At 47.9% G+C, this 57,671-nt stretch carries 50 protein-coding genes and 1 tRNA gene (1 of these 51 running past the window's edge); 22 read left to right on the forward strand and 29 right to left on the reverse strand.

The features are described from left to right. Window positions 1-81: 81 nt before the first annotated feature. Window positions 82-408 (reverse strand): hypothetical protein, encoded by a 327-nt coding sequence (locus tag EOO50_RS09870; RefSeq protein ID WP_290839795.1) that lies wholly within the window; start codon window positions 406-408, stop codon window positions 82-84. A gap of 29 nt (window positions 409-437) precedes the next feature. Here EOO50_RS09870 and EOO50_RS09875 point away from each other — a divergent pair, with 29 nt between their 5' ends. The 5 genes from EOO50_RS09875 (at window position 438) to EOO50_RS09895 (ending at window position 5,578) form a co-directional block, all read left to right on the forward strand. After that, window positions 438-617 (forward strand): DUF5522 domain-containing protein, encoded by a 180-nt coding sequence (locus EOO50_RS09875; RefSeq protein ID WP_290839671.1) that lies wholly within the window; start codon window positions 438-440, stop codon window positions 615-617. Then, the gene (locus EOO50_RS09880; RefSeq protein WP_290839673.1) at window positions 614-2,608 is read left to right on the forward strand and encodes a urocanate hydratase; all 1,995 of its coding nucleotides are present in this window, start codon (window positions 614-616) and stop codon (window positions 2,606-2,608) included. Before EOO50_RS09875 ends, EOO50_RS09880 begins: the two co-directional genes overlap by 4 nt. A 2-nt stretch (window positions 2,609-2,610) precedes the next feature. Continuing rightward, window positions 2,611-2,781, forward strand: coding sequence for a hypothetical protein (locus EOO50_RS09885; RefSeq protein WP_290839675.1), 171 nt, complete (start codon window positions 2,611-2,613; stop codon window positions 2,779-2,781). A 10-nt stretch (window positions 2,782-2,791) separates the two neighbouring features. Continuing rightward, window positions 2,792-3,331, forward strand: coding sequence for a DUF4136 domain-containing protein (locus EOO50_RS09890; protein ID WP_290839677.1), 540 nt, complete (start codon window positions 2,792-2,794; stop codon window positions 3,329-3,331). 486 nt (window positions 3,332-3,817) lie between these two features. Beyond that, window positions 3,818-5,578 (forward strand): aromatic amino acid hydroxylase, encoded by a 1,761-nt coding sequence (locus EOO50_RS09895; RefSeq protein WP_290839679.1) that lies wholly within the window; start codon window positions 3,818-3,820, stop codon window positions 5,576-5,578. Between the two features lie 48 nt (window positions 5,579-5,626). On the opposite strand, the gene EOO50_RS09900 is transcribed toward EOO50_RS09895, so the two are convergent. From EOO50_RS09900 to alaS, 12 genes are all read right to left on the reverse strand, one after another. Continuing rightward, window positions 5,627-8,245: a PKD domain-containing protein gene (locus EOO50_RS09900; protein ID WP_290839681.1), complete on the reverse strand. Its 2,619-nt coding sequence runs from the start codon at window positions 8,243-8,245 to the stop codon at window positions 5,627-5,629. A gap of 69 nt (window positions 8,246-8,314) precedes the next feature. After that, window positions 8,315-9,763 (reverse strand): SUMF1/EgtB/PvdO family nonheme iron enzyme, encoded by a 1,449-nt coding sequence (locus EOO50_RS09905; protein WP_290839683.1) that lies wholly within the window; start codon window positions 9,761-9,763, stop codon window positions 8,315-8,317. Window positions 9,764-9,869: 106 nt separating this feature from the next. After that, window positions 9,870-10,487 carry a DUF4230 domain-containing protein gene (locus EOO50_RS09910; RefSeq protein WP_290839685.1) on the reverse strand — a complete coding sequence of 206 codons (618 nt, stop codon included), beginning with the start codon at window positions 10,485-10,487 and terminating at the stop codon, window positions 9,870-9,872. 108 nt (window positions 10,488-10,595) lie between these two features. Beyond that, a complete protein-coding gene (locus EOO50_RS09915; RefSeq protein WP_290839687.1) occupies window positions 10,596-11,246 on the reverse strand; it encodes a response regulator transcription factor in 651 nt (216 codons plus the stop codon). A gap of 205 nt (window positions 11,247-11,451) precedes the next feature. Then, window positions 11,452-13,203: a tetratricopeptide repeat protein gene (locus EOO50_RS09920; protein WP_290839689.1), complete on the reverse strand. Its 1,752-nt coding sequence runs from the start codon at window positions 13,201-13,203 to the stop codon at window positions 11,452-11,454. Next, window positions 13,200-15,146: a sensor histidine kinase gene (locus EOO50_RS09925; protein WP_290839690.1), complete on the reverse strand. Its 1,947-nt coding sequence runs from the start codon at window positions 15,144-15,146 to the stop codon at window positions 13,200-13,202. The genes EOO50_RS09920 and EOO50_RS09925 overlap by 4 nt, the downstream gene beginning before the upstream one ends. A gap of 45 nt (window positions 15,147-15,191) precedes the next feature. Beyond that, the gene (locus tag EOO50_RS09930) at window positions 15,192-15,476 is read right to left on the reverse strand and encodes a hypothetical protein (RefSeq protein ID WP_290839691.1); all 285 of its coding nucleotides are present in this window, start codon (window positions 15,474-15,476) and stop codon (window positions 15,192-15,194) included. A gap of 121 nt (window positions 15,477-15,597) precedes the next feature. Continuing rightward, on the reverse strand, window positions 15,598-16,092 hold the full coding sequence (locus EOO50_RS09935) for a DUF6252 family protein (RefSeq protein ID WP_290839693.1): 495 nt from the start codon (window positions 16,090-16,092) through the stop codon (window positions 15,598-15,600). Between the two features lie 97 nt (window positions 16,093-16,189). Beyond that, window positions 16,190-17,140 carry a GSCFA domain-containing protein gene (locus tag EOO50_RS09940; protein ID WP_290839695.1) on the reverse strand — a complete coding sequence of 317 codons (951 nt, stop codon included), beginning with the start codon at window positions 17,138-17,140 and terminating at the stop codon, window positions 16,190-16,192. Window positions 17,141-17,203: 63 nt separating this feature from the next. Continuing rightward, window positions 17,204-17,932, reverse strand: coding sequence for a hypothetical protein (locus EOO50_RS09945; RefSeq protein WP_290839697.1), 729 nt, complete (start codon window positions 17,930-17,932; stop codon window positions 17,204-17,206). Between the two features lie 113 nt (window positions 17,933-18,045). Continuing rightward, entirely contained in the window at window positions 18,046-18,783 is a 738-nt protein-coding gene (locus EOO50_RS09950) for a hypothetical protein (protein WP_290839699.1), read from the reverse strand. A gap of 8 nt (window positions 18,784-18,791) precedes the next feature. Continuing rightward, window positions 18,792-21,419 (reverse strand): alanine--tRNA ligase, encoded by a 2,628-nt coding sequence (alaS, locus tag EOO50_RS09955; RefSeq protein ID WP_290839701.1) that lies wholly within the window; start codon window positions 21,417-21,419, stop codon window positions 18,792-18,794. Window positions 21,420-21,704: 285 nt separating this feature from the next. Here alaS and EOO50_RS09960 point away from each other — a divergent pair, with 285 nt between their 5' ends. The 6 genes from EOO50_RS09960 (at window position 21,705) to EOO50_RS09985 (ending at window position 25,959) form a co-directional block, all read left to right on the forward strand. Continuing rightward, on the forward strand, window positions 21,705-22,682 hold the full coding sequence (locus tag EOO50_RS09960; RefSeq protein WP_290839702.1) for a peptidoglycan DD-metalloendopeptidase family protein: 978 nt from the start codon (window positions 21,705-21,707) through the stop codon (window positions 22,680-22,682). A gap of 7 nt (window positions 22,683-22,689) precedes the next feature. Then, complete coding sequence (locus EOO50_RS09965) at window positions 22,690-23,022, forward strand: MerR family transcriptional regulator (protein WP_290839703.1); 333 nt, start codon at window positions 22,690-22,692, stop codon at window positions 23,020-23,022. Between the two features lie 143 nt (window positions 23,023-23,165). Next, window positions 23,166-23,747, forward strand: a complete 582-nt coding sequence (locus EOO50_RS09970; RefSeq protein ID WP_290839705.1) for a LemA family protein — start codon at window positions 23,166-23,168, stop codon at window positions 23,745-23,747. A 2-nt stretch (window positions 23,748-23,749) separates the two neighbouring features. Then, the gene (locus tag EOO50_RS09975) at window positions 23,750-24,187 is read left to right on the forward strand and encodes a TPM domain-containing protein (protein WP_290839707.1); all 438 of its coding nucleotides are present in this window, start codon (window positions 23,750-23,752) and stop codon (window positions 24,185-24,187) included. Then, complete coding sequence (locus EOO50_RS09980; RefSeq protein ID WP_290839709.1) at window positions 24,187-24,975, forward strand: TPM domain-containing protein; 789 nt, start codon at window positions 24,187-24,189, stop codon at window positions 24,973-24,975. Before EOO50_RS09975 ends, EOO50_RS09980 begins: the two co-directional genes overlap by 1 nt. 201 nt (window positions 24,976-25,176) lie before the next feature. Further along, window positions 25,177-25,959 carry a tetratricopeptide repeat protein gene (locus EOO50_RS09985; RefSeq protein WP_290839711.1) on the forward strand — a complete coding sequence of 261 codons (783 nt, stop codon included), beginning with the start codon at window positions 25,177-25,179 and terminating at the stop codon, window positions 25,957-25,959. Window positions 25,960-26,037: 78 nt separating this feature from the next. On the opposite strand, the gene EOO50_RS09990 is transcribed toward EOO50_RS09985, so the two are convergent. Together EOO50_RS09990 and EOO50_RS09995 are read right to left on the reverse strand one after the other, a co-directional pair. Then, a complete protein-coding gene (locus EOO50_RS09990; protein ID WP_290839713.1) occupies window positions 26,038-26,511 on the reverse strand; it encodes a hypothetical protein in 474 nt (157 codons plus the stop codon). A gap of 11 nt (window positions 26,512-26,522) precedes the next feature. Further along, window positions 26,523-29,339 (reverse strand): outer membrane beta-barrel protein, encoded by a 2,817-nt coding sequence (locus EOO50_RS09995; RefSeq protein WP_290839715.1) that lies wholly within the window; start codon window positions 29,337-29,339, stop codon window positions 26,523-26,525. Between the two features lie 330 nt (window positions 29,340-29,669). On the opposite strand from EOO50_RS09995, the gene EOO50_RS10000 reads away from it, so the two are divergent. Beyond that, the gene (locus EOO50_RS10000; RefSeq protein WP_290839717.1) at window positions 29,670-33,095 is read left to right on the forward strand and encodes a T9SS type A sorting domain-containing protein; all 3,426 of its coding nucleotides are present in this window, start codon (window positions 29,670-29,672) and stop codon (window positions 33,093-33,095) included. 295 nt (window positions 33,096-33,390) lie between these two features. Here the strand turns inward: EOO50_RS10000 and der are convergent, their stop codons facing one another. Continuing rightward, on the reverse strand, window positions 33,391-34,701 hold the full coding sequence (gene der, locus EOO50_RS10005) for a ribosome biogenesis GTPase Der (RefSeq protein WP_290839719.1): 1,311 nt from the start codon (window positions 34,699-34,701) through the stop codon (window positions 33,391-33,393). Window positions 34,702-35,341: 640 nt separating this feature from the next. Between der and EOO50_RS10010 the strand changes: the two genes are divergently transcribed. Further along, a complete protein-coding gene (locus tag EOO50_RS10010) occupies window positions 35,342-35,827 on the forward strand; it encodes a hypothetical protein (RefSeq protein WP_290839721.1) in 486 nt (161 codons plus the stop codon). Window positions 35,828-36,012: 185 nt separating this feature from the next. On the opposite strand, the gene era is transcribed toward EOO50_RS10010, so the two are convergent. The 6 genes from era to EOO50_RS10040 form a co-directional block, all read right to left on the reverse strand. Further along, entirely contained in the window at window positions 36,013-36,897 is an 885-nt protein-coding gene (gene era / locus EOO50_RS10015) for a GTPase Era (protein ID WP_290839797.1), read from the reverse strand. 37 nt (window positions 36,898-36,934) lie between these two features. Beyond that, on the reverse strand, window positions 36,935-38,914 hold the full coding sequence (locus EOO50_RS10020) for a glycoside hydrolase family 97 protein (protein WP_290839723.1): 1,980 nt from the start codon (window positions 38,912-38,914) through the stop codon (window positions 36,935-36,937). 186 nt (window positions 38,915-39,100) lie between these two features. Beyond that, the gene (locus EOO50_RS10025) at window positions 39,101-39,547 is read right to left on the reverse strand and encodes a KTSC domain-containing protein (RefSeq protein ID WP_290839799.1); all 447 of its coding nucleotides are present in this window, start codon (window positions 39,545-39,547) and stop codon (window positions 39,101-39,103) included. A gap of 120 nt (window positions 39,548-39,667) precedes the next feature. Further along, a complete protein-coding gene (locus EOO50_RS10030; protein WP_290839725.1) occupies window positions 39,668-42,379 on the reverse strand; it encodes a gliding motility-associated C-terminal domain-containing protein in 2,712 nt (903 codons plus the stop codon). 455 nt (window positions 42,380-42,834) lie between these two features. Continuing rightward, window positions 42,835-42,907, reverse strand: a tRNA-Met gene (locus EOO50_RS10035). Between the two features lie 100 nt (window positions 42,908-43,007). Continuing rightward, on the reverse strand, window positions 43,008-43,208 hold the full coding sequence (locus EOO50_RS10040; RefSeq protein WP_290839726.1) for a hypothetical protein: 201 nt from the start codon (window positions 43,206-43,208) through the stop codon (window positions 43,008-43,010). 180 nt (window positions 43,209-43,388) lie between these two features. Here EOO50_RS10040 and EOO50_RS10045 point away from each other — a divergent pair, with 180 nt between their 5' ends. The 3 genes from EOO50_RS10045 to EOO50_RS10055 all read left to right on the forward strand — a co-directional run bounded on the left by EOO50_RS10045 (window position 43,389) and on the right by EOO50_RS10055 (window position 44,331). Next, the gene (locus EOO50_RS10045; RefSeq protein ID WP_290839728.1) at window positions 43,389-43,547 is read left to right on the forward strand and encodes a hypothetical protein; all 159 of its coding nucleotides are present in this window, start codon (window positions 43,389-43,391) and stop codon (window positions 43,545-43,547) included. A 26-nt stretch (window positions 43,548-43,573) separates the two neighbouring features. After that, on the forward strand, window positions 43,574-43,708 hold the full coding sequence (locus EOO50_RS10050) for a hypothetical protein (protein WP_290839730.1): 135 nt from the start codon (window positions 43,574-43,576) through the stop codon (window positions 43,706-43,708). Between the two features lie 98 nt (window positions 43,709-43,806). Further along, window positions 43,807-44,331: a DUF892 family protein gene (locus EOO50_RS10055; protein WP_290839732.1), complete on the forward strand. Its 525-nt coding sequence runs from the start codon at window positions 43,807-43,809 to the stop codon at window positions 44,329-44,331. A 92-nt stretch (window positions 44,332-44,423) separates the two neighbouring features. On the opposite strand, the gene EOO50_RS10060 is transcribed toward EOO50_RS10055, so the two are convergent. The 4 genes from EOO50_RS10060 to EOO50_RS10075 all read right to left on the reverse strand — a co-directional run bounded on the left by EOO50_RS10060 (window position 44,424) and on the right by EOO50_RS10075 (window position 45,990). After that, complete coding sequence (locus EOO50_RS10060) at window positions 44,424-44,840, reverse strand: hypothetical protein (protein ID WP_290839733.1); 417 nt, start codon at window positions 44,838-44,840, stop codon at window positions 44,424-44,426. 4 nt (window positions 44,841-44,844) lie between these two features. Beyond that, window positions 44,845-45,012, reverse strand: coding sequence for a hypothetical protein (locus EOO50_RS10065; protein ID WP_290839735.1), 168 nt, complete (start codon window positions 45,010-45,012; stop codon window positions 44,845-44,847). A 92-nt stretch (window positions 45,013-45,104) separates the two neighbouring features. After that, window positions 45,105-45,611, reverse strand: a complete 507-nt coding sequence (locus EOO50_RS10070; RefSeq protein ID WP_290839737.1) for a pyridoxamine 5'-phosphate oxidase family protein — start codon at window positions 45,609-45,611, stop codon at window positions 45,105-45,107. Between the two features lie 10 nt (window positions 45,612-45,621). Further along, window positions 45,622-45,990, reverse strand: coding sequence for an STAS/SEC14 domain-containing protein (locus tag EOO50_RS10075; RefSeq protein ID WP_290839739.1), 369 nt, complete (start codon window positions 45,988-45,990; stop codon window positions 45,622-45,624). Between the two features lie 122 nt (window positions 45,991-46,112). Here EOO50_RS10075 and EOO50_RS10080 point away from each other — a divergent pair, with 122 nt between their 5' ends. Further along, window positions 46,113-46,967, forward strand: a complete 855-nt coding sequence (locus tag EOO50_RS10080) for a hypothetical protein (protein ID WP_290839741.1) — start codon at window positions 46,113-46,115, stop codon at window positions 46,965-46,967. On the opposite strand, the gene EOO50_RS10085 is transcribed toward EOO50_RS10080, so the two are convergent. Then, complete coding sequence (locus EOO50_RS10085) at window positions 46,950-50,678, reverse strand: metallophosphoesterase (RefSeq protein ID WP_290839743.1); 3,729 nt, start codon at window positions 50,676-50,678, stop codon at window positions 46,950-46,952. The genes EOO50_RS10080 and EOO50_RS10085 overlap by 18 nt on opposite strands. A 25-nt stretch (window positions 50,679-50,703) precedes the next feature. On the opposite strand from EOO50_RS10085, the gene EOO50_RS10090 reads away from it, so the two are divergent. After that, window positions 50,704-51,879: a Pycsar system effector family protein gene (locus tag EOO50_RS10090; RefSeq protein ID WP_290839745.1), complete on the forward strand. Its 1,176-nt coding sequence runs from the start codon at window positions 50,704-50,706 to the stop codon at window positions 51,877-51,879. Here EOO50_RS10090 and EOO50_RS10095 read toward each other — a convergent pair. Then, on the reverse strand, window positions 51,876-54,245 hold the full coding sequence (locus EOO50_RS10095; protein ID WP_290839747.1) for a GAF domain-containing protein: 2,370 nt from the start codon (window positions 54,243-54,245) through the stop codon (window positions 51,876-51,878). The two genes, EOO50_RS10090 and EOO50_RS10095, sit on opposite strands and share 4 nt — an antisense overlap. A 97-nt stretch (window positions 54,246-54,342) precedes the next feature. Between EOO50_RS10095 and EOO50_RS10100 the strand changes: the two genes are divergently transcribed. The 4 genes from EOO50_RS10100 to EOO50_RS10115 all read left to right on the forward strand — a co-directional run bounded on the left by EOO50_RS10100 (window position 54,343) and on the right by EOO50_RS10115 (window position 57,100). Next, the gene (locus EOO50_RS10100; protein WP_290839749.1) at window positions 54,343-54,924 is read left to right on the forward strand and encodes a Crp/Fnr family transcriptional regulator; all 582 of its coding nucleotides are present in this window, start codon (window positions 54,343-54,345) and stop codon (window positions 54,922-54,924) included. 286 nt (window positions 54,925-55,210) lie between these two features. Beyond that, window positions 55,211-56,089 (forward strand): pirin family protein, encoded by an 879-nt coding sequence (locus tag EOO50_RS10105; RefSeq protein WP_290839751.1) that lies wholly within the window; start codon window positions 55,211-55,213, stop codon window positions 56,087-56,089. A gap of 63 nt (window positions 56,090-56,152) precedes the next feature. Beyond that, on the forward strand, window positions 56,153-56,683 hold the full coding sequence (locus EOO50_RS10110) for a YceI family protein (RefSeq protein ID WP_290839752.1): 531 nt from the start codon (window positions 56,153-56,155) through the stop codon (window positions 56,681-56,683). A 123-nt stretch (window positions 56,684-56,806) separates the two neighbouring features. Then, entirely contained in the window at window positions 56,807-57,100 is a 294-nt protein-coding gene (locus tag EOO50_RS10115; protein WP_290839753.1) for a hypothetical protein, read from the forward strand. A gap of 56 nt (window positions 57,101-57,156) precedes the next feature. Here EOO50_RS10115 and EOO50_RS10120 read toward each other — a convergent pair whose 3' ends face one another. Then, a protein-coding gene (locus EOO50_RS10120) for a Two component regulator three Y domain protein (protein ID WP_290839754.1) crosses the window boundary here: on the reverse strand, window positions 57,157-57,671 show its 3' portion. Its footprint extends 340 nt past the window's final position; 515 of the gene's 855 nt are visible here — the last part of the coding sequence; the start codon falls outside the window, past its right edge; the stop codon is at window positions 57,157-57,159.

The following is a 57,671-nucleotide window of genomic DNA, read 5'->3' on the forward strand; positions in this document are numbered from 1 at the left end:
GTTTTTTACTAAACAATACGATTTTGCGCGTACGTAAAGTCATCTTTTTGACCGACGAGAAAAAATCCGCCCAAAAATCCACTACAAATACTTTAAAAACCGCCATAAAGAACGAGATTCCAAATATCCGAAATCCGTTTCATTCGCATAAGCTTCGCGTTCGAAACTGATATTAAAATATGCTTTCTTGCGATCGCGATATCGAATCACCCGAACCAAAAATTCCAAAAAATACCAAACGAAAAAAGGCAAGACCAATAATTCCGACTGTTGCCGTAAATGGATGCGCTCGTGATTGATGAGCACGTCGTCGGTTTTATGCTTTCCCGACGCGACGAGCACGAACGGATATACCGTAAAACCCAAGAATCCTTTCGGAATTAAATATTTCGCAACAATCACAATCATTGCTTTCAAAGTTCCTAAATTTGTGGCTAATGGACGGCGAAAATCAGGCAAATAAATTAATCGAAGGCGAAGATTACTATCTGACGCCCGAAGGCTTCAAGGTATTTACCGAGAAATTCCACCTAAAACGCGGTCATTGCTGCCGCAGCGGTTGCCGACATTGTCCTTACGGTTACGACAAGAACACGAATACATTTAGAAAAAAATGACATTCCAAGAACAAATCCTCGAAGGAATTCCTTCCATTTTACCACAACCGAAGCCTTACGAGGCCAGCATCAACCACGCGCCCAAACGCAAGGAAATCCTCTCGCCCGACGAGAAGAAACTCGCCATAAGGAATGCGTTGCGTTACTTCGACAAGAGCGACCACGCAGTCCTCGCAAAGGAATTTTCGAATGAACTCAACGCATACGGCCGAATTTACATGTACCGGTTCCGTCCCGATTACGAGATGAAGGCGCGACCATTGCACGAATATCCCGGAAAAAGCGACCAGGCTAAGGCGATCATGCTCATGATCCAAAACAATTTGGATTACGCGGTCGCACAACATCCGCACGAATTGATCACGTATGGCGGAAACGGCGCGGTATTCTCGAACTGGGCGCAGTATCAGCTTACGATGAAATATTTGGCCGAAATGACGAACGAGCAAACACTCGTCATGTATTCGGGCCATCCGATGGGATTGTTCCCGTCGCACAAAGAAGCACCGCGCGTCGTCGTGACCAACGGCATGATGATCCCCAATTATTCGAAACCCGACGATTGGGAGAAATTCAACGCGCTCGGCGTGACGCAATACGGCCAGATGACCGCCGGAAGTTATATGTATATCGGTCCGCAAGGCATCGTCCACGGCACGACGATCACCGTGATGAACGCGGGGCGAAAAATCGCGAAATCCGGAGAAGATTTGTCGGGCAAATTGTTCGTGACGTCGGGCCTCGGCGGAATGAGCGGCGCACAACCAAAAGCCGGAAACATCGCAGGAGTCATAACGGTTTGCGCCGAAGTCAATCCGAAAGCGGTCCAAACGCGCCATTCTCAAGGTTGGGTCGATGAAGTCATCGAAGATTTGGACGAATTGGTGACACGCGTGAATTCGGCGAAAAAAAATAAAGAAACCGTTTCGATCGCCTATTTGGGCAACGTCGTCGAAGTTTGGGAAAAATTCGATTCTGAAAATGTTTATATCGATTTAGGTTCCGACCAAACGTCGCTCCACAATCCTTGGGCCGGCGGTTATTACCCAGCGGGAGTCGACTTTGAGACCGCTAAAACCATGATGTCCGAACAACCTGGCCTGTTCAGGGAAAACGTGCAGCAATCGTTGCGCCGACATGCCGATGCCGTAAATAGACACACGGCAAAAGGAACGTATTTCTTCGATTACGGAAACGCGTTCCTGCTCGAATGTTCCCGAGCCGGAGCCGACGTTTTCGCTCCAAACGGCATCGATTTCAAATATCCGAGTTACGTTCAGGATATCTTGGGGCCGATGTGTTTCGACTACGGATTCGGCCCGTTCCGATGGGTTTGCACATCTTGCAAGCCCGAAGATTTGGCCAAGACCGACGCGATCGCACTTTCGGTCCTCGAGGAAATGGTGAAATCGGCTCCATCGGAAATCAAGCAACAAATGGAAGACAACATCCGCTGGATCAAAGGCGCGCAACAGAACAAGCTTGTCGTCGGATCACAGGCCAGGATTTTATACGCCGACGCCGACGGACGCGCGAACATAGCCGAAGCGTTCAACCAAGCGATCGCGAAAGGCGAGATCAGCTATGTCGTTTTGGGTCGCGACCATCATGATGTTTCGGGTACGGATTCCCCATATCGCGAAACGTCGAACATCTATGACGGATCCCGTTTTACGGCCGACATGGCAATACACAACGTCATTGGCGATAGTTTCCGTGGCGCGACTTGGGTAAGTATTCACAACGGCGGCGGAGTCGGCTGGGGCGAGGTAATTAACGGCGGCTTCGGCATGGTTCTTGATGGTTCCGACGAAGCTTACAAGCGCCTGAAATCCATGCTTTTCTGGGACGTGAACAACGGAATTTCGAGAAGAAGCTGGGCCAGGAACGATGAAGCGATTTTCGCCATCAAACGGGCAATGGAGCACGAACCACTTCTTAAAGTGACGCTCCCGAATCTCGTGGATGACGCGTTGCTCCAAAATTTATAGCCATGCAAAAACTCAGCAGTGTTTCATTGATGATTATGGGGACGGGATTTCTTCCGCTCGCGCTTCTTATTGAAAACGTATTGCTCCAGGCATTCGTACTGCTGATATCAATGGTGCTTAATATCATGGCGATTGTTAGGAATTTGAAGGAGAAGCGAGAGAACAAACTGTAAATTATCTGCTATGAAAACTATAAAATTTTTACCTGTTTTATTGCTCTTTGTGCTTGGCGCTTGCTCGTCGGTCAAAGTTGCATCCGACTACGACAAGAATGTCGATTTCACCCAATTCAAGACGTATGCGTTTTACAAGACGGGAATCGACAAGGCCGAAATTTCGGACCTCGACAAAAAACGCATCATGCGCGCGATCGAGGAAACCATGTCGGCAAAAGGATTTACCAAAAGTGAAAAACCCGACGTTCTCGTGAACATTTTCACCAAGGCGCGCCAACAAGTCGACGTAAACACATTCAACAACGGCTGGGGTTACGGTTGGGGTTACGGATGGAACCCGTATATCTGGGGCGGCAACAGCACGTCGGTTTCCACTTACACCGAGGGAACGCTATTCATCGACCTCATCGACGCAAAGAAAAAAGAACTCGTTTGGCAAGGTGAAGGCGAAGGCGTCTTGACGAAAGACGTGGAAAAGAAAGATGAGCGCGTGATGGAATTCGTGTCGAAGATATTGGCGCAATATCCGCCGAGCAAGAAAAAATAATTAAGATTTATTGAGGAAAATCGGTAATTGTCAAATTCTGATTTTCCTTTTTGCATAAACCTCAAAGGTCTCAAAGACCTTTGAGGTTTTTCATTTTCGCCATTTTATCGACGATTTCTGCACGTTTCAAAAAACCTCACCTCTTAAAATCTCGCGTTTACCTCAAAAATTTTTATTGACGAATCAGATGCCGTTACATTTGCCCAACAACAAGTTCTAACAATAAGATACCTGTAAATACCAAACATTACAAAGGCGATAGACTCAAGTGCTGTCGCCTTTAAAAAACAACTTTCGGCGCGGTGAAATACCACATATTCAAAACGGCGCCCTGAAAGAAGCATTGATTGAATTTTGATTTATTTGTTGTTGTTGTTTTTTTTTAAACAAACCGTAGCCGCCCTAACGACTACGGTTTTTTTATGATTTGTATTCATCCCTACTCGACTTGATTTTGTACTTTTACCACAACCCAAGTAAAACGTTATGAGTACCGATTTTGAGAGCAATCCATTGATAGACCGCCTTCCCGAGCATTTGAAGCAATTCATAAAGCCTCAGGATTACGACGATTACACGCCCATAAATCAAGCCGTTTGGCGTTATGTGATGCGAAAAAATGTGGATTATCTTTCAAAAGTCGCACACAGTTCCTACCTCGAAGGTTTGCAGAAAACGGGCCTCGAAATCGACTCGATCCCGAACATGTACGGCATGAACCGAATCCTCAAGGAAATCGGTTGGGCCGCCGTGGCCGTCGACGGTTTTATCCCGCCGAACGCGTTCATGGAATTCCAGGCATATAATGTTTTGGTCATCGCGTCCGACATCAGGCAACTCGAACACATCGAATACACGCCGGCTCCCGATATCATTCACGAAGGCGCAGGTCACGCTCCTATCATCGCGAATCCTGAATACGCCGAATATTTGCGTCGCTTCGGAGAAATCGGATGCAAGGCGCTTTCGTCACATAAGGACTACGAATTATATGAAGCGATCCGACTGCTTTCCATCTTGAAGGAAGCCGAAGGAACGCCGACATCGGACATCGAAAAAGCTGAAAAAGCCGTCGAGGATCTACAGAACAACATGGGCGAACCCAGCGAAATGGCTCGCATCCGAAACCTGCACTGGTGGACTGTCGAATACGGTTTGATCGGAGAAGTCGAAAGCCCGAAAATCTATGGAGCAGGATTGTTATCATCAATTGGCGAAAGCGCGTGGTGCATGACCGACGCCGTCAAAAAAATCCCATACGACATCTCGGCCGCCGACCAAAGTTTCGACATCACCAAACCGCAACCTCAACTTTACGTCACGCCCGATTTCGCGCATTTGAACCTCGTGCTCGAGGAATTCGCGAACACTATGGCATTGCGCACGGGAGGTTTGAGCGGCCTTCAGAAACTCATTGATTCAGAAGCAATCGGAACCATAGAATTAAGCACCGGAATCCAGATTTCGGGTCAATTCACGAACGTCATCGAAAATTCGGGAAAACCCGTTTACATACAAACTACAGGCAAAACAGCGCTGTCCTATCGCGAAAAAGAACTCGTCGGACACGGTTCGGCGACACATAAGGACGGTTTCGGAAGCCCGATCGGCAAACTCAAGGGAATCAATCTCGCGATCGAAGACATGAGCCCGCGTGATTTGCGCGCATACGACATCTACGAGGCTGAAAAAGTAACGCTTGAGTTCGAAGGTGACATCACCGTAACCGGAGAAATCATTACCGGATCGCGAAATTTGCAAGGCGAAATCATCCTGATAAGTTTCAAGAACTGCACGGTGACGCACAACGAAACGGTTTTGTTCCAACCTGACTGGGGAATCTACGATATGGCCGTCGGTAAAAAAGTCGTTTCGGCATTTTCAGGTCCGGCCGACGTAATGAGTTTCGACCTCATCACGCACGTGCCATCGTCGAAAACGATTAAAGCCAAAACATCGGACCAGCGCGACGAACTCGAAAACCTATACAAAACGGTTCGCGACATCCGTGAAGGAAAAGATTCAGATAAGAAACTCGCCGACATCTTCGAAACCTTGAAAAACAACCATCCGAAAGATTGGCTGTTGTCGGTCGAAATTGTCGAATTGCTGCACAACTCACATCAAGATGATTTAAAACAACAGGTTTTGGTTCATCTCGAAAACCTTAAAAACGAGCGTCCGAAAATCGCACATCTGATCAGCGGCGGCCTCGAACTCATTTTCGAGAAAGAAAAAGCGATCTAAATAAAAAAAGCCACCCGTCAAGGTGGCTTTTTCTTTCATTCCTGTTTGTTATTTCTTGATCACTTTGACGGTTTTTACCGCGGTTCCCATATCGATGTAAATCAGATAAGTTCCCGCCGCGTAACCGCTAAAGTCAAGCTTTGTTTCGGTTGCATTCACGTCAGCCATGTGAACCAATTGCCCGATCATGTTGAGCACTCGGATTTTCGAAATTTCTTCGGTGAAACTGATGTTCACAAAATCCACGATCGGATTCGGATACACGCGCAATTCGTTTTTCGAAACTTCGCGCACATCGAGGCACGCGCCCTCGGAAACCGTTACGCCGAGTCGCGTCGGGCTTTCACATGACGTCAGCGTTTGGGATGCGTAATACGTCGTTCCCGCGATGAGAAGCGTGCTGTTCGGCACGACATTTCCACCTGAAGGCGCGTCGTACCAAATCACGTTGCTTCCATTCACGAGAAGCATTCCGACGGTTTCGAGTTCACAAAACGTTTGGCTTGCAAATCCTGTCGGAGCTGCGGTCGGGTTGATCGTTGCCGCAACCGCGACACGTGGCGACACGCAGGTTCCATTTGAAGATTCGACGTAATAAGTTGTCGATGTCGTCAAACTCGGCGTCACGAAACTCGCTCCGGTTGCCAGCGCCGAACCACCCGATGGCACGTCAAACCATTGAACCGTACCCGATGTAGCCGTGGCGCTGAGCGTCAAACTGCCGTAATCGCAGCGACTCGCCGGAACTGTTTGTGAAATGCTCGGTTGTTCGTTTACCGTAGCGACGACAGCGGTTCTTGGCGATGTACAGCCGTTGGACGACGCTTCGACGTAATAGGTCGTGGTCGTGCCGATGTTGCCCGTCGAAAGACTCGTTCCGCTTCCCAGAATTTGTCCGCCCGATGGCAAACTGAACCACGAAAGCGTTCCGCCCGAAGCCGTCGCCTGTAACGTCATTGATCCGAAACCGCAGCGCGAAGCCGGAATTGTGTTCGTTACCGATGGCGTCGTATTGACAGTCGCAATCACTTCCGATCGCACCGAAACGCAATCACCATTCACCGATTCCACGTAATACGCGGTCGTATTCGTAAGCAGCGGCGTCGTGAATTGAATTCCGGAACCCAAAACCGCTCCTCCGCTTGGCTGGCTGTACCAATTCAATATGCCCACGTTGGCCGATGCCGAAAGCGTTACCGAACCCGAATCGCATCGTTGTCCCGGAGTTACTGAAGTAATGCTCGGAATCGTGTTGATCGTTCCCGTAACCGCCGTTCTCGGCGACGAACAGTTCGCATTCGCAGCTTCCACATAATACGTGGTTGTGGCCGACAAACTCGTCGTGAATGTCGTGCCCGTAAACACGATACTTCCACCGGTTGGCTGGTCGTACCAGTTCAGGGTTGCCGTTCCGGTTGCGGCCAACGTTATAGAACCGGTTCCGCATCGTGACGCCGATGTAACCTGCGAAATTTCAGGAACCGAATTCACCGTCGCTACAACAGCCGTTCTTGGCGATGTACATCCGCCGTTTGAAACCTCAGCGTAATATGTCGTCGTCGCGGTGATCGATGGCGTGGCGAAACTTGCGCCCGTACTCAAAGAGGTTCCCGCAGTCGGCTGTGAAAACCACGAGATCGTTCCGGCGCTTGCCGTTGCCTGTAAGGTTACCGAACCCGTTCCGCAGCGAGATCCGGGCGTCGCACTATTTATCGTCGGAATTGGTTGTATCGTTGCAGTTACGGCTGTTCGAGGAGAAGCGCAACTTCCCGACGACGATCCGACGTAATACGTAGTCGTTCCCGAAAGCGATGGCGTCGTAAACGAGCTTCCGGTTCCCAAAACCGTTGTTGAAGTCTGGTCGGCGTACCAATTGATCGTACCCGCGTTCGCTGTTGCCGACAACGTGACCGAACCGTTTCCACAGCGTTCCCCCGGAGTCGTGGTTTGGATCGCCGGAATGACCGTAACCACGATAAAGTCGGTTTTGGTTTCGGTATTTGACCCGTTGTAGTTCGTCGCAATCAATGTTGCGCTGTATGTTCCCGGCGTGTTATACGTAATGGTCGGATTTTGCACGGTCGATGTCGCCGGAGTTCCGCCGGGGAAAGACCAGTTCCACGCCGCGGGAACGTTCGTCGACGTATCGGTAAATGTCACCGAATTGCCCTGACACAAAGTTGTCGTGCTTGCCGTAAAGTCGGCATCGGGTGGCGTAACCGGGCAAATCGCCTGGATTCCCATCGAGAAACCGCTGCCACTGCTGCCGAAATAGGCGTAGAATTGCGGCGGATAACCGCAAACGCTCGCTTCCATCGTATTCACGTCGGCGCCATCGGCCGTCCCGCCCATGTAGGCGAAGAACGACGGTGGGATTCCGCACGATGTGGCCGCGAGCTCATTGACGTCGGCTCCATCGGAACTTCCACCCAAATAAGCGAAGAACGACGGCGGCGTATTGCAACTTGTAGCCGACAATTCGTGCACGTCGGCACCATCGCTATTCCCGCCAAAATAGGCGTAATAAAACGACGGCATGCCGCAGGACGTATTCGAAAGCATCGATGTCGTTGCTCCGGCCGCACTGCCTCCGTTGTACTGGGCTATGGCGGAAATGCCGCACAACACTAGCAACAAGGCATAGAAATGCTTGATTATTTTTTTCATCTGTCTGATTTTAAATTAGAATTCATCTTCGGGAAAAACTGAATTTTCCGTCACGATCAAATCAGATGATTATCGCACACCGCGCCCGCCATAAGTCGGATAACGCGCCGCATCGACGCCCGTATTTCGTTGGGAAAGTCTTCCCGCTGCGACACCGTCGATCCAACCGCCTCCGCGTTGTCCGCTTCCGGTTGCCGCGGCTGCCGTGGGCCATGTGTTTTGGTTGGCATCGCCGTTAGCTGTGATCGTGCCGTCGCCCAAAGTTCCGTTGAACGCCGAACCTGCTGCCGATGAAAGACAAACCACGCGCTCCCAAACATTTCCGGTCATTTCCATCGCGCCATAATATGCTGCGCCCGATGAAGCGCGCCCTGAAGTTCCCGTCGCGAATGCCCCGACGCGAACCGATCCGTAAATCGAACTCGTGGTTCCTACACCAAGCGTACAACGTCCGTTCGCAGCCGGCGTCATGTACTCGTTTTCGAGATATTGGTTCGTCAAGGCATTACTCGCGACGTTCGCCAAATCGATTGATCCCCAAGCATATTCCCCTGCGACTCGCGGCATTGTTCCACGCGATACTTTCTCGTATTCCAGTTCGGTCATCGGACGCAAAGCCGCCCAATCGAGATACGCTATCAGGTCGCCCCAGTTTAGTCCGTTCATGGCGATTCCCTGTCCGTCGTCGGAGTTGCCTTCGACGCCGGCAGTTGCATCGCAAGCGTAAATCGCAGGGATTGCGGCATTGTTACCCGGCGTTTGGATACGCACGCCGTTCCTGTATCCGAAACCGTTGTACATCGCATACGTTCCCGCGGCCGAGATCGGATCGTTGAACGTATGTGCCTTTTGTTGGTCGTATGTCAGTGCGTTCAGAAACTCCACGTATTGAAGTTGTGAAATTTCGTATTTCATACAATAGAATGAATTGTAGCCCATCGGGAAAGTGGCCGGAGCGGCGACTGCGCCTCCACCCAAAACACTCGAAGTCAATCCCGTCGATTGTGAAGCGGCGTTTATCGTGATGCTGTTGAAAGTACCCGAACTTACGCCATCGCCCAATTCGAATGCGGCTTGCGGCACATTGACCATTTCGATTCCAAAGACTTTGTAGTTGAATGTTCCCGCGCCAATGTTCATCTTGAGTGTGATCTGCGTGTTCCCGACGTTTCCGCCTCCAAGCGCGCTGCGTCGGATAAAAACGCCTTTACCATCGGTTACGGTTTCAACCATCAAAGGTGAAGCAGCCGAGTGATCGCCGGCGACGGTACTCAAATTCGCATGCGCCCAAAGACGCGTGTTGCAATCCTGGAATTTCACGAACACCCAAACGGCGTCCCAATTTGCGGGTGCGACGTTGGCGTTCCAGGAATTGTCCCAGGCTATGTTGAAGGTAATGTTGGAACCCGATACCGAGGTTCCCGTAATCTGGACGTTGTTCGCCGCCGATTCGGTTACGGCAAAAATCGAAAGCAGTCCGGTCAATAAAAAGCTAAAAAATAAAGTTCTCGTTTTCATCCTTTAAGATTTGAAAGTTATGCGACAAATCTATCGGGATGTTGTGGGCGCTGAAATACGGCAGTTGACGTATTCGTACGAAAAACCTTAAAATACGGCAAATGCCTTATAAGCGTTTTGAAAAATCGCTCTCTCGCGAAATGGTTTCGCCTTCGTAGCGCAGCGTCCAGCCCATCGAATTCGTGAGAATCAAGATTTTCGACAATTCGCTCACCAAGCGGTTCTTCGCGTTTGTTTTGAGAGACGATTTTTCGATTTTCTTGCGCAGATTGGCGTTCACCTGCTTGCTGATCTTATTGTAATCGTCGCCCGTGAACGGATTCATCGCGCTTTGGTCGATGTCGTAGTATTTGATGTCGGGGCTGATCTTTATTTCTTCGGGTGGAATATTTTCGATCGTGATGATCTTGTTCTTTACGTCGATGTCGTATTGCATCTGCCGCAAATCATAGCCGACGGTCACTTCGGCATTCACGATCAGCAGCGCCTTCTTTTGGAACGAAAGCATGTTCAAGAAGTAGTTTTGCTGGTCTTTGTACGTAAGCACTTCTGAATAATGGCCTTCCGTCACGATCAACTTGCCCACGCTCACGATCTGCTGTTGGATCAGATTCGTGTTATATTCGATCGTCGACGTATCGTCTTTCTTGAATTCGCAATACCGATACGCAAGCAAAAATCCGACAATGCAACACGTAATAAAAATAATCCGGCGGACACTCATATCTTTTTTCTTAAAGATACGACGCCTCAACCAAAACGCCTTTCAAAATTCCGGACTTTCTTTTAACGATTCCCTGCTCAGGCACTCAGGATCTCAGGCACTCAGGCACTAAATAAGATTATTACTCTTCGCCTTCTGAATCGCCTCCAACTTATTATGCACCTGCAATTTCGTGTAAATATTCTCGATGTGCTTGCGAACCGTACTCGGCGACAAAAATAAATTATCGGCGATGTTGTTGTAGTTCAATCCCTTGCTGAGTTGCTCGAGCACTTCAATCTCACGCGATGAAAGTTTGATGTCGTCGTTGCCTTGTTTGACTCCGAAATCTACGGGATTGCGCAATAATTTCAGGGTTTTCAACGCGATCGACGGATTCATCGCCGCGCCTCCATTGAGCGTTTCGATGATTCCCTGATGCAAATCCTGTGGGTTGACTTCCTTGAGCAGGTAACCGTCGGCGCCCGCCTTTATCGAATTGAAGATGTTCTCGTCGTTGTCGAAAACCGTAAGCATGATGATTTTTATATGCGGGTATTTGCTTTTCACGGCCGCAGTGGCCTCGACGCCATTCATTTTCGGCATCTCGATATCCATCAAAATCAAGTCGATGTTATACCTGGAATCGAGTTTTTCAAGCAGATCCTGCCCGTTTATCGCCGTGAAACGCACTTGCAGATCGTCAAAAAACGACAGCTTTTCCTGGATCGCACGGATCAGGAAATTATTGTCGTCAACAATGGCGATCTTCACGTTCATAGAGTGAACTTACGAATTTCAAGCGATTAATAAAAGACGATGAACGCGATGTTCAGCGCGATTACCGTGACGACGGTGGCAACGAGCGTCCAGAATCTTAAGTGTTGTAGAATTGTATCCATTTCGGGGTAAGTTAGGATTTCATCTACGCAAATTTGCGGCTTTTGGTTTCACGGCGCAATACGACATTTGACGTATTATCGATTTAGGAACTAAAAGGTAATTTTAGCGTCACGATCGTACCTTTTCCAATATCCGATGTTAATTCAAGATTTCCTTGGGCATCCTGCATTCGTTTTGCCATGTTGCCCAGTCCGTTGCCTTTTTGGACGGTTTCGACATCGAAGCCCGAGCCGTTGTCGGAAATTGAAATTTCGATGAAATCAAGTTGCTTTTTCACCGAAATGGAAATCGCCTCGGCCTGAGAATATTTCACTGCGTTATTCACCGCTTCCTGAACCGTGCGATATACGTTCATCCCGGTTACCGACGACAATTTGAATTGCGCGAGATCGTCGTCGATGGAAACATTAAAACGCATGCTTTCCTTCGCGCCTCTCGCTTTTTCTATGAAATTTGAAATCCTCGACAACACGTCTTCAAAAGTTATCTCGTCCGAGTTCATCGCCCAGATCGTATCGCGGAGTTCCAAAATCGTGTCCTTCGTGAAATCGCTGATGTTTTCGAGTTTGCGATCAAGCGCCGTATTCTTCAAATCGAACGCGTACTTCAAATTATCGACCGACGAGATAATGAACGTGAGTTGCGAACCGATGTTATCGTGCAGATCACGCGAAATCCCCAACCGTTGTTCCTGCAATTTGTTTTGCGTCTCGATTTGCGCGATCGCCGATTTGAGTTCGTGTTCCTGCGCGAGCTGATTGTTTTTGAGTCGCTGTTGACGCCAAATCAAGAATCCCGTAAGCGAAACGAAGAAAGTCAACACTGAAAGCAACAGCAGTAAATTCGATTTCCGGGCCGATTCCGACTGGGTTTCGATCAACCGCTTTTCCTTTTCGTTCGTCTCGAACTGCACTTCAAGTTCGGCGATCTTCGCGTTCGTCTCCTTGTTGATCAAACTTTCTTTGAACTGCACGTGTTTCTTGTACGCGGCGAACGCCAAATCCTTTTCGCCGAGCGCTTCGTGCATTTCAGACATGCTTTGGTAGTTGTGCTGGATAAGCTGGAAATACTTGTTTCGGAGTGCGATTTCATTCGACAGCCTGAAGTTTCCGATCGCCTTCCGATATTCTTTTTTCATGCCATACAAATCCCCGAAATACGAGTAGTTTTCGGCGATGCCGGCCGAATCTTTCTTGCGTTGTCGCAGTTGCAGGGCGCGTGTGAACAGCTGTTCGGCGTCGTGGAACCGACCTTCCATCGCATGGACGATAGCGATGTTGTTCAAACTGTACGGAATGCCCGTCGAATCATTGATCGCTTCCTTGATGACCAAACCTTTTCGGTAGAAAAACATCGCGCTGTCGAGATCTTGCTGCATTTCCTTGATCACGCCGTAATTGTTGTAAATGCTCAACAGCGAGGTCGTATCTCTGATCGTTTCAGCGAGTTTCTTGCCGCGAAGCATGTAATATTGCGCCTTGGGTAAGTTCCGGCGCTTCATCGCATAACCCAATTCTCCATATTCACGTGCGACTTTACTCTCGTCACCGATCCTCTCGAAAAGCTTGATTGCCTTTAGCGAATATTCGACGCTCAGATTGTATTTCCCTTTGAAATTGTACACGAGCGCGAGGTTGCTGTAACTCATCGCCTCGCCTTGTGCGTAATGAAGTTTTTGGGCCGCTTTCACGTTCTTGTGATAGGCCGCATCGAGCACTGCCGCTTTCGCAAAACGGATTTCGAACGCGATGTTGTTCAGCGAATCAATTTGCTGGCGCGTCTGTGCAAAACCCACAACCGAACAAAAAATGACAAGCCAAACCACGTGTTTCATGATGCGTCGGGATTAGTGGTTTTTGGAATTACGACCGTGATATGCGTTCCATTTCCGGGTTCGGAAACCAGTGTGAATGTGCCGCCGATATCTTCGATGCGTTTTCGGATATTATGCAGGCCGTTTCCTTTTTGGGCCGTTTCCTGTGAAAATCCGATGCCGTCGTCCTCGATCCTGATACGCAATTCGCCGTTTTCGTGTTCGATGAAAATCCCGATCCGCGACGCCTTCGCATATTTGATCGCGTTGTTTACGGCTTCCTGGATGCTTCGGTAGATGTTCATTCCCGTAACCGACGAAAAACGCAATTGCTGTAATTCCTTGTCGATATGGAATCTGAAATCGATGCCTTCGAGCACGTCTTTCGCCTTTTCGATGAAGTTGAAAACGCGCACACGCAAATCCTCGAGCGAGATTTCGGCGTTGTTCATCGCCCAGATCGTGTCGCGCAGTTCGACGATCGTGTCTTTCGTGAAATCGTTTATGCTGTTGAGTTTCTTTTCGAGTTTGGTGTCTTTCAAATCGAAAGCGTACCGCAAATTATCGACCGACGAGATGATGAACGTAAGCTGCGCACCTATGTTGTCATGCAGATCACGCGAAATCCCGAGCCGTTGTTCCTGTAACTTGTTCTGCGTCTCGATTTGTGCGATCGCCGTTTTAAGCTCGTGTTCCTGCGCCTGTTGACGGTTCTTTAGGCGTTGTTGCCTATAAATCAAAAATCCGGTCAGTGCGATAAACAACGCGCCCAATGAAATCCCGATGATCATGTTGTTGCGACTGTGGACTTCGCGCTCTTTTTCGAGTAACTGGATTCGGTTTTGGGCGATGATTTTTTCCTTCTTTTCAGTTTCGTGCACGATCTTGAACTCCGCGGCTGCCGCTTCTTTCTTTTCGTTCATGAGTTTTTTGTACTGCTCGAGGTATTCTTCTTTGGTAGCGAGCGCCTTATCGTATTTTCCCCATCTCGCGTAGATGTCCGACAAAATCCCATACGACTTCACAAGATTGCTCTGGTTCTTTATCCTGGCGACCATATCGATGCTTTTGAGCGTGTAGCGTTCCGCTTCGGCGTAATTCCCCTTGTTGAGTTCAAGATGCCCGAGATTGCTGTAGGTGTCGGCAATTTGCTTCTTGTCGCCCACGATAAGGTCGATCTTCAATGTTTCGTTGAAATAATATTGCGCGCTGTCGAGTTTTCCGGTGAACATGTAACACAACGCCTTATTGTCGAGAAAAGGAACCTTGAGTTTGGGCGATTTTATGCTGTCGCAAATTCGGATGCACTCGTTGTCGATGGCCAACGCCTCATCGAATTCATTACTCGCACCATGAACATTCGCCAAAGTGTGGGCCGCATTGAGATAGGTTTGGTGTGACTTATCGTTCTTAAAAACGTTCATCGCTTTACGCAGGTGTTCCTTTGCCAACGCCATATCGTTCTTTTGCATATAAACCTCGCCTATGTTCCCGTTCGTCGTAGCGATGCCGCGTTTGCCATCCATTGCCTCGTAAATTTTGGACGCGCCAAGCAAATATTCGATCGCTTTGGGATAGTTTCCCTTGTTCTTGTAGTAGTTCCCGATTCCTGTGTAGGCGCGCGCGCGCAAGGAATCCGCGTTTGAATTACGCAGCAATCGCAACGCGTTTTCAAATGACTTATACGAAAGTTCATATTGGGATTTACTCATGAAAACCGCACCTTCCACGATATTCGACATCGCTTTGTAGTCAGCGGGTTGGTTCGCGGTAAGTTTTTTGAATCGGTCAGAAAAAGACTGCATAGAATCTGACGGAAGTTGCTTGTAGACTTCGTCAAGCCTGTTGAATTCCTTTTTAATTTTCACCTGTTCGCGTGACAAATCCTGACTTTGCTGTTTTTGCTTTTCCTTACAAGAATAAAAAATCAGTGAAAGCAGCGCGAATGCGAAAAGTTTTCTCATCAGATGGGTTTTATCGCACTAATATATAAAAGTCCTGATTCACTGCTACTTGATAAGATCGTTCGCGTGCAACGTTGCCACAAAATCTTTTACCATCGCTGAGATGTCCTGACTCAGGATAACATTCACCGAACGCAGTTTCTGCATGAGTTCATCGGAAACCTTCACCTGCTTTTCACGGGCCGAATTGCTATTGGCGAGCTGCACGATCACTTCACGCAACACTTCCATTCGCTGCTCGTGCTGCCGTTGCGATCGGCGCAAAAGCAATATCTGGAAAACGATGACGCCCAGAAGCACGACAATCGTAAAGGCTAATACATACATCATGGGTCAAATCTTGGAACCACAAAGTTGCGGATTGAACCTTTTTCATGAAATACGTCAGATGCCTTATTTTAAAAACGAAAAAACCGGGACATGCCCGGCTCTTCGAAAAATATGTACTCAATTAATTTTGCATGAAAACACCTTTGAATTTGCCTTCGGTGACCGTTTTGCCCGAACAACCGTTTTCTTCAGATTTTCCCGTGAACGAAAAAGTCCCTTCAATTTTCTCCTCGTTTACGACGGTAACCGTAACTGTCCCGGTCGCTCCGTCGCACTCGCCCGTATCATAGCTGTTGTTGTTTTCGACGAACGCAAGCAGGTTGTCAGTATCCGGACCGACTTGAAATGTTCCCGGCCCCGTAACGTCGAAAAGCCCGATCGTCAATGTTTTCAGATCGGCTGTCGATCCCGTAACCTGATAAAATGTTCCGTTGTGCAAGGCAACCGTGGTACTTTGACCCATAATTTGCGCTTTGAACGACGTGCCGTCAACCTTCGCCGACAAAGACGATCCCGATCCGCCTGAGCCGCCGGCGTCATCTCCGCTACAAGCTGTCGCGAAACAGAACGCCAATGCCAAAAAAGCTAGTCTTCCAATAATTTTTAAATTTTTCATGATAAATGGTTTGGGTTAATGAATTACAGATTCGTTAAAAATTTTTTACAAATCTGCAATGAAGCGCGACTGCTTACAATACGACATTTGCCGTATTTTAATCCAAATCCACGAATGGCAGGCGTTTGCGGAGATTGGCGATGCGACTCTCGAGAGAAGAAAGGAATTTTTTGTGTTGTTCCGACTCGGGATTGAACGGTCGGTGCGCCTTTGCCTTGCGTATGGAATCGACTTCCTCCATCATAGGAAATGCCGATGCCGAAATCCAGCCGTCACGGAATTTTTCCCAGATGAAATCTATCGCGACGCCGTTCGGATGCAACATGTCCGACGCGTAAAATCGGTAATCGCGCAGTTCGTCCATGATGATTTCATACGACGGAAAATAGTGGGAATTCCTCGTTTTTTCAAGCGTCGAGTGCAACGCCGAAATCAAGTTCGCCTTGCTGCGCTGGTTCTCCACGACGCCGTCTTTTATATGTCGGACGGGAGAAACGGTGAAAATCAACCGGACCGACGGATTCAAACTCGTCACCAGATCGATGCAATTTTCGAGCGACTTCCCAATCTCTTCGACCGACAGCAATTGCTTCGAAAATTCCTTCTGCGGCACCTTGTGGCAATTCGCGACGAGTTCGTTCGATGTGATGTTCCGATACGCCCAAGCGGTTCCCAACGTGATGATGAAATGCGTGGCCGTTTCGAGTTTTTCGCGCGTGGAACTCACCGCCGAATTCAGGTTTCCGATCAAAACCTCAGCGTCGTTCCCGCTCATATCGGAATGTGCGTCGAAACAATGCCAGCGTTCATTTTGACAAAAAACGTCGGATATTGAAAACCGTTTTCCATCGACCGCGAACCGCAAAAACGTCTCGATCGCAATCGGATGGAACAAAATCCCGAACGGATTCACGATGTTCCTGAACCCGAAATGACTGAGTTTCGCGGACATATTTTTGGCGAAACAGGAACCGATTGAAATGATTTCCGAATCATAGTCGATCGGGAAATCACTTTTTGGAACCGAAACCGGAGTCGTGAATTGCATGCGTCAAAAATAAGCAAAAAGAAACCCGGAGTATTCGTCCGGGATTGATTGTTTTGTGAGCGATTATTGATAGACGAACTGCGTCGTGTATTGTTCGCCGTCGAAATCCTCAACGGCAGTCGCAGGAAAATCATTCGGGTCGTACGTGAACGTGTAGGTCGAATCATCGCCTTCATAATTCTCTGAAATCACGTTGTGCAAGATGCCCGAAGCCGATCCGTCGATGTACGAAATCTTAGAATAACCCGTCACATTTTTGAACGGATTGTTCTTGTTGTCATAGGTGTACGTCGTCGTCCCGAACGGATCCACGATCTGCGACACTTCGCCGTTCACGAACGTAATCGTGGACGTTCCTTCTTCAATCGTTTGGCTGTCCAGATCGCCGCTGTATCCGGTCACGGTGATCGTGTTGTCGCTGTTTTGGGTGTAAACTTCTTTCGTGCCCGACCCGAAATCGAGATCGAGACTTGTGTAGGTCGCGAGTTTTCCGTCGGTCGCGTACGTGAACAGATCGCGTTGTTCGAGCTCGCCGTCGGCAAACCATTCCATCATCGTGATGTCGTCGCCCGTGTACGTGAACTGGATTTTCTCTGCGTCGTTGGTTTCGATCTTGACGAGTTTCGTGCCGTTGTAGGTCGCCGTCGAAATGTATTGTCCGTCGGGACCGTTTTCGATGGTTTTCTTTAAAAGAACGACATCGGAACCTGAGGAACCGTTGTCGTCATCGTTCCCATTACATGACGAAAAAAGCACGAGTAAAGCGCTCATTCCGAAGATTATTTTTTTCATAACCGATTCTTTCATGCGGCAAATATAAACGGAAACGCGCGACAAATTCGTTAAATTTTGACCATGGCGAAAATTCGTCGAGCACAAAAAACCCGGACGGATCCGGGCTGTTTTTATTGGTAAGTGTAAGTCGTTTCGTATTCGGTTCCGAAAGAAGTTCGCGTCGAAGTTGCAGGAAAATCATCGGAATCGTAGGTATAAATCGTCGCTTCAGAGCCCGCGGGATTTCCGTTCAACGTCGAAATTACTGACAATACGTTGTAATCAGTTCCACCGAGCATCAGTAGATCGGCGTATCCGGTAATATTTTTAAAAGGATTGTTTTTCGCATCGTACGTATACGTACTGACGGTCACGGCATCACCTTGAGTCGTTTGCACCGATTCGATCTCGCCATTCGCTCCTACCGAATAGATCTGGCTGAACAACAATTGCGTTTGCTGGGTCGTATTGCCTGTGAATCCTTCCGAGGTAATGCTTGTAGCATCGGGATAAGTAAAAACCTGTCGCGTGACCGAGCCCGTTCCTACCTGCCATCTTTTGACCTGCGTCATCTTATCGCCCGTGTAGTCGAATTCGTATTGAAAAACATCATTACCAAACGAATTCTCGACCGTCATCGAAACGATTTTCGACCCGCTGTATATGTAAACGACCTTGTCGCCGCCCACGGTTTGAACGGTCGAAATTTTATTCCCGATGTAACTGTAATTCGTCACGGTCGATTCGCCGTTTACGGTCTGAACCGTACTTTGCAGTAGTTTGCCCTGTACGGCCGGGCTGTCCGAATCGTCGGAATTACACGATTGCAAAACCGCAGCCGACACGAAAAGTAAAATAAGTTTCTTCATGACCTCATTTATTTGATGAATTCGATCGCTTTTTCCAACGCTTCAGGAATTCCCAGCACGTCTTTCCCGCCCGCGGTCGCGAAGAACGGTTGTCCGCCGCCGCCGCCTTGGATATATTTTCCGAGTTCGCGCACGACTTGTCCTGCGTTCAAACCTTTATCGGCAACGAGTTCTTTAGAAATATAAACGGTCAACAACGGCTTGTCGTCGTTCGCGGTTGCTAAAACGATGAATAGATTGTTGTCGATGTTTCCGAGTTCGTACGCGAGATCTTTCGCGCCATCGGCCGTCAAATCGACTTTTTGTGCGAGGAAATTCACGCCGTTCACGAGTTCGAATCGGGACGCGAGTTCGCCTTTGAGGTTCTTCGCCTTGTCTTTCATCAACGCGTCGACCTGTTTCTTGAGTTTCGTATTTTCGTCTTGCAACGACTGGACTGCTTTTATGGAATCCTGTGGGTTTTTGAGCGCGACTTTTATCTCGTCGAGCGCCTTTTCCTGGGCTGCGAAATACGCTTTCACGGCATCGGATGTAATCGCTTCTATGCGTCGGATTCCGGCTGCGACTGCACTTTCGGACAAAATTTTGAAATACCAGATTTCGGCCGTGTTCGACACGTGGATTCCACCGCAAAGTTCCATGCTTTCACCGAATTTGATCGCGCGAACCGAATCTCCGTATTTCTCACCGAACAACGCCATCGCACCTTCGTCAAGCGCCTGCTGGAACGGAATGTTGCGACGTTCGATAAGCGGCAGATGTTCCTGGATTTTCTCATTCACGAAATCCTCGACAGCTTTCAGTTCAGCGTCGGACATTTTAGCGAAATGCGAGAAGTCGAAGCGCAAATAATTCGGATTAACCAATGAACCTTTCTGTTCGACATGCGTTCCCAAAACCGATCGCAACGCCTGATGCAACAAGTGCGTCGCCGAGTGGTTGCTCGCCGAATGGTCGCGCAGATCACGATCGACTTTCGCCAAAAGGCTCGCCTTCGGATCTTCAGGAAGTTCGCGCGTGAAATGCAGGATCAGGTTATTTTCTTTCTTGGTATCGAGAACCGGAATGATCTTTTCGCCTTGCGTGAACGTTCCTTTGTCGCCGACCTGACCGCCGCCTTCAGGATAGAACGGCGTATGGTCGAGCACGATCTGGTACAAGCGCCCGTCTTTTTTGGAATCGACGATACGGTAGCGCGTGATATTGACTTCGTTCACGGCGAGATCATAGCCGACGAATGTTTCAGTATTTCCTTCAACGAGAATCGTCCAATCTTCAGTCGAAACTTCCGATGCCGCGCGGGAACGTTCCTTTTGCTCGAACATTGCCTTGTCAAAATCCACTTCGTTGTACGACATTCCTTTTTCCTTGAGGATCAGGCTCGTCAAATCCTTAGGAAAACCGAACGTATCATAAAGTTCGAATGCCTTTTTACCCGCGACTTCATTGCCCGAGGTTTCCTTCACGACCTCGTCAAGCAGTTGCAGACCTTGATCGAGCGTGCGCAAAAACGCGTTTTCCTCCTCGCGGATCACGTTCATCACGAGTTTTTGCTGCGAACGGATTTCAGGGAACGAACCGCCCATTTGGTCGGCGAGCGTTTCGACGAGTTGGTAAATGAACGCTTCCTTCGTGTTCAGGAACGTAAATCCGTAGCGGATCGCGCGTCTCAAAATGCGTCGGATCACATAACCTGCGCCTGTGTTTGACGGCAATTGTCCGTCGGCGATTGCGAATGCGACTGCGCGCACGTGGTCGGCGATGACGCGGATCGCGATGTTTATTTTTTCCTCATCGTCCGATGAACTCTTGATCGTGTATTTTTTTGCGGTAACCGATTCGATTTTTTGGATCAGCGGCGAGAAAACGTCGGTGTCGTAATTCGATTGTACGCCTTGCAAAACCATGCACAGACGCTCGAATCCCATTCCGGTGTCGACGTGTTGCGCAGGCAATTTTTCGAGCGAACCGTCGGCCTTGCGGTTGAATTCCATGAAGACGTTGTTCCATATCTCGACGACGTGCGGATGGTCGTTATTGACCAAATCCTTGCCTGGCGTTTTCGCTTTTTCATCGGCCGAACGAATGTCGACGTGAATCTCTGAACACGGCCCGCACGGACCTTGGTCGCCCATTTCCCAGAAGTTGTCTTTCTTGTTCCCGAGCAAAATTCGGTCTTCGGCAATAAGCGATTTCCAAATGTCGTACGCTTCTTGGTCGAACGGCACGTTTTCTTCTTTCGAACCTTCGAAAACCGTCACGTACAGGATGTCTTTCGGAATTTTATACACTTCGGTCAACAATTCCCAAGCCCAGTGGATCGCTTCTTTCTTGAAGTAATCGCCGAAACTCCAGTTGCCGAGCATTTCGAACATCGTGTGGTGATACGTATCGATTCCGACTTCTTCCAAGTCGTTGTGTTTTCCTGATACGCGCAAGCATTTTTGCGTATCGGCGATTCTCTTGGATTTAGGCGTTCCGTTGCCAAGGAAAAACTCCTTGAACTGCGCCATTCCTGAATTGTTGAACATGAGCGTCGGGTCGTCTTTGAGTACGATTGGTGCCGACGGCACGATCAAATGGCCTTTTGATTGGAAAAAATCGAGGAAGGTTTTGCGGATTTCCTGTGATGTCATTTTATTGTTGATTCGTTGATGCGTTGATTTGTTTATTTGAGCGACCAAGACTGTCGTTGACGAGACTTTCCGTGTCGGCTCGACGAGATGGGCTGGCGTTATTTCGTCACCAATCGCGTTTTGTATTTATTCGGCTTCCGATCTTCCGATCCAAGAACTTCCGAACTATTTCAAAAACTTTCACCTAAAAAATTACCCGAACGAAACATTTGGTTAAATTTGTTCAGCACGCCCAAAATAACGTGAAAACCCTGTTTTTGAACGGCAAAAATAGGATATTTTGAAATGAAAAAGGTAAAATATTATTACGATCCCGAAAATCTGGCGTTTAAGAAAATCAAGGTCAGGAAGCGCACCAAGTTCGCGTACGCCGCGTTGTTTTTGGTGGCGTCGGCATTGTTTGGGACGTTGGCGTTCATCGTGCTTTTGAACACGCCGTTTTTCGAGACGCCCAAGGATCGTCTACAGGCGAGGGAAATCGAGAATTTCAAGATCCGATATTCTATCCTCAACAAGAAAATGGATCAGATCGACGAGGTTTTGGCGAGCATCGAAGAACGCGACAACAACATTTACCGAACCTATTTCAACACTTCGCCCATTCCCGACGAGCAGCGCAAAGCTGGATTCGGCGGCGTGAACCGATATAAGGAACTCGAGGGTTACGACAATTCGGAACTCGTCGTGAACACGTCAAAACGCGTCGACATAATTTCAAAAGAACTCGCGATCCAATCGAAATCGCTCGACGAAATTTTGAAGTTGGCGAAGGAGAAAAATAAATTATTGGCGGCGATCCCAGCGATTCAACCGGTGAAAAATGAGAATTTGCGCGCGGTCGCGTCGGGATTCGGATATCGAACCGATCCGTTCACGAAAGTCAGGAAGTTCCACGCGGGAATGGACTTTTCCTCCAAAACCGGCACACCGATCTACGCCACGGGCGACGGAATCGTGGAACGGGCTGACAATACGGCATCGGGTTACGGCAACCACATCGTGATCCGTCACGGTTACGGCTATCAAACGCTGTACGGGCATTTGAGCAAATACAAGGTTCGGTCAGGACAACGCGTGAAACGTGGGGACGTGATCGGGTTCGTGGGAAGCACGGGTCGATCGGAAGCGCCGCATTTGCATTACGAAGTCCACAAGAACGGCGAGGTCACGAATCCGCTCAATTTCTATTACGGGAACATCTCGGCCGCCGAATATACCGCGATCGCGAAAGCCGCCAACCAGGAAAACCAATCACTAGACTAACGAGTACATGCACATAGAACTTTCACCTGACAAACGATATTACAGCATTGGCGAAGTGGCCAAGGCGTTCAACGTAAACGCTTCCCTGATCCGATTCTGGGACAAGGAATTCGACATCCTCAAACCAAAGAAAAACGCCAAAGGCAATCGATTATTCACGCCCGAGGACGTCAAGAACCTGCAACTCATCTACCATTTGGTAAAAGAACGCGGCTTTACTCTCGACGGCGCGAAAACGCATTTGAAGGAAGGACAAAAGAAGACACTCGACAAGTATGACATTATCTCAAAACTCGAAGCCATAAAAAAACAACTGACAGATTTGAAGAACGGCTTGTAATTTGATGAAAGCGCGCGGGCTGTTTTGGTTTAAATGGTTAATCGGTTAAACGATAATCGTCAACAGAAGCCAAGCAAGAACTATTAAACAGTTAACCCGTGAAACAATTAAACAAACATTAAAAACACTTAAACAACAACATCATGAGAAGATTTTTGCCATGGATTATCGGAGGAGGAATTGTACTAATCCTCATTTTCTATTTCTTTAGCGTAAAAAACACGGCATTGCGCAAGGACCAAGCAGCACAAAAAGAATGGGGTAATGTCGAAACGGCTTACCAACGCAGGAACGACCTCATCGGTAACCTCGTAAATACCGTCAAAGGCGCAGCCGATTTCGAAAAGTCGACATTGACGGCAGTCGTCGAAGCGCGTGCGAAAGCGACTTCGGTACAAATCGATCCGTCGAACATCACGCCGGAACAATTGACACAGTTCCAACAAGCGCAATCGGGCGTTTCATCTGCTTTGGGCCGACTTTTGGTTTCGGTTGAAAGATATCCCGACCTCAAGGCGAACCAGAATTTCCTGAAACTTCAGGATGAATTGGCGAGCACTGAAAACCAGATCCTGACGGCACGAACTCGCTATAACGAATCGGTACAGGAATTCAACGGTTACATTTTGGCGATGCCACAAAGCATTTTCCTCGGAAGCTACAAGGAAAAACCATACTTCAAATCAGTTGAAGGCGCCGACAAACCCGTAGAAGTCAAGTTTTAATCATGACCGAAATACGCGATCTGCTAACGCCCGACGATGAACGCGAAGTCATCGAAGCCATTAAATTGGCCGAGAAGGAAACTTCGGGAGAAATCCGCGTGCACATTGAAAAGCACACGAACGCCGACCATTTCAAACGTGCGACCGAAGTGTTCCATTTGCTGAACATGGACGCGACCAAACTCAAGAATGGCGTGTTGATCTATCTCGCAGCCGACGACCGCCATTTCGTGATTTTGGGCGACCAAGGCATCGATGACGCGGTCGAGGACGATTTTTGGGATTGTACGAAAGACGTGATGCAATCGCATTTCAAGAACGGCGATTTCAAAACCGGACTTATCGAAGGAATCGCACGCGCGGGCGAAAGGCTTCGTCAATTTTTCTCTTGGGAAGAAGGCGACACCGACGAATTGTCGAACGAAATCTCAAGAAGCTGATGACAAAATTGTTCCGAAAGGCAATCTTACCATTGCTTCTGTTGCTCACATCGATTGGTTTCGCCCAGTTCAAGATACCCGAAAAACCCGATTTTCAAACCAGCGTTTACGATAACGCGAATCTTTTGAGCGCGACCGAAAAAAGTCAGCTCGAAGAAAAACTCGTTCGTTATTCCGATTCGACTTCGACACAGATCGTGGTTGTAACGGTTCCGACGATCGAAGGCGAAGACATCGGTATCCTTGCTCCCAAATGGGGACAAGAATGGGGCATCGGACAAAAGAATGAAGACAACGGCGTCTTTATTTTACTTGCCGCCAAGGAAAGACGCATTTGGATCGCGCCCGGATATGGTGTCGAAGATCGGCTTACCGCGGGCATAACCGGCGAACTGACCAGAAACGTGATCATTCCCGAATTCAAGGCCGGAAGCTATTATCAAGGTCTCGACAAAGGCGCCGACGCGATTTTCGACGTGCTCAAAGGCAAATACAAGGCAACCCGAAAAAATGATTCCGAAGGTCCGGGCGGGCTTATCGTATTCGCGGTGATTATTATTATCATCATAGTCATTTCGATACTGAGAAAAAAAGGCGGCGGTGGCGGTAGTGGCGGACGTTTTTCCGGAGGCGACCTCGCAGACATTCTTATCCTGAGCAGTCTTGGACGCGGAGGCTTTGGAGGCGGTGGCGGTTCATCGGGCGGAGGATTCGGTGGCGGAGGCGGCTTTGGTGGCGGTTTCGGCGGCGGCGGATTCTCAGGCGGTGGTGCCGGAGGAAGCTGGTAAAATTCAACAAACGATAAAAAGAACCGTGACTTTGCTCACGGTTTTTTTATTTTGTGGTAATTTCGCTTGAAGTTATCTAGGTCTCATAATATGGCTGTCGGCATTGCAAAGACAAACATTCAACGTCAATCGGAAATTTCCAGTTCGCAATATGCGCAAATCAATATTTTTTTACGTATTTCGCAGCATATTTCATCCCCAATGAAAAACATAACCTACTCGTTATCCGCAACTGCGGCATTTTTGCTGTGCGCTGTTTCAGGATTTTCCCAGCAGATGTCGCAGCAAATGATCACCAACAAGATCCAGCAAGCCGATGCTGCGATCGCAAACGACAAATCCAGCCAAAACTACTACGACCGCGCTTTCTACAAAGCGAAACTCAATGACGTCCAAGGCGCGATTGCAGACTATTCGGTCGCCATCAAACTCGATCCGGCATTGGCAAACGCCTATTATCATCGCGGTGAATTGTACGAACGTCAGGAAAACTACGCGAACGCCATAGCCGACTATTCCCAATGCATCGTACTCGATTCCCGATCCTACAAGGCACATTTCGCGCGAGGTTATGCACGATCGGTGACCGACGACGTGAAAGGCGCGATCGAGGATTATTCACGCTGCATCGGAATGGACCCGATGAAAGCCATGGCCTACATCAATCGCGGTTATCTCTACCATTCGTTAAAAGCATACGACAAAGCGATTTCCGACTTTGACCGCGCGTTGCAAATAAACCGAAACGACGGGGAAACCTATGCCAATCGCGGCTTCTCGAAAGCGTTTTTGAAAGACAAGACGGCAATCCAGGATTTCGACATGGCGATCGAGCTTTTGCCCAACGATCCACAGCAATATTACAACCGCGCGCTGTATCGCATCGACTTCAAGGTGAAAGGCGATTTTTGTGCCGACCTCAACAAAGCGCTCACACTCGGAATGACCGAAGCCGGCGCGATGATTCAGGAAAAATGTAAGTAAGGGTGAAAGAGTTTAGAGTTTAGAGTTTAGAGTTGAATCGGATCGACGCGAAACACCAAACCCTAAACAAAAAATATCCTACAATCCCAACATCACACTTCGCAACTTTCCGGCCGAAGCATAAACGTGATAGTAAATTGTCGACAACAGCATGACTTCTGAAATCGATTCATCGTTTATCGAAATTTCAAGTTCGTTGCTTCTCTCATTTGTCTTAACGATCACGATGTCGTTCGAATCCGCGTCGACGAGTCGCGTTCCGGGTTTGAACCATTTGCCTTTTACCTCGAAGCCGGTTTCTTCCCCATCGGTTTCGATTTCGGCTCCGCCCCACAGATAATCGAACTTGAATTTGAACAATGTCTGACGCGCGCGCGTAACGACGATGTCTTTTTCAGTCGCGTCCTGAGGCCCGACGTGATAACGGTTCTTGTGTACGAAGATATCGGCGTGAGTCGTGTTGTCGCGGTTGAAATCGATCGAGCCAACAACCGATCCGCCATCAAAAACGCGCAATGTGTAGCCGTCGAATTTCCCAATGTAATTTGCCATATTGTTATTTTTTAGTCGAACATCCAAAAGCGGCGACCGCCTTCAGGTTTTTTCTTTCCTGCAAATTTATCGAGTTTATACGTCAATGAAAACATCGCGTAACGTTTTAATACGGTATTTTCCTCATCGCGGATATACGTCGGGGAAATGCTGCGCGACGTATTCTGGTTCTGGTTGAGCACGTCGTACACTTTTACCTTCGCGAGCAAATGGTCGCCCAGGAAGTTGTAGCCCAAACTCATGTTCCACAGATAGAAATCCTTCTTGAAACCGTCAGCGATATTCGAGTTGTACGTGTACGTGAAATCATTCCCGAAGACGACGTGCTTGGGCCAATAACTCGTAGTCTGCAACGTAAAACGATGCGTGAGGTTCGATTGTTTGTCGGTCGAGAAATTCGTATAATTCGTTTCGTTGTACGTAAAATCGTAACGCGGCCCGATTGAAAGCAATTCGCCGTAATCATAATTGAAGCTCACGCGAGGTGACAATCGGACCGACTTGGAATCGAACATCTCGCCTTCCACAAAGCCTTGATTGCGGTTGTAGCCGCCGTTCATGCCGAGCCCGAAACGGTACGAATGTGCGTCGTGCTTGATCGTCTTGTTCCAGTTTCCGCCGAACCACAAGTTCGAGTTACCCGAAATATTTATGTATTCGGTCGTGCTTTTTCGGCTCGAATCGTAAGTCGTCGAGGAAACGACCTGGCTCTCGAAGAAATTTCCGCCGCCGTAAATGCTCCAGCCCGATTTGGTCGCGAAGTCGTAATCGCGGAAACTCACATATGTGTAATGCGATTTATTCGGGCTCAAAAATGGATTCCCGACGCGTGTGTTCAACGGATCCGACACATCGGTGACTGGCAGGATTTGCGCCGCCGACGGGAAGTTCACGTCAAAACTGTAATTCACCCAAAGCGAGCGCGATTTCGTGAAATTGTATCCGCCCCAAAGATTCGCCGATGGATAAATGCGCTCCTGGCTGATCGAAACCTGTTGTCCCAGATAATTCGAATTCGCCTCGAAAAGATACACCGATGTCCCGACGTTCAGATTCATGTTGAACTTGCTCTTGCGAATCCCGAATCCGGCCTGTGGATTGATCTCGCGCACGCCCGAACGCAAATAATTCGTGATTGAATCGTTGAGGATGGAATACGTTTGCGTCGCCTCATCGAAATCGAACGTATGCCTGTCGCCGATGTTTTGCTCGCGGGAATAATTCAACGAAACCTTGATGTTGATCGAATCTTTAAGCGGTTCCGAGAATTCGATGCCCGACGAGAAATTATCGGTCAGATTGCGGTCGAATCTTTTCTGGTTCCGGTTGTCGGTTTCGGTCAGGTCCGTGATTCCGTCCTCGTCGGTGTCGCGATAAAATGTGTTGAGCGATAGGTTTCGGTTCATGCCGTCGGATTTCGTGTGCTCGTCGTCGATCCACAGACTCAGGAAACGTCCTTTGCGCTTGAAAGCTCGGTTCACGTAGACATTTCCACCGAGACTTTGATTATCGGTATTCGAGAAATTATCGCGTGAACTTTCGCGAGAAATCCGGCCGTTTTCCTCGGTCGTGGTCGACGCTCCGATGTTTTCGTTGAACGCGCGTCCCTTCATCAGTTTCGGCGAAATCGTAATCGTCGTGAGCGAATCGATCTTGTACTCGAACTCGAAACTAACGTTGTGCGCGAACTTGTCGTCGACGGTTTTCGCGGTCGATTCGGTCGTGAAACTTCCCGTGCTCAACAATGTGGTTTCGCGCGTTCGGTTCGCATTTTCAGACCGCGCGCCGTTGAAGAAATAACTGCCGTTGATCGTGAAATTCTTGAACGGTTCGTCACCGTAATTGAGGCCGAGAAGTTGCGATGTCGTGATGCCGTTTCCGCCGCCGAACTGCATGTTGTTGATCCCAAAGCTTCCATTGTCGTTCGTCCAAACCGAATAATTGCGTCCGCCGCCCATCGAATCGAAAATCTCGTTCATCGTGAAACCCGTCGAATTGATGTTGTTGGCCGACGCTAATACCGAAATTTTGCGTTTGTTGTTGAAATAATTGAGCATCAGGCTCGATTCATAACGGTCATCGGTTCCATAGCCGCCGTTTATTTTGCCGAAGAAACCTTTGTTCTTGTCCTCGTCGATCGTCAAATTTATGCTTGCATTGTTCGAACTGGCTTTCTCGCCCGAGAGTTCTTCCTTCTTGGTTTTCGTGTCGGTGATCTGGACTTTGTTGATGATATCCGACGGCAAATTCTGCAACGCAACCTTTCCTTCCTTGTCAAAAAACGGCTTTCCGTTGACTAATATTTGGTTGACTTCCTTCCCATTCACGGTGATTTTTCCTTCGTTGTCGATCTCGACGCCGGGAAGTTGTTTCAACAATGTTTCGACATTCGCGTCGGGCCTGATCTTGAACGAGGCCGCATTGAATTCGAGCGTGTCGTTCTTGATCCGAATCGGCGGCGCTTCCTGTTTGATGATGACTTCGCCCAACAAATTCTCGGACTCTTCAAGGCGCAACACGCCATAATCGACGTTCGCGTTCAAGCCTTTATCATAGGATTTCTCGATTTCCTTGAACCCGATGAACGAGACTTTGAAGATCACGGCGTTCTCGGTTTTGCGTGTCGAGAGATTGAAGTTCCCGTTTTTGTCGGTGATCGTGTAATCGATGACGGTCGAATCTTTTGCCGATGCGATGTAGACGGTTACGGCTTCCATCGGAACCTGGGTTTTCGCCTCGAGGATTTTCCCTTTGAACGTCACCGAATTTTGCGCAAAGCCGCTCAAGCCCGCCAGCAAAGCCGCCAGCAGAAAGTAAAGTTTTGACATTTGTTTGATTTTAATTCGCTGCGCTCCATGCAATTCGGATGCGCCTCGGGTGTTTGTTTGTTTGTTTTATAACTGCCAAATAACAGGATTAGTGTGTAAGTGTGAAAATTTCTTACAAATTATTTAACATTTAGGGTATCCCGACTTTTCGATTAGGGTAAAACCCAGAGATTCCCCTACTGGATCAAAGTTCAAAAACTGATAGTTTTACCGAATGAAACTACACTCCCAATTAACGGGTAAATCGAGCCTTTAATCGAAATACCTACAAATGGGTATATCTTTTCTAGAACGCTTAAAATAGTTTTGCCAATCTAAAACAACAGACAAATGAAAAAACTTTTACTTTTCATCCTCACGATTACACCATTGATACATTGGTCGCAAACGCCTTTGTACTCCAACGTTCCGGTTTCTGATATTGGCACCGGCAACACCACAAATGCGTCGAACACTTCAAAAAACGTCGCAGTTGCTCCAAACGGCGATATTTATGTCGTATTCTCAGGATCGCAAGGCGTCCGCGTGGCAAAAAGCACGAATAGAGGCCAAACGTTTTCCGCCTCGACGCCCGTCGTCACTGGAAATCCCGAAGCCGAAATCCATGTGGCTCAAAACGCGGCGATTTACGTGGCAACCTCAAACGGGATGGTTTTTGGAAGCACCAATCAAGGCGCGTCGTTCTCTTTGCTTTTTTCTTACACGGCGGGAGGTCCGGCGCACATCGCTTCCTATCAGGATAAAGTTTACGTGGTTCCGCAAAGTGGCAGCAGTATATACCGCAGTTCGGACAACGGAAGCGACCCTTGGCTAGTAACGACTTTCGGGTCAAGTTATGCCTACTCGGATGTGTTCGTCGATTCGTCTGATGGAACAATTTATGTCTTGTCAGACAACCCGACTATCTATCTTAGAAAGAGCATCGATGGCGGACTAACATATGTATTGCAGACCATATCGCCTGCAGTCGGCGTTTATTATTCGTCTTATGCATTTTCGTCGGGACCTCTGGGTAAATTCGTGTTCATCGGAGGCGATAATTCCGCTCCTGGCGTGCGCATCAATCTGGCCACGAATGCCGCCAATACTATTTCATTGGCATCAAATACGACTTTTGACGGAAGGACTCTTGTCGCGGACGAATACGGAAATTTTGTCGACGGCTATTCCAACAGTGGTGCTATCGGCTACCGGGTAAGCTACAACCAGGGCGCAAACTGGCAATCTCCGATCACGTTGACGCCAGGGACGGGTTTGAGCATCGCCCGAAATCCGGTCTATCAGGATATCATTTCTGTTTACACAGGAAACGGTCAGATTTATGCAACGGTTCACGGCAATATTTTGCCCGGCGGTGTGATCGCAACCTCGGCTACTCCTGCGCTCGTTTATTGTCAAGGCGCGACGTTTTCACTTCCCTACACCGTCACCGGAACGTTCAATACGGGAAACATTTTCACGGCCCAAATTAGCAATGCCTCGGGAAGTTTCGCCAATCCGGTTTCGGTTGGAACGGTTTCGTCCACGACTTCAGGCTCGGTCAGCGTAACGATTCCAGCCGGAATCGCAATGGGTTCGGGTTATAGGTTTCGGGTCGTGAGTTCAAATCCATCGGTGGTTGGCACAGATAACGGCAGCAATGTTACAATAAACGCAACCCCAACCGCAACCCAACCACCAAACCTCCAAGTATGCGCTTCAACCACGCTCGCGTCATTCTTCCTGGCTCAGCAAACGCCGATCATCCTGAACGGGCAATCGACCTCATCGTTCGCGGTAAGTTATCACACAACTTTTAACGGAGCGAACAATAACACGAACGTGATCACGAACATCAATTCGTATTCTGCGGCAAACGGAACCACGATTTATGTGCGTGTCAGAAATGTTTCTTCTCCGACGTGTTTCGCAATCACGAGTTTCCAACTGTTGGTGAATCCTGAACCAGCCGTCGACTCGCCTGCCGACGTCACGAATTGCGGGCCTTACACGTTGCCTTCTCTAACCAACGGTGACTATTTTACCGAACCAAATGGATTGGGAACTCCGCTTTTCGCCGGTGATTTGATCGCGAATTCGACGACATTGTACATCTTCAATTTCCCGACTTCTCCTGAAGGTTGTTCCGCTACAAGCTCGTTCGACATTACGATCCAGCCGGGACAAACGTATTACGCCGACACCGATTCGGACGGATTCGGGGACGCCGACAACACGACATTCTCATGTACGGGAATTCCGTCGGGCTTTGTTTCGAACGACTTAGACTGCGACGATACTCAGATTTTGTACACCGATGCTGATGGCGATGGATTCGGAACTTCTATTATTGCTACTTGCGGTTCCGAAAATTCTACGGATTGCGACGATTCGGACGAAACGATTTTCACATCGGGAACTCTATTTATAGACGAAGACAACGACGGCTACACGACTGGCGCAACCGCGGTTATTTGCCACGGATTTACGGCTCCAAGCGGATATGCTTTCACAAACATCGGAATCGATTGTAACGATGCCGTTGCCGCGATAAATCCAGGCGCTATCGAGGTCGCTTTCAATGGCGTCGATGACGATTGCGATGGCACGATCGACGAGGGAAGCCAAATTCTGACGCAAGTCCTGCCAAGTCAATGCGGCACGACACTTACGACCATCAATTCTTTGATCGGCGCGATTGTCCAGGCTGCTCCGGTTGACGGCTACCGATTCCGGGTTGTCAATATGACTACGAACGCGGTACAAACAATCGACAGGAATTTTCCGAATTTCAGCTTGACATTATTGCCTTCGTTCGACTACGCGACCACCTATTCGATTTCGGTAATGGTGAGGCGCAATGGAATATGGCTCGGCAATTACGGCCCAAGCTGTCTGGTTTCAACACCCGCGATTTTGGACAACGGTGGCGCTAGCGCAGTTACGCCGTCACAATGCGGCATCACGTTGCCTGCCCTAAGCACTTTGATTGCTACGACGAGTTTGCAAGGCGTAACCGGATATCGTTTCCGCATCACGAACTTAACTGACAACACCGCGCCAAATCAGGTACAAATCCTTGACCGCAGCATTCACTGGTTCGCACTCACGATGCTCAATACGTATACATACGGCACGACCTACTCGATAGAAGTTGCGGTAAAAACCACCGGAAGTTATTCGGGCTACGGAGCGCCTTGCGCGGTAACGACACCGGCTGTTCCCGGCATTACGAATTGCGGAACGGCGACGACTCCAACCATGTACTTCGCCACGACCAGCATGAACCGCGCGACATCGTATCGCTTCGAATTGACCGATATGACAAGCTATAATACGATCATAGTCGACAGGCCGTCTCAGTATTTTAACTTCAACCAGGTTCCGGGTTACACTCCGGGCGGGCAATATGCTATCCGTGTCGCAGTGATGACATCGGGCGTATGGTCACTTTACGGAGAAGCTTGTGTGATAACAGCTCCGGGAACGGCTTTGCGCGGTATAACCGACGCCGAAACCGAGCCGCAGATCGCCTTCCGTGCCACAGGTTACCCGAATCCATATCTCGAAAGTTTCGCGATCGATATGGAAACGCCGAGTACCGAAAATGTAAAAGTAAAAGTATACGACATGATCGGAAAACTCGTAGACGAACGCGAGTTCACCGCTGACCAGATCGAAGCGCAACAATTCGGGCTTCAATATCCGTCAGGAGTTTATAACGTAATAGTCACGCAAGGCGAATTCACGAAAACGCTGCGCATGATCAAACGATAATCAAATTGGGGAATTTGGAAGGCCTTTCTGGAAACGGAGAGGCTTTTTTTTTGGAAAATGGTGAATTGTGAATTGATGAATTGGTTAATTGGTTAACGAAAGGAGTGATTACCGAGACGATTTATTCCTTACGAATCGGAACGACAAACAATTGCGCTATAAAGAAAAGAGCGGTTTCCAAACCGACCATTCCGCTAACCAATTAATCGATTCAACAAATAACCAATAAAAATAATTAAGGGTCGAAACGTACATCTCAACGCTTCGACCCCTAAACAATTAACCAATTAACCGATTATTTCTCCCGAATATAAATATCCATCGGCACGCCTGAAAAATCCCACTTCTCACGAATTTTGTTCTCCAAAAATCGCTTGTACGGATCTTTTACATACTGCGGCAGGTTCGCAAAAAACACGAATTGAGGTACCGCGGTCGGCAATTGCATACAGTATTTGATCTTCACATATTTTCCTTTCAAGGCCGGCGGCGGCATGTGCTCGATGATTTTCAACATGTGTTCGTTGAACTTCGAAGTAGAAATGCGTTGTTTACGACCTTCAAAAACCTGGACCGCCGTTTCAAGCGCTTTTAGCAAACGCTGTTTCGTCAATGCTGAAACGAACAAGATCGGCACGTCGGTAAACGGTTCGATTTCCTTGCGGATCTTCGCTTCGTAATCACGCGTTGACATCGTATCCTTTTCGACGAGATCCCATTTGTTGACCAGGATCACGATTCCTTTTCGGTTCTTTTCGGCGAGCCAGAAAATACTCTGGTCCTGACCTTCGAATCCGCGCGTCGCATCGATGACCAAGATGATCACATCCGAATTCTCGATCGCACGAACCGATCGCATCACCGAATAAAACTCCAAATCTTCCTTCACCTTCGCTTTCCTGCGGATTCCAGCCGTATCGACCAAGTTGAATTCGAACCCGAATCGGTTGAACTTCGTGTCGATCGCATCACGCGTCGTTCCCGCGATATCGGTTACGATGTAACGATCTTCGCCGATGAGCGCATTGATAAAACTCGATTTCCCCGCATTCGGACGCCCGACAACAGCAAAACGTGGCAATTGTACTTCATCTTGTGTAGGTTCCGGTTTCTCGGGAAACGCATCGATCAGAGCGTCGAGCAATTCGCCCGTTCCACTTCCCGACGTTGAGGCAAACGTAATGTATTCGCCCAAACCGAGGTTATAAAATTCGATCGCGTCTTTCTCGCGCATCGCATTGTCTACTTTATTCACGCCGAGCAAAACCGGCTTGGTCACTTTTCGTAGGAGTTTGGCGACTTCCTCGTCCATAGGCGTGATGCCTTCCTCGACATCGACGATGAAAAGAATGACATCGGCCTCATCAATGGCGAGTTCGACCTGCTTGCGGATTTCACCTTCGAACACGTCATCGGAACCTCGGACGTAACCGCCCGTGTCGATCACTGAAAATTCTTTCCCATTCCATTCGCTCTTGCCGTAATTGCGGTCACGCGTAACGCCCGCAACCGAATCGACTATGGCTTCGCGCCTCTGTATCATGCGGTTGAACAACGTCGATTTCCCAACGTTCGGCCTTCCGACTATCGCTACAATATTATTCATATGTGCTCAATTTTGCGGCAAAGGTACGGTTTAGAAAGCGAAAATGCGCCAGTGAGGTGAAAAAGAGAACCTCAGGCGGGGAAACGCTACGTTGGAGAAACGCTGCGCCAAGGAAATGCTGCGCTTGAGAAATGCCATGCGGACTAGGAAAACGGAAAGTTTTGACACACTGCGCTCCCGAGACAACGCATCAAAGCCTCAAACAAACACGATTCAAATCTCAAACTCCCAACGCAACAGAACGACTCAAATGAACAAATGAACGACTGAACAATTGGACAATTTCCAAAAACTCCCAACGCAAGAAAGCAACTCAAATAAACAAATCAACACATCAACAATTTCCAAAAACTCCCAACGCAAGAGAACGACTCAAATGAACAAATGAACAAATGAACGACTGAACAATTCCAAAAACTCCCAACGCAAGAGAACAACTCAAATCAACAAATCAACAAATCAACACATCAACAATTTCAAAATCTCCCAACGCAACAGAACGACTCAAATGAACAAATGAGCAAATGAACAATTTCAAAAACCCCCAACGCAAGAGAACAACTCAAATTTAACCATCTTTAACAACTCCCCAACAAATAAATCGAATAGCGATCGCGTTATCACATAAATGAAAACGAAGATGAAAACCGCCACCGCAAATTTTGACCATTTTGGTAAAGCCTCGAGCAAGACGCCTGCTGAAATCCGTCGCGCGTGCGAAATCCTCGAAACGTCTTCGAACCCGAATTACATAATCAAACACAACGGAAATCACATCTGGCTCGAAATGGGACAGGAAAAACAAGAATTCTGGTCGCCCTTGCTGCACCTGGAATTGCGGTCGAATGACGACCAAACTTTCATAAAAGGAGAATACGTGAAACAGCCTTTGCTTTGGGTCGCGCATTTGCTCATCCGAATCGTTTCGGTGGCGATATTCACGGTCAGTCTCGTCTCGATTTACCTGAAATCGGCGATGCGCGAGAGTTTCAAACTAGAACTCCTGATGATGTTCGCGATGGTCACCGTGTGGTTCGCAATGTTTCTCGTGAGCCAGTGGAATCGCAAGAAAGCTAGCGAACAGGCCGAGGAATTGCGTAGATTGATGGAAAATATCGTGGATTGATTTTTGGGCGTTACGCCGCAATCAACAGTTGTCTTTTTGTAAACGTTTCGGCGCGGCGTCAGGCTATCCAATCCAATCTTTTTTGCGGAAATTTTTTGGAAAGAATAAAATTTTCGGAAGCAAAAAAGGATTTCCTTTTCTATCCTTAACGCAGAACAAAGTCTGGAAACACGCTAAAAATCAAATCAACTGTTCCCGTAACCGAAACGCTTCAGCTGACGCACGTTGCTTCTCCAGTCTTTATTGACTTTCACGTACGTTTCCAAGTGGATTTGCTTGCCGAAGAATTTCTCAAGGTCGGCACGCGCCTCAACTCCTACTCGTTTCAAAGCGGCGCCTTTGTGCCCGATGATGATTCCTTTTTGCGTCTCGCGTTCCACCATGATCACGGCGCGGATTCGGATGATTTTCTCGTCTTCGAGGAATTCTTCGGTTTCGATTTCCACCGAATACGGGATTTCCTTTTTATAGTGAAGCAGGATTTTCTCGCGGATGATTTCATTCACGAAGAAACGCTCGGGTTTGTCCGTCAATTGATCCTTCGGATAGAACGGAGGCGATTCGGGCAACAACGCGATGATGCGCGCGAAAACTTCGGACACATTGAAATTTTTTAATGCTGAAATCGGGTAAATCTCAGCCGTCGGAACTTTCTCCTTCCAATAACCAACCTGCTGTTCAAGTTGCTCCTGGTTCGACGTGTCGATTTTGTTCAACAACAACAAAACGGGGATTTTCGCGTGTATGATCTTGTTGAAAAATGCGTCGTCCTTCAATCCCTGTTCTCCGATTTCGACCATGTAAATCAACACGTCGGCATCCTCGAACGCCGATTTCACGAAATGCATCATCGCTTCCTGCATTTCATAGGCAGGCTTGATGATTCCGGGCGTGTCGCTCAAAACGACCTGAAAATCCTCTCCGTTCACGATTCCCAGAATACGGTGCCTCGTGGTCTGGGCTTTTGAAGTGATGATCGACAAACGCTCGCCAACAAAGGCATTCATTAAGGTCGATTTGCCTACGTTTGGATTTCCGATGATGTTGACGAACCCGGCTTTGTGCATGATCTATTTTTTTGCAAAGATACTCGTATTGTTGGGAAAGTTATTTTTTGGGCGTAATCTTTATGGCTTGGCCGCCTCCGGTAGCTAATTTGGCGACTACTTTCGATTTCGAAGTGACTTCTATCTTGCGTTGGGAAATGTGGTTCGGATTGTTTGCGGCATCGGGCGCGTCCTCGAAAATCTCGGCGATGAAAATTCCATCGGGCAAGAAACTCAAGTCGATTTGCAGTTCGCGGGGCGTCCAATCGTTCATCGTCCCGACGTACCAATCTGTTCCGCTTTTGCGCGCGATCGTCAAGTAATCCCCGATTTTCGCATTGAGAACTTTCGTGTCGTCCCAATTTGTCGGGACGCTCGTGAGAAACTCGAATCCCGGTTGATTTTTGTACGCGCCGGGATAATCACAAATCATCTGCAGATAACTTTCGTACACGATCGGCATCGCCAAATGATGGCAACGCGTTCCCATGACGGTAGGTTCCTCGCCTCTCGCTTTAAATTCTTCGCGCGTCACCGATTGGAAACCGCCCGCGTGATAATCCATCGGGCCAGCCAACATGCGCGTGAACGGAACCATCAGATTGTGCTCGGGATTAACATCGGCGTTCCATTTCGAAACCTCGAGGTTCAGGACGCCTTCTTTGGTGAGCTCGTTGGGATACGTGCGGATCATTCCCGTGGGTTTGTACGCGCCGTGGAATTGGATATGCATGTGATATTTCGCGGCGGTTTTCAAAACGTCCTCGACGAAATTCACCATTTCCTGATCATCCCGATCCATGAAATCGACCATCATGCCTTTGATATTCCATTTTTCGAATTGCGCGAACGACTCGTCGAGTTTGCCGTAAAGCGCGCCCCAATTTACCCAAACGCGCAATCCGACGCCTCTTTTATGCGAATAGTCGGCGAGTTTTTCCATTTGCAAAGCGGCGACGGGTTTCGTGACATCGGCGTTCGGTGACGACGGATTGAAGCCTTCGGTCTCGCCTTGATACCAGGCGAAACTTCCGTAGGAAACCACCGAATGGAAGTCGATTCCGCTGTCGGCGCAAAAATCGATAAGGTATTTGTGCGTGTCGAAATTGAGCCCCGGCTTGAAATCCACATCTTTTACGACATCGCCGTTCCACCAGGTAAAATCGGTGCTTCCGGTTTTGAGCCACGACCAATCTTTGATCGTTGGATTCTCGTTTAAGTTTGTGAGCAGATTCGATTCGATCAATCCTCCGACGCGACCTGAAATCATGATCACACGCCAAGGCGATTTGTGAGGCAGGCTCGCTTTCACCTTGACTTCAGTCTGATTCGGAAGTGGCGAAAGTTTGCTGACGAGCGATTTTCCATCGGATTTTGACAGATACATTCCCGCATAATCGCGCAACGCCGCTTCAGTTATCGAAACGAAAGCACCGTCGAGTTCAAACAAAACGGGCATGTCGAGCAACTGGTTTTTCGGGATCGAATCGAGTTTGGTCTTGGTGTACAGACCTTCGTGCGACGTCAGATAATTATCGCGATACAACGCGTAAGCTGTCGGGTTTTGGACGAAATTGAAAACCGACATTTCATCGGCAATAACCAAATTTTCCAAACCTTTCTGCTTCGGGAATTCATATCGGAATGCCACGCCGTCGTTAAATATCTTGACATGCAGGTCAACTTGCAGAAAAGGTTTTTGGGTTTGGGTCAGTTTGATCTGCACATCGGAATAATCTTCTGAAATGTTTTTGTTCTTGCCGACGACAAGCGAATATTTCTCAGTTTTCCTACCCGAATTTTTCAACTCGGATTTCAAATTTCGCCCGAAATCACTGCCATTGAATGCCAAACCCAAATTCGATCTCTCGAGGATTTTCTGATTTCCGAATGCAACCGAATAGAATAAACCCGAAGATTCCGCCTGCATCGAAAACTTGATCTTTCCATCGGGCGACGTCGCGTCAATCGACTTATTCTGTGCAAAGACACAAATCGAAAACGACAAAAAACTCAACAAAAAAGAAATGCGATCGTTCATGGAAACCTCCTAATTTCCATAAAGATACCGATTTCACCAAAGCAAAAAACCCATCGCGAAGACGGGTTTTGTTATTCTAGTTATGTAAAGTGAAATTTATAATAACAGCTCGTGATCCGTTTCGATTCGAAATCCCAACCCAGAGCCCAATTATCTAATTATCCAATTTCCAAATTATCAAATTGTCTACTCTGCCGAAACGATCTTACTCGCGCTCCTGTACAAAAACTGACCATAAATATGGCGCTTGGCGAAACGGGCCGGGGATTCAGCATTGATCATCTTGACGTATGTATTCTTGGGAACACCGAAATATTCATAGCTGCTGCCGTCGACGAAATGGATGTACAGCGCCTGATTCTCAAAATAAAATTCCTGGATCGGCGAAGTCGTCGTGGTTTTCACGTATTCTTCTTTGGTCTTGTCGAGCGTTTCAGGCGCGATGCTGACCAGGAAGTGATAAGCTTCAATCGTGAGTTTGCTTTTTTCCTCGGCGGCGTGGCGTTCATCGGCATCGGCAATCGTATCCGGATGGATGTCTTTCATGCTGTTGCGATAAATGGTCTTAAGTTCCTTTAGCGTCGCGGTCTTGGTAACGTTCAACAACGTTCTGTATTCGACGATCTTCTTCATGTTCATGATGGAGGCGATTTTTTTTGAGCCGCAAAGGTAACTAAAAACAACTACTGGCCGTCAATAATATAGGCCTCGGTAAAAAATCGAGGCCTATAACGTTCAAAAAGGAAAAAATGGTTATTGCATTCTGTTGATATAGATCCAGCCGCTTTTGGTTTTCAAATCGGCAAAATCGATCACGTAATAATAGGTTCCGTCGGGCAAATCGTCGCCTTTGTCGCTTTGGCCATACCATTCGTTTTGGTAGTTTGATTTCGAATAGACTGCCGTTCCGTATCGGTTGAAAATTTGAAGTTGGCTCACGTTGTAGGATTCCAGATCGAAATAATCGTTCACGCCATCGCTGTTGGCCGAAATTCCTTTTTGGATCGTACACGCGACCGACAGCACATTGACTTGTTCGCTGTCGCTGCAACCGTTCTGCGTAACGACCAATTCGTAAAGTCCGGGTGTGGTAATTACGACCGACGGTTCGCTTCCGATTTGCGTACCTGCGGGATTGAACCAAGCGTACAACGAGTTCGAATCATCGTCTTGCACGGCCGTCAGCGTGTAACTCACGCCGTTGCAACCTTGGGAGATCGTGAATTCAGGCGCCGAATTTACGTTTATGGTAAGCGTTGTATCCGATGCGCATTGGCCTGAAGCTGGTGTAAATGTGTACGTCGTCGTTGCGGTATTGTCGAGAGCGGGCGACCAGGTTCCCGTAATTCCTTCGTTCGATGTCGTCGGCAACGCATTTAACGTCGTACCCGAACAGATATCGGCAACCGGATTGAATGTCGGCGTCGTCGTCGGATTCACGATAATCGTCAAATTCGCGGTCGAAGCGCATTGCCCGGCAGCCGGTGTAAATGTATACGTCGTAGTGGCAATATTATTCAACGCAGGCGACCAAACTCCTGAAATCCCGTTGGTCGATGTCGTCGGTAAAGCTGTCAACGAATCGCCCGAGCAGATCGGATTCACCGCGTTAAAAGTCGGCGTCACAGTCGAATTTACGGTTATGACCAATGAAGCCTGCGACGCGCATTGTCCGGACGTTGGCGTAAATGTATACGTCGTCGTCGCCATATTATTCAAAGCAGGCGACCACGTTCCCGTGATCCCGTTGTTCGAAGTCGTTGGCAAAGCGTTTAAATTCTCGCCCGGACAGATCGCCGCGACAGGATTGAAAACAGGCAAAGTTCCCGGAGTCACGGTAACGGTAACCGTTTTTTGGTACAGACAGGTCACGGTTTCCTTGAACGAAATGTCGTCGAGCGCAAAATCGTTTCCGCCGCTCGAGAAATTCCGATCGTAGATCACGAAGTTCGCCGACGTGTTCGCGCCCGAATTCCAGTTGTAGGAAACCTGCGTCCACAAACATGTCGCGCCCGGAGCCGTAACCGGCGCGCCTTGGGAAACGCCGTTGATCGTGACTTCGAGTCTCGCGGGATTTTCAGGCGAAACCGAAGCGACGTAATACGAAAACGTATAATCGGTGTTCGGGAGAATCGTTACGGGATTTTGGTTGCTCCAGACGACAACGTTTCCAGTCGGATCGACCGCGCCGTCAAAGACCATCAAATTTCCGCTGCCCGTCGTGTGATCGCCGCAAGAAGAAAATGCGGTGAACCACGCGTTCGGATTTGTGACGATGCTGTACGCGGCTTGGACTCCGAACGGATTCGGGTCGGCAACCATCGTATATTCGGTCGTAAACAACGTATCGCCTTGCGTAAAATCGCCGTTTTCAATAAGTTCCACATTCGACGAAACCGATCCCGAAGTTACGGTATACGTCGTCGTCATCGTCGGGCTTAAAGTCTGTGAAGCGCTATTCGGATTCGTAAGCGATGCGTCAGGCGGATTCGCGGTCCAGTTGTAGGAACCCGTTCCTCCGGTTGCGGTCAATGTCGTCGAATTTCCGCTGCAAATCGTGGTTGGAGCGCTCAATTGCAAATCGTTCGGAGCGGCCAATACGATTGCCGTTTGCGTAAATTGTTGCCCAGTCGCATCGGCAACCGAAATATTGTAAGTTCCTTCACCCAAACCTGTAAAAACGCCGTTGTTATTCGTTTGCGACGCCGATCCGGTCAACGTGTAAGCCGTGTAAGGCAAGGTTCCGCCCGTGAGATTTACGGTGATCGAGCCATCGGATCCGCTTGGACAAGTCGGATTTACGAACGTGTACGAACCTGCGAATGGAAGCCCGCCTTCAGTAATCGACACGTCGTCGATCGCAAAATCATTTCCGATCGGCCCCGGATTGTTCGTCTTTAGTCGCACCATCGCATTGTTGGCGGTTGCGACGAACGAATATTGGACGTTTACCCAGCCTTGAGACGGAAGCGGCGCCAGGAAATTCTGGTTGGCCGGGTTGATGTTGTTCGCGTTTACGAAGAAGATGCCGATGCTGGCTCTCGTCGCGTCGTCGGCCGTGACTTCATTCGATACCGACTTGATCCAGAAACTGAACGTATATGTCGTTCCCGCAGTGAATCCTCCGATCGCTCCGCCCGTATTTCCGGTCGTCCAGAAGAAACGGTTGGCGAGTAAAGATCCGTCGAAGACCATCATATTCCCTGTTCCAGTCGTGTGGTCGCCGCCCGCAATGTAGTTGGAATTCATCAGCGCGGGATTTGTCGTTCTCGCGTAGAAACCGGGTGTGCTCGTTCCGTTCAATGGATTTATCAATGTGTAATCGTGTACAAAAAATCCGACGCCGCTGCCCCCGGTTTCAAAATCTCCGTTGGTCAGGATTTGGGCGTTCGAATCGAAGGCGAACGCGAGCAATAAAAATAGCATTGAAAATGTACCGGAAAGGAAACGTAATGGTTTGTTCATTTGTATAGGTTTGGTAGTTTATAAAAATAGCACTTGTGATTTTACATTATCCAAGTTCGATTATTAAAAAAACCATACAACGCAGCCACGCGAGCAAAAGGTGCGGCAACCGATTGTTATTCACTTGATTTCACTCTATCCGCATTCGTCAAAATGAGGTTTGATGTAGTAATGTTAAGGTGATTCAAACGTTTTCGTTTAGGAAAATTCTTATGTTTTTAGATGCAAAGAATGCAAAGCCGGAATTAAGTTGCTATTTTAAGTGCGATCAGGGAAACAAAAAAAGTCAATTTAAATGTTGATCGAATTGAGAAAATTTCGGTCTGGATGAAAATATTATTGAAGTTTTCGAGTAGCGGGAACTGTTGCGAAATTTCGGGAAAACCTGAGACCTTTAATGCATTTCGAAAACCAATGAAAAACAAAAAACCCCAGTAAATACTGAGGTTTCTTAGTAGCGGGAACAGGACTCGAACCTGTGACCTTCGGGTTATGAGCCCGACGAGCTGCCTACTGCTCTATCCCGCGCTGTTTCGAGTGCAAATATACAACGTTTATTATAAAACACAAGCGGTTTCAACTAAAAAAATAAATTTCGAGAAGCGACCGACTTGCGTTGTTTGTTTCACTACCACAAATACCGATTCATATTGTCGGTATCTTCATAGAAATCAGGATATCCCGGTTCCTCGCCTATAGCATTTACATTTTCTTCGTCATCGTGATAATTCATCGAAGACCCGACTACGAAATAAGTAGGCTCGTTATTTTGGGCCGACGATTTTCCTGCAACTGCTCTTTTCGCTGGTTTTGACATTTTCGTTTTCATGACATTACAGAATTGGTGATGCAGCAAAGATTCAAATAAACGCAAACTTTTACCTTACATAATTGCAATCGGGAATTGTACAATTGCTTGGTGATGAATAAAATACAACTTTCGTCTGTAATGGTATAAAACGAATCATTCGCCAATTGACAATCTTTGTTTCAACCTTAAAAACCGATTATGAAATCAACATTCGCACAACGTCAAAAACCACAAGTAAACAATTCTTTCGAAGATCTCAACGACGAATCATTCACGTCGATGCAATGGAATCCCGGCACATTAAAACGCGCCATGCCGAAAGAAATGCCGAGAATCAAAAAAATGAAGTCAAGGTAATCCGAGAACACCAAAAACAAATTGCCATGAAAAGCCAAGCCAAGATAAAAGAACTTTTGCACGCACAGAACGAATACTGCAATCAGGCGATCGCCAAAAATGTGGGTAAACTATACGTTCGCATTTACGATTGCATGATGGTCATGCGATTGTTTATGTAAAGTGACAAAATGCGAATATTACAAATTTTCAGTGTTATTCTGTAAGGCAAGTTGTCACATTTTTAGCCATATTTGAAAAATTCCCCAAAGTATCGACTATGAAAAAGACATCCAATGCCAGTTTGTACACAGAGAAACTTACGCCTGAAGAAATTTCAAATAGGTTCCTAACGGCTTTGACAGAGCGCTATTGGGCTGAAAAAGCGTTGCTCGAACTTCTCCCTACGCTTTCCAGAACTGCGACTTCGTACGAACTCATAACAGCCATCAATCTTCACCAAAAAGTCACGCAGCACCAAATCGATCGTTTGATTTACATTTTCGATTCGCTCCAGGAACGTGTCGTGGGATCGAAATATGAAGTCATGGAACAACTTATCGTGCAAGCGCAGGCTGCAATTCCGAGCCAGGCCGGTTTCAAACGCGACAGTGCGATCATTTCAGCTTGCAGAAATATTATGTCGCACGAAATCGCGATTTATGAAAACTTGATTTTTTACGCGCATCTATTGGAACTTTCAACCGTCGCCGATTATTTGGCGAAAGCCGTGAGCGAAGAAAGATCTGCACGTGCGCAATTCTCGGAAATCGTATTGTCGGACATCTATTCTGAAGCCGGATAACATCGAATCAAACCTTCACGATAAAAAAATAAGAAAGCCGCGAGTGATGATTCGCGGCTTTCTTGCTAACTAACTCAATTGTCTTGACGAATCTACAATCCGTCATTATGTTCATTCGAATCGATGTCAACGTCAGATGAAATGGATTGCGATTGATCTTCATCCAAATCGATGTTGTCGCGCAAAATGTCTTCATCCTGGCTGAACGCTTCGGCATTTCGACTGTTCCGATTGTTGTTGTCGAAAATTCCCGATTCCTGCCCATGTTGTCGATACTCGAGATTGTCGGGATTGTGGCCCATCGGATCTTCATCGGGAGTGAATTGAACGCCTGGCTGTTCGAGCGACAAATATTTATCCTCGGAAGCGTATTTGAAATCATCTCCGTCGCCTTTGTCCAAATCGCTCGATTTAATGTCTTCATTTTTATGAAGTTCGATGTTTTTCGCCTCTTGATTATCGCTTTCCAGGTTGTTCAAGTCGTTGTTGTAATCTTTATTTGGTTCCATAATTTTAGAATAAGAGTAAGGTATTGATATTGTTCGATCGTAAAATTTCCTGGTTCGTCATGAGAAGATTCTTGATGTACTGCCGTCTTTTCAAGTGAACTTTCAGATAATTGTCGTACAAACCCGAAACACTCTCGGGCTTTTCGGCTTTAGGTTGTTTATGGGTTTTCATAGCGCGATTCTTTAAACTTCTGAACCATTAAATTACGATTTTACCACGCGGTCCAGGTTACAGAATCACAACGCCCGATTACACATTTGCCATTACGGCTTGAGCGTACCCTCAATTCCGGTGTCCCGATGTGTTCCGGTTACCGCAGCGATCGCGATATTTACGAGCGAAACGAATTTGCCGAATTTCGTGTCCCAATAATACGCTTCGGAAACATCGACTTTGATCACTGTGACATTCGGATCTTCCTTACCTTCCTTGAACCACGCGTTCGCAATGGGATTCCACACATCGTTTATAATTTGCCGATCGGTCGTGATCGTGGCTTTTCCATACACCGACAAAAACTCGGTGTCCTGTGGTTTCGCGAAGAAAATTTGCACGCGGTTGTCGTTTTCGATCTGTTGGTTTTTCGCGCTGTCTTTCGCGCTCATGAACCATAAATTCCCGTCGTCGTCGGCTTTTGCCAAACCCATAGGACGTGACGAAAGCGGCTGCTGGTCTATGTTCGTACAGAACATACAAATATTTATGTCCTCGGCCAGTTTTTTGAGCGTAGTCGCCGCCTCGGCTTGCGTAAGATCTTTTATTTCAGACATGACTTTTCGTTTAAATCGTTTTTTCAGAAACCCAATCGATCGCGTGTTCCAGTTCTTCTTTCGGAAATCCCCGGAATTCGCCCGGCATGATCTTACTGAACGCGTCGGTGAACTTGATGACGATTTCCGAGTCGGTCACGATCGCCGCGCGATTCCATTTCGTGATATTCTTTATCCCGAGCAACGCATCCTGAAGCCAAGCGCCTGCCGTGAAATCCGATGGGGAATTATCGAGTTCAAGCAGGTAATTGAGTTTGCCCGTTTTCTCGACCAAGGCTTCCACTTGCGGAAACACATTCTCGAAATCTTCTTTCGTTACTTCGCCCGATGATCGAAACGCGACCATATTTTCGGGCACATTGGTTATTTGCTGTATCATAATCCTGTTTTTTAGTTGTTTCTACCCAAAGTTACCGCTTGCTTTTCGCGAAGTCTGTTAGCGAAGTACTAATAGTTTGTGAAATATGCGGCGCTCTTTTAAGGTTTGTTTATTTTTAAGTCATGAAGAAAATTAGCTGCACCTTACTGATCATTTGCGCCGCCTGCGCCCAAAATTCCAAACTCGATGTATTGGGAGAACTGCCAAAAGAATTAAAGGAAACGTCGGCCTGCGACTTTTTGAACGGAAAAATCTGGACGACTGAGGATCACGGCAACGCGGCCAAAATATATGCGATCGACAGATCGGGACAACTAAAACACACGTTGACAATTTCAGGCGTTCACAACAACGACTGGGAAGAACTCTCGAGCGACGAGGCCGGAAATATCTACATAGGCGATTTCGGAAACAACGACAACGAACGCCGCGACCTCACGATTTTCAAGATCGACGCGGGCCAATTGGGTAAAGAAGAAACTAGAATATCTGCCAAAACCACATTTTCGTATCCCGACCAAAAAGATTTTCCGCCCAAGAAATCGCAACGCATCTTTGACTGCGAATCTTTCTTCGTCTCGGGCGATTACTTCTACCTGTTCTCGAAAAACCGCAGTTCGAGTTTCGACGGAACGACGATCCTGTATCGCGTGCCCAACAAACCCGGAAACTTCGAAGCCGAAAAAATAAGTGAATTCAAGACCTGCGGCAATTACAACCGATGCGCGGTCACGGGCGCCGACATCAGCCCGAACGGTAAAAAAGTCGCGTTGTTGACCTCAGACAAAGTGTTTTTGTTTGAAGATTTCAAATCCGACGATTTCTTCTCGGGAAAAAGCCATGAGATCGCACTCGACCATTTTTCACAAAAGGAAGGAATCGGTTTCGCATCGGACGACGAATTGCTCATTACCGACGAAAAAGATAAGAAAACCGGAGGAAATCTCTACAGTCTCGACCTAAAAGCCAAACCCTAACCCGACGAAAAAGCGTCCGCCGTCGCTTGAAACGAAATAGGAAACGCGGGCCGTGATCAGATTCACGCCGTTGATCCAGATTCCGCCGCCGGCCGTTTGATGCCACTTTTGCGAATAATCGTTCTCAAGCCAAACGCGTCCATAATCGAAACCGCCCAGGATCCCATAACTGAATGGGGCGATTCCCGTCCTGAACTTCCCGATGTTCCAGCGAATGTCGGTGCTTTGGTAAAACGATTGCTGACCTGAGAAACGCTGGTTCCTGAAACCGCGCAGATCGGCGTCGCCACCAACGGTCGCGGCTTGGTAGAATTCGTATTCATCGTTGAACAGGAAGCGCGCTTTCGCATACGTCGCAAGCACAAATTTGCCGCGAGGTGTGAGTTTATATGTAACTCCGATGCCACTTTCGGCATACGGGAAATTGCGCTCCGAATCGTTCAGGTTGAGTTTATAACCGCCCATGAGCGAAAACGTGAAACCTAGCGTCGGTTTGGAGACATTATCGTAATTGTCAAAGCGATATTCGGCGTTCACATCGATGAAATCCTTGTAATCGAAAACATCGGGATTCACGACACCCGGAATCGCGATGAAACGTCCCATCGTGCGATCGACCGAAATGCGTTCAAAACCGGCTTGAATATTCGCCGAAGCGCCTTGTTCGCCGACCCATTGGAATGTCGGTGTAAGTTTTAGCGTACGCATCTTGACGCGATTGTAATCGAAGTCGCGTTCGTCATCCTCATTCGGCGTCTCGTTACCCAGTCCGAAGAAATTCTGGCTGAAATTCGGGCTCGTGTACCGCGCGTCAAGTAAGAAATTCCAATGCCCGATCGTCTTCGGGAAAATCCCTTTATAATACAATTCGTACCCACTCGTCGCGAAATAATAATTTGCACCTACCGAATGTTTTTGCGTATACGGATTGCGATCGAAACCAAAAACAGTATAATTGACGACGCCGCCGATTTTCACGCCATCATCTGGATTGAAACCTGCCATCGGATAACCCGCGAATACGTTATATCGCGGTTTCTTGTAATCGTAGGTATTGACCGTGTAATCGTCATTGATCGCGAGTTTCGCGTTTCCGGCTTCGAGCAGGTCGTTGTTCTGGCTCATGAAATCGTAGATCGTGACTTTCTTGCCCGATTCGACCGAATATTTATCGACGTCGGGACCGCCCAAAAGCCTGAGCCTGATCTTGCGGCTGCCTTTCCCGTTGACTTCAAACGTATCGTTCCCACCGAGTCCGTATACCCAAATCTCCTTGGTTTCGGCGCGGTCGTAATCACGTTCGCGGATTTTCTCCTGCGTGCCGTCTTTCTTCTCGCGATATACTTCGACCTTCGTGGTCTTGCCCGAACGCGTCATAACGAAACGATCTTTCTTTTCGGTTCCGACGACGAGAATCGTTTTCTGCAGCACGTCGTAATATTTGTGCGCGTATTTTTCGAGATGCGTTTTACGGGTTTTCAATTGTGCGATGATTTTCGCGGTCGTTTCATCCCGTACTTCTTTCGGCATCGTGAGGAACGCTTTCTCGATTTCAGCATCCGACAGATTCTTCTCGATGTATTTCGCCTGATCGATCCAATCCTGCTCGGTCGCTTTGGGCAAAAACGCTAAATCCAACGGGTACGCCACGCGGTTGAACCACTTCGGATTCTTGAGATCTTCGTCGAATTTCTTCATGTGGCGCAATGCGGGAATGTTGATCAGGATCGACAACAAAGCGCCGTCGATCTTGCTGAACGCCTGGTCGCGATCGCGCGGTATCGGTTTGTAGATGATCTTGTCGCCTTCTTTGTGCTCGGCCCAACGCCATTGGTCGGAATGCCTGTCCCAATCACCGATCAGCATATCGAAAAGACGCGCGCGGATCCAGGATTCCTTATCGACCGAATACTTTTCGTCGGCGTGCAAATTCGCAAGCACATCGTCGGTGCTTATGATATCGTCGGGCTTTCCGAAGCTCTTGAGATTCTTGAATTTGTCCATCGGACGCTCTTCGACGAGATACAATTCATCGCCGAATTCCTCGTTGTACAATTCGAGAATCCGTTGTTTCGGAATGTAAAAAAGCTGTGGATTTGTGTGGTTGATGCCGAGTTTGTCCGACATGTTCGCGACCGCAAACGCTGAATACGGGTGCGCGGTCGTGTAGAAATCCATGATGAAATTCTCGGTGTACGTATTTCGGAATTCCTTTTCGATCGCCTGATCCTTGAATGCGGCGGTCTGCAGGAAACGCGTCGCACTCTTCCGAAGCGCGCGCATCACGTATTCCTTTTCGTCCTTGTCGACGAGACGCAACGAACGCGACTGGTTGCCGCCTCCGGCCTGTATAGGTTTCAAACCGCCGTAAAGCGTGTCGAGCGACGCCTGGTTCGCGTGGATTATCGAGCTGTAATATTTGCGGTAATGTTTTCCCCAAAGGAACCGATATGTGCGCCCTTTCGTGGTCATTTTCACGGTGTAGACCGATGTATCTTTCGTGGCTCCGAACTTCGCGGGATATTCTTTCAAGTTGAATTTCGGACGCTGGAAAACAGGTTGTGTCTCGAACAACGGCTTGTCCTTCGGATTCGATTGTGGCGAGAAATACGAAACTTTGGCGGCTCCGTTCTTCATCACTTTCAATTCGGCGAAACCATTGCCCCCGAACGAAAAATCGCGTTTGTCGATAACGCGCGCGGCTTCCATCTTCGACCCTGACCCGCTAACGATCTGTCGAATTCCTTCGCGGTCGATATATTGCAGATTGTGTTCGTGACCTGATACGACGATGATATTCTCCTTGCCCGCAATCAATGTCTTGACGCGTTTCAGGAACAGATTGTATTTCTTGTTCTGCAAATCCTGTGGACTCACGCCCGACGTTTTCCTGAGCACGTTGATCACGGTTCCCAAAATCGGCAGCGGGATATTTTGCCTGATCGGGAATATCTGTTTCATGAACGAAAATTCGCCACCATGCGGGCCGTTGCTCATCAACGGATGATGCATCACGAGCAAAACCGTCTTGTTCTGGTAATCGTTTATCTTGTTTTCGAGTTCTTCGAAGAACATGTCGCGCGTCTTGATGTCGCAATCCTCGTTCATGTTCGCATTGTCGTCCCAATCCTCGAGGAACCATTGGCTGTCCACGATGATCATCGCGGTATGGTCGTCCACATCGACGTCATCTATGCCACAACCTTTTTTGGGAAGGAAACCTTTCTTATCCTTAAGATAATCGCGAACGATCTTGGCCTGTTCCTTGACGCCGTCGAGTCCGTGGTAATAATCGTGGTTTCCGGCGATGAAAATCGTTTTACCCTTGAATCCTTTCGATAGTTCGAGCTGTTTTTCGAGCCTGCGCCTGGCCGATGCGTAATCCGGATGATCGGACTTAGGCACGCCCAGCGGATACACGTTATCGCCCAAAAACAACAAAGTGCTCGAACTGTCGGCATTTTTAAGTCGGTCAGCCAATAAAGTAAAGACTTCCGGCGTTTCAGGAGTGTCCCAATTGCCTGCGTCGCCAATCAGGAAATACGTATGGGAGAGATTTTTGGTATCTGAAAAGTTATCTACTATTTTCCCCGATTCTTTACCGAACTGCGCTTTCTTAGTCGCACACGACTGCAGCAACACGACAGCCGACAACGCCAACAACCATCGCTTATTTTTGTTTGTAAAGTCGGCAACCCGAAATAATTTCATAATTTGGTAAGATAAAATGTCGACCATGACACTTCTTGAAAAAGCAGAAGCCTACGTGAGTGCCTTGTTCAAAGATAAACTTTCTGCTTCATTTACGTACCACAATTTCAAACATACCAAACGCGTCGTGAAAGCCGCGCAAATATTGGCGTCGTCTGAAAATTTGACGCCCGATGAAACGACCGCGATCGAGCTTGCCGCGTGGTTTCACGATTCAGGATATGTGAACGGTGCTGACCGACACGAGCAAAAAAGCATTGCGATTTTCAACGAATTCGCCTCGCAGGAAAACATTCCCGACGACATTGCGTCACTTGCCAAAAATCTCATCGCGGTCACTGAAATGTGCAACGAACCCGTAACCTTGCTCGAAAACATAATGCGCGATGCCGACAGCTCCCACTTCGGAAGTGAAGATTACGAGAAAATCGCGGGTAAATTACGAGAGGAATGGTCAATGCAAGGCAAGACGTTCAGCGATTACGAATGGTGTTCGGGAAACATAAAAATGCTCACGAAGCTCCACAGTTTCAGAACGGCTTATGCGCTCGAAAACTGGCAACCGCAAAAGGACGCGAACATCAAATCGATTCAAGAAAAGATACAGCACATGGAACCCGAAATCCAGGAAAACCCTGAAAAGAAAAAGAAGAAAAAAGACAAGAAGGACAAACCCGATCGCGGCATCGAAACCATGTTTCGCGTTACGCTGAGCAATCATACGCAATTGAGCCAGATCGCCGACAGCAAGGCAAACATCCTGCTTTCAGTGAACGCGATCATCATCTCGATCGCATTGTCGACGCTGATCCCGAAACTCGACAGCCCGACGAACGCGCATTTGGTATTGCCTACGTTTATCCTGTTGTTGTTCAGCGTGATTTCGATCGTATTCGCGATTCTGGCGACGCGACCCAAGATAAACAGCGCGACCTATTTGCCGAGTGATATCGAAGACCGGAAAGTGAACTTGCTTTTCTTCGGGAATTTCCACCAAATTCCGCACGATGATTACCAGATCGCCATGAAAGAACTCATGAGAGATCGCGAATATTTATATGAATCGCTGATAAAGGATTTGTACTATTTAGGAAAGGTCTTGCACCGAAAATATCGTTTACTGCACATCACGTACAACATTTTCATGTTCGGCATCATTATTTCGACGATCGCGTTCGTAGTCGCGTTCAAGTCGTTTTAATTCCTGATGTTGAGCTCTTTGACCAAATCGTCGAAGGTGTAATTCTCGCCGTCGGACGCATCTTCGTACAAGACTTCCACACGTAATGCGCGCAATCCCGTCACGCCTTGCAAATCCTCGACCTCGAAACTTTCGACGTTGTCGCCGATCCTGTTTTTGAACTGCAACAACCTGATGTAACGCCTGTACTCTTTCTCGTCCTGGGTTTGAGAAAATACGATGGTGATCTTTCCGGCTTGGACGATGCGTTCGTTCGTGCCTTTGATGAGTGATTTGTCGATGCGCTTCTTGACGACTTCATAACGCGCGTTGTATGTTCCGTCGACGTCGAAGCGTTTTTCGTCCATTCGGAATCGGATCGAGATCGGCGTGCTGTATACCAAAACCAACGAAGTCACGTCGAGTTCATACGGCAACGACGGACGCAGCCTGAAATATTCGGCTTCGAGATCGCACATCACCTGCAATTGCCAGAGTCTTAAATTCCCTAGATAAATCGGGTTGTATTGTAATTTCGGCGCGATCGAAGCTCCGATGTATAAGTTGTGTTCGACGCCATCGGTCTTGAAACGCTCGTAATAATGCGGGAAAAATTCCTGGGCTTCTTCCTGTTTCTTATCAAGGATCGCGGCCATTTTTTTGTTGATGAGCGACAACGTATCATCAAAATTCTTGCGGGATTTATACACCATGTTGATCGCGGGATCGATCGATTCGCGGTATTTCGCGATTTTCTTTTTCATCGCACCGTCAGATTCGAAATGCTCCAAAAGCGGATGGACTTCGTTCCAGATGTATTGTTGCGCGCGCGATTCCGAATCGGCTTTGACCGAATCCAGCAACGCCGTCTTCATCTTATCGAGCTCGAAAATATGTTGTTCGATGAGCGGCAACGGATGTTTTCCCGACAAATCGCGCAACAGTTCAAGCAGGGAATCGATCTGGAATTCCAAATCCTTCTGCATCGCCTCGTTTCTCGCTACCGACGAACCTTTGATGTCGATCTGTCCATAAAGCGGATAGACGTCCTTAAAAATAATTTCGCGGAACGGCAATTCGCTGTTCCCGGGAATCGTGTGCAGATCGGCTTCCTCGCGGAATTTCCAGTACACGCTGGGATGGATCGCGGTGTATTCTTTTTGTATCAGCGCGTCGATCTGGTTTTGTTTCTCCGAATAGAATCGATCCATCGTCTCGACGATAAACGGCAAGATGAAATCGAGTTTGTTCGCGTTGATGCTGTTCAGTTGTTTCGGCACCGACGACACCAATTCAAGTACGCCGAGCATGCGGCCGTTCTTGATAATCGGAGCGAAAATCGCGCTTTGGACGCCTTGTTCGATCAGGTGTTCGACAAGTTTTTTCTCATCGGGATTCTCGGCGGCGAATTTTTCCATGTCCGAGATCGCGAGATATTTTTGCTCATCGACAAGTAAGTCGCGCGAACAACCGCAAATCACATCGTCGCAGTCGAAATCGTTTCCGAGCAAATAACTTTTGGCGCCTTTGCCTACGGTCGATTGCCTGAATTTTTCTTCGTCGGGATTGAATTCGGTGAATCCGAGTTTGAGGTCGGGCATCCTGAAAATGGAACGGAAGACGTTTTGGAAAAGTTCCTCGTCTTCAGGTCGTTTCTTGGTCTTGTCGCCCGTGAGCAGCGTTTCCTTCAAATTCGAAACCGCACTCTCGACCGTGCTGTCGTACAGCGTCATCATTCCGAAACCGTGCAAAATCCACGAGTTCGGCGGAAATTTTTCCTTCCACATGGCGAGATTGTCGTAATTGTCGATGAGAACCGCAACATCTTCAGGCGTAAGCGGGATCGCGTTCTCGGTCGGGAAAATCTCCATGAAATCGGCGTTGTACAGGATGCGGTAATGCTTCATGCTGCCGTCGGAATCGGGAATATCGTAGAAAACGGGACGCGCGAAGTCGACATTGTATCCATAATGTAAGCGCAACACGATGCAACAACACATCACGTAAAACTGGTGCTCGGTAAAATCGCGGATTCCCAGATCGAAATCGGGCCCGGCGTTGCGCAAGATCTGCTGGAAACGCTCGGTCTGGTTGAAAATGATCTGGTGGAATGGAATCGTGACTGCCTTGATCTCGTTCTTGGTGAGCGCCGTCGGGAAAAGGTCCGAAAGCAAATGGCGGATGAGTTCGGAATGCTTGCTGATCACGTCGTAACCTGTGATTCCCGTGGAAAGTTCGGGCACTTTCGCGACTTCGGCCAATAAACCTTTGGCGTAAGTCGCCCTGTAATCGACATTTGAATTGGCGATTTTTTCAAGACTTTCAATCACTTTCTGAAAAGAAATCCTGATTTGGAACGGATTGGCGTACAAGCTTTCGAATATCATCCCGATGCTTTTTAAGAATGTGTAAAATTACGACATTTCGACGCGTAAATTCTTGTACTGGATTAAGATTTAACTGTACTTTTATGCAAACGACGACATGAACGAAGCACTCCATAAAAACCTTTCGCGCTATGTTTCCTACACCGATGAGGAACTTGCGATTCTCGATTCGCTTGTCACGAGCCAATTCATACCCAAGAAAACGGTGATGTTGCGAGCCGGCGAGAAATGCAATTTTGAAGCTTTTGTCGTACAAGGTTGCGTCAGAAAATACTGCATCGATCCTGATGGAAACGAACTCGTGCTGCAATTCGGAATCGAGGACAATTGGATCGGCGACATCTCGTTCAACAGCTATGAGACCAATCCAAGCCGCGTGTTCATTGAAACGCTTGAAGATTCACACTTCCTGATGTTCACGCCCGAATCGAAAGAAGAACTTTTGGAACGCGTGCCCAAATTCGAACGATCGTTCCGCATCCTCGTGCAACGGAACGTAACCGCGACCCAAAACCGGCTTTTCGATACGATTTCGAAAGACGCCACATATAAATATCTCGAGTTCCTGAGGCTTTACCCGACGATCCCGCAACGCGTCGCCCAACATTACATCGCTTCGTATTTGGGGATTTCGGCGGAATTTTTGTCGAAGGTACGGGCGAGGTTGGCGAAGGGGTAGTTTTTTGTTGATGCGTTGATGCGTTGATTTGAATACGAGACTATCTTGACGGACAATATCTCCGATTACCATCTTCCTACTTTCCATCCAACAACTCAACCTATTTCTTTTCCTCACCTTTCTTTTCCTCACCGTCGAAACCATCCTCGGGCGTCTTCGCCAGGGAATAATTTCAAATCAACGCATCAACAAATCAACAAATCAACAAATCAACACTTCTTGTCCTAGTTCAATGCCCAACGTTAAAATCAATCGCAACTTTGCCTTGTAATTAAAACACAACGCAATGGACCGCAAAGATTTTTTAAAAAAAGGGCTGATGGGAACGGGAATGTTCGTTGCCTCGGCCGCAATGGGCGACGTGCTCAAGAACGACATCGACGAGATCAAGGAACTCGAACCCGTCGGTTACAACCATTTGCCGAATATTGACAGCAAAATCCTCGAAAATACGATTCTCCATAAAGCCGAAACCCGCGGTCACGCAAACCATGGCTGGCTCGATTCGCACCATACGTTCAGTTTCGCGAACTACCACAATCCCGAACGCATGCATTTCGGCGTACTCCGCGTTTTGAACGACGACCGCGTCGATGCGGGAAAAGGTTTCGGAACACATCCGCATGACAACATGGAAATCATTTCGATTCCGCTTGAAGGCGATCTGGAACACAAGGACAGCATGGGAAATACGGCCGTGATCAAGAAAGGCGACATCCAGGCGATGAGCGCTGGAACCGGAATTTTCCACTCCGAATACAACAGGAATTCCGACCAATTGACAAAATTCCTTCAGATCTGGATCTATCCGAACAAGCGCAACGTCACGCCCCGTTACGACCAGATCACGCTCAATACGCAAGATCGGCACAACAAACTCCAGCAGATCCTTTCGCCGAACCCGGACGACGACGGCGTTTGGATCCATCAGGACGCGTGGTTTCATTTGGGTTCTTTCGACGAAGATTTCAAAACCGAATACCAACTGAAAAAACCAGGAAACGGGATTTACGCATTCGTGCTCAAAGGCGAATTCTCCATCGGTAACATCGAATTGAATCAACGCGACGGCTTGGGAATCTGGGACACGTCGGCGATCGACATCACCGCAAAATCCCCGGACGCCGAAATCCTTTTAATGGAAGTTCCGATGTCGATTCAATAAAAACACTTCTCCGGAAGACAAGTAAATCATTTTCAAATTTTCAAATTATCTAATTCTCAAATTATGTCAACAACCAAATGGGTCCTCGACCCAACTCACTCAGAAATCGCTTTCAAAGTAAAACACATGATGTTCACCAACGTTTCAGGAAAATTCGACACGTTCGAAGCGACCGTTGAAACCGAAGGCGACGATTTCACGACTTCAAAAATCGAATTTTCAGCCGACACGGCTTCGATCAACACCGGAAACGCCGACCGCGACAACCACTTGAGAAGCGCTGACTTTTTCGACGCCGACCAATTCCCGAAGGTAACTTTCAAAGCCGGCGGTTTCGTAAAGAAATCAGGCGACGATTACACGCTTACGGGCGATTTGACGCTTCACGGCGTAACTAAACCCGTAACGCTCGAAGCCGAATACGGCGGATTATTGCAGGATCCATGGGGAAACACGAAGGCCGCATTTTCGATCAACGCGAAAATCAACCGGAAGGATTGGGGATTGAATTGGAACGCCGCGCTTGAAACCGGAGGACTTTTGGTAAGCGAGGAAGTGAAATTCGCGATTGAACTTCAATTTGTGAAGCAATAAATAATTTCCCGGTCTTGGCCGGGATTTTTGGTTTTGGACCTAACAGATTTTTCAAAACCTGTTAGGTCTAATTTATGCCAACCCGAAATCAAAAAAGCACACGTTTCCACTTATTTTGTCAACATGACCAAGATTCTCTACATCGGGAAAAATCCTGAGATTACGCAAACCGTTCTACGATTGTTGAATGCGCGTGACGATTGGTTTGGCATCGCAGCCGAATCGGATATCGAAGCCATTGCCTTATTTTCCAAACACGACATCGACATCGTATTACTGGGTTGCGGGCTTGCACAGGAAAGCGAAGAATATCTGTCGGGATTTTTCAAAAGTGTCAAACCTGAAGTCGCGATCGTCCTGCATTATGGCGGCGGCAGCGGTTTACTCACGAACGAGATACTTTCGGCGATTGGCTGAAACAAAAAAGCCCGATGATGAAAACGGGCTTCTTGCTTACAATATATATGAGAAATCTATTCTTCAGTTGCGATCGCAGTGTTCTTATCGCGGTCGTCGACTTTTAATGTCATGGCGACACCTTGCTCGTTGACCATCGTCATGTGAAGCGTATCGAGTTGTGCCAATTGGCTTGAAACCAAACCATTGAATTGGTTGTACGAGATGTTCATCTCACGAAGTTTCTTCAATTTTTCCAAATCGAAAGGCACTTGTCCTTCCAATTTGTTTTCGAAAAGGCTAAGGTTTTCCAAAGACGCAAGATTCGCGATCTCAGGACTAAGTTTTCCAGACAGTTTGTTGCTGCTGAGCAAAAGCACTTTTAACGAAGTCATGGCGTAGATCGATGAAGGGATTTCGCCTTCAAGGTCGTTGTTGAATAACGAAAGTGTCTGCAATTGGCTAAGGTTTCCAACTTGAGTTGGGATACTTCCGGTCAAACGGTTCATATATAGTTCAAGCGTCTTAAGCTGTTTCATTTGGCCGATGCCGACAGGAATGCTTCCCGTGAATTTATTGAAAGCCAAGTTCA

Origin of the sequence: Flavobacterium sp., from assembly GCF_004211145.1 — a bacterium.
Taxonomy (GTDB): domain Bacteria; phylum Bacteroidota; class Bacteroidia; order Flavobacteriales; family Flavobacteriaceae; genus Flavobacterium.

What these genes read in the sequence shown, in the direction of transcription:
- EOO50_RS09870 (WP_290839795.1), bottom strand. Translation starts at nt 408, where the DNA reads ATGATTGTGATTGTTGCGAAATATTTAATTCCGAAAGGATTCTTGGGT.
- EOO50_RS09875 (WP_290839671.1), top strand. Translation starts at nt 438, where the DNA reads ATGGACGGCGAAAATCAGGCAAATAAATTAATCGAAGGCGAAGATTAC.
- EOO50_RS09880 (WP_290839673.1), top strand. Translation starts at nt 614, where the DNA reads ATGACATTCCAAGAACAAATCCTCGAAGGAATTCCTTCCATTTTACCA.
- EOO50_RS09885 (WP_290839675.1), top strand. Translation starts at nt 2,611, where the DNA reads ATGCAAAAACTCAGCAGTGTTTCATTGATGATTATGGGGACGGGATTT.
- EOO50_RS09890 (WP_290839677.1), top strand. Translation starts at nt 2,792, where the DNA reads ATGAAAACTATAAAATTTTTACCTGTTTTATTGCTCTTTGTGCTTGGC.
- EOO50_RS09895 (WP_290839679.1), top strand. Translation starts at nt 3,818, where the DNA reads ATGAGTACCGATTTTGAGAGCAATCCATTGATAGACCGCCTTCCCGAG.
- EOO50_RS09900 (WP_290839681.1), bottom strand. Translation starts at nt 8,245, where the DNA reads ATGAAAAAAATAATCAAGCATTTCTATGCCTTGTTGCTAGTGTTGTGC.
- EOO50_RS09905 (WP_290839683.1), bottom strand. Translation starts at nt 9,763, where the DNA reads ATGAAAACGAGAACTTTATTTTTTAGCTTTTTATTGACCGGACTGCTT.
- EOO50_RS09910 (WP_290839685.1), bottom strand. Translation starts at nt 10,487, where the DNA reads ATGAGTGTCCGCCGGATTATTTTTATTACGTGTTGCATTGTCGGATTT.
- EOO50_RS09915 (WP_290839687.1), bottom strand. Translation starts at nt 11,246, where the DNA reads ATGAACGTGAAGATCGCCATTGTTGACGACAATAATTTCCTGATCCGT.
- EOO50_RS09920 (WP_290839689.1), bottom strand. Translation starts at nt 13,203, where the DNA reads ATGAAACACGTGGTTTGGCTTGTCATTTTTTGTTCGGTTGTGGGTTTT.
- EOO50_RS09925 (WP_290839690.1), bottom strand. Translation starts at nt 15,146, where the DNA reads ATGAGAAAACTTTTCGCATTCGCGCTGCTTTCACTGATTTTTTATTCT.
- EOO50_RS09930 (WP_290839691.1), bottom strand. Translation starts at nt 15,476, where the DNA reads ATGATGTATGTATTAGCCTTTACGATTGTCGTGCTTCTGGGCGTCATC.
- EOO50_RS09935 (WP_290839693.1), bottom strand. Translation starts at nt 16,092, where the DNA reads ATGAAAAATTTAAAAATTATTGGAAGACTAGCTTTTTTGGCATTGGCG.
- EOO50_RS09940 (WP_290839695.1), bottom strand. Translation starts at nt 17,140, where the DNA reads ATGCAATTCACGACTCCGGTTTCGGTTCCAAAAAGTGATTTCCCGATC.
- EOO50_RS09945 (WP_290839697.1), bottom strand. Translation starts at nt 17,932, where the DNA reads ATGAAAAAAATAATCTTCGGAATGAGCGCTTTACTCGTGCTTTTTTCG.
- EOO50_RS09950 (WP_290839699.1), bottom strand. Translation starts at nt 18,783, where the DNA reads ATGAAGAAACTTATTTTACTTTTCGTGTCGGCTGCGGTTTTGCAATCG.
- alaS (WP_290839701.1), bottom strand. Translation starts at nt 21,419, where the DNA reads ATGACATCACAGGAAATCCGCAAAACCTTCCTCGATTTTTTCCAATCA.
- EOO50_RS09960 (WP_290839702.1), top strand. Translation starts at nt 21,705, where the DNA reads ATGAAAAAGGTAAAATATTATTACGATCCCGAAAATCTGGCGTTTAAG.
- EOO50_RS09965 (WP_290839703.1), top strand. Translation starts at nt 22,690, where the DNA reads ATGCACATAGAACTTTCACCTGACAAACGATATTACAGCATTGGCGAA.
- EOO50_RS09970 (WP_290839705.1), top strand. Translation starts at nt 23,166, where the DNA reads ATGAGAAGATTTTTGCCATGGATTATCGGAGGAGGAATTGTACTAATC.
- EOO50_RS09975 (WP_290839707.1), top strand. Translation starts at nt 23,750, where the DNA reads ATGACCGAAATACGCGATCTGCTAACGCCCGACGATGAACGCGAAGTC.
- EOO50_RS09980 (WP_290839709.1), top strand. Translation starts at nt 24,187, where the DNA reads ATGACAAAATTGTTCCGAAAGGCAATCTTACCATTGCTTCTGTTGCTC.
- EOO50_RS09985 (WP_290839711.1), top strand. Translation starts at nt 25,177, where the DNA reads ATGAAAAACATAACCTACTCGTTATCCGCAACTGCGGCATTTTTGCTG.
- EOO50_RS09990 (WP_290839713.1), bottom strand. Translation starts at nt 26,511, where the DNA reads ATGGCAAATTACATTGGGAAATTCGACGGCTACACATTGCGCGTTTTT.
- EOO50_RS09995 (WP_290839715.1), bottom strand. Translation starts at nt 29,339, where the DNA reads ATGTCAAAACTTTACTTTCTGCTGGCGGCTTTGCTGGCGGGCTTGAGC.
- EOO50_RS10000 (WP_290839717.1), top strand. Translation starts at nt 29,670, where the DNA reads ATGAAAAAACTTTTACTTTTCATCCTCACGATTACACCATTGATACAT.
- der (WP_290839719.1), bottom strand. Translation starts at nt 34,701, where the DNA reads ATGAATAATATTGTAGCGATAGTCGGAAGGCCGAACGTTGGGAAATCG.
- EOO50_RS10010 (WP_290839721.1), top strand. Translation starts at nt 35,342, where the DNA reads ATGAAAACCGCCACCGCAAATTTTGACCATTTTGGTAAAGCCTCGAGC.
- EOO50_RS10020 (WP_290839723.1), bottom strand. Translation starts at nt 38,914, where the DNA reads ATGAACGATCGCATTTCTTTTTTGTTGAGTTTTTTGTCGTTTTCGATT.
- EOO50_RS10025 (WP_290839799.1), bottom strand. Translation starts at nt 39,547, where the DNA reads ATGAAGAAGATCGTCGAATACAGAACGTTGTTGAACGTTACCAAGACC.
- EOO50_RS10030 (WP_290839725.1), bottom strand. Translation starts at nt 42,379, where the DNA reads ATGAACAAACCATTACGTTTCCTTTCCGGTACATTTTCAATGCTATTT.
- EOO50_RS10040 (WP_290839726.1), bottom strand. Translation starts at nt 43,208, where the DNA reads ATGAAAACGAAAATGTCAAAACCAGCGAAAAGAGCAGTTGCAGGAAAA.
- EOO50_RS10045 (WP_290839728.1), top strand. Translation starts at nt 43,389, where the DNA reads ATGAAATCAACATTCGCACAACGTCAAAAACCACAAGTAAACAATTCT.
- EOO50_RS10050 (WP_290839730.1), top strand. Translation starts at nt 43,574, where the DNA reads ATGAAAAGCCAAGCCAAGATAAAAGAACTTTTGCACGCACAGAACGAA.
- EOO50_RS10055 (WP_290839732.1), top strand. Translation starts at nt 43,807, where the DNA reads ATGAAAAAGACATCCAATGCCAGTTTGTACACAGAGAAACTTACGCCT.
- EOO50_RS10060 (WP_290839733.1), bottom strand. Translation starts at nt 44,840, where the DNA reads ATGGAACCAAATAAAGATTACAACAACGACTTGAACAACCTGGAAAGC.
- EOO50_RS10065 (WP_290839735.1), bottom strand. Translation starts at nt 45,012, where the DNA reads ATGAAAACCCATAAACAACCTAAAGCCGAAAAGCCCGAGAGTGTTTCG.
- EOO50_RS10070 (WP_290839737.1), bottom strand. Translation starts at nt 45,611, where the DNA reads ATGTCTGAAATAAAAGATCTTACGCAAGCCGAGGCGGCGACTACGCTC.
- EOO50_RS10075 (WP_290839739.1), bottom strand. Translation starts at nt 45,990, where the DNA reads ATGATACAGCAAATAACCAATGTGCCCGAAAATATGGTCGCGTTTCGA.
- EOO50_RS10080 (WP_290839741.1), top strand. Translation starts at nt 46,113, where the DNA reads ATGAAGAAAATTAGCTGCACCTTACTGATCATTTGCGCCGCCTGCGCC.
- EOO50_RS10085 (WP_290839743.1), bottom strand. Translation starts at nt 50,678, where the DNA reads ATGAAATTATTTCGGGTTGCCGACTTTACAAACAAAAATAAGCGATGG.
- EOO50_RS10090 (WP_290839745.1), top strand. Translation starts at nt 50,704, where the DNA reads ATGACACTTCTTGAAAAAGCAGAAGCCTACGTGAGTGCCTTGTTCAAA.
- EOO50_RS10095 (WP_290839747.1), bottom strand. Translation starts at nt 54,245, where the DNA reads ATGATATTCGAAAGCTTGTACGCCAATCCGTTCCAAATCAGGATTTCT.
- EOO50_RS10100 (WP_290839749.1), top strand. Translation starts at nt 54,343, where the DNA reads ATGAACGAAGCACTCCATAAAAACCTTTCGCGCTATGTTTCCTACACC.
- EOO50_RS10105 (WP_290839751.1), top strand. Translation starts at nt 55,211, where the DNA reads ATGGACCGCAAAGATTTTTTAAAAAAAGGGCTGATGGGAACGGGAATG.
- EOO50_RS10110 (WP_290839752.1), top strand. Translation starts at nt 56,153, where the DNA reads ATGTCAACAACCAAATGGGTCCTCGACCCAACTCACTCAGAAATCGCT.
- EOO50_RS10115 (WP_290839753.1), top strand. Translation starts at nt 56,807, where the DNA reads ATGACCAAGATTCTCTACATCGGGAAAAATCCTGAGATTACGCAAACC.